At 71.3% G+C, this 57,215-nt stretch carries 53 protein-coding genes and 1 pseudogene (2 of these 54 running past the window's edge); 38 read left to right on the plus strand and 16 right to left on the minus strand.

What is annotated here, in order from left to right; translation table 11 throughout:
- Positions 1-165: the 5' end (the start) of a (Fe-S)-binding protein gene (locus ABZ079_RS07665; protein ID WP_356938478.1), read on the minus strand. The gene continues 2,115 nt to the left of window position 1, outside the view; 165 of the gene's 2,280 nt are visible here — the first part of the coding sequence; it begins with the start codon at positions 163-165; the stop codon falls past the left edge of the window.
- Between the two features lie 231 nt (positions 166-396).
- On the opposite strand from ABZ079_RS07665, the gene ABZ079_RS07670 reads away from it, so the two are divergent.
- From ABZ079_RS07670 to ABZ079_RS07700, 7 genes are all read left to right on the plus strand, one after another.
- Positions 397-1,416, plus strand: a complete 1,020-nt coding sequence (locus tag ABZ079_RS07670; protein WP_356938479.1) for an MraY family glycosyltransferase — start codon at positions 397-399, stop codon at positions 1,414-1,416.
- A 94-nt stretch (positions 1,417-1,510) separates the two neighbouring features.
- The gene (dnaK, locus tag ABZ079_RS07675; protein ID WP_356938480.1) at positions 1,511-3,355 is read left to right on the plus strand and encodes a molecular chaperone DnaK; all 1,845 of its coding nucleotides are present in this window, start codon (positions 1,511-1,513) and stop codon (positions 3,353-3,355) included.
- Entirely contained in the window at positions 3,352-4,005 is a 654-nt protein-coding gene (gene grpE, locus ABZ079_RS07680; RefSeq protein WP_356938481.1) for a nucleotide exchange factor GrpE, read from the plus strand. Before dnaK ends, grpE begins: the two co-directional genes overlap by 4 nt.
- Before the next feature lie 39 nt (positions 4,006-4,044).
- Positions 4,045-5,214, plus strand: a complete 1,170-nt coding sequence (gene dnaJ, locus ABZ079_RS07685) for a molecular chaperone DnaJ (RefSeq protein WP_356938482.1) — start codon at positions 4,045-4,047, stop codon at positions 5,212-5,214.
- Between the two features lie 5 nt (positions 5,215-5,219).
- Positions 5,220-5,672, plus strand: a complete 453-nt coding sequence (locus ABZ079_RS07690) for a helix-turn-helix domain-containing protein (RefSeq protein WP_356938483.1) — start codon at positions 5,220-5,222, stop codon at positions 5,670-5,672.
- A gap of 648 nt (positions 5,673-6,320) precedes the next feature.
- Positions 6,321-7,427 (plus strand): substrate-binding domain-containing protein, encoded by a 1,107-nt coding sequence (locus tag ABZ079_RS07695; protein WP_356938484.1) that lies wholly within the window; start codon positions 6,321-6,323, stop codon positions 7,425-7,427.
- 329 nt (positions 7,428-7,756) lie between these two features.
- On the plus strand, positions 7,757-8,800 hold the full coding sequence (locus ABZ079_RS07700) for a LuxR C-terminal-related transcriptional regulator (protein ID WP_356938485.1): 1,044 nt from the start codon (positions 7,757-7,759) through the stop codon (positions 8,798-8,800).
- Here ABZ079_RS07700 and ABZ079_RS07705 read toward each other — a convergent pair.
- The 3 genes from ABZ079_RS07705 to ABZ079_RS07715 form a co-directional block, all read right to left on the minus strand.
- The gene (locus ABZ079_RS07705; RefSeq protein ID WP_356938486.1) at positions 8,763-9,743 is read right to left on the minus strand and encodes a helix-turn-helix transcriptional regulator; all 981 of its coding nucleotides are present in this window, start codon (positions 9,741-9,743) and stop codon (positions 8,763-8,765) included. The two genes, ABZ079_RS07700 and ABZ079_RS07705, sit on opposite strands and share 38 nt — an antisense overlap.
- Positions 9,740-10,744, minus strand: coding sequence for a LuxR C-terminal-related transcriptional regulator (locus ABZ079_RS07710; RefSeq protein WP_356938487.1), 1,005 nt, complete (start codon positions 10,742-10,744; stop codon positions 9,740-9,742). The genes ABZ079_RS07705 and ABZ079_RS07710 overlap by 4 nt, the downstream gene beginning before the upstream one ends.
- A 674-nt stretch (positions 10,745-11,418) precedes the next feature.
- Positions 11,419-12,402, minus strand: a complete 984-nt coding sequence (locus ABZ079_RS07715; RefSeq protein WP_356938488.1) for a helix-turn-helix transcriptional regulator — start codon at positions 12,400-12,402, stop codon at positions 11,419-11,421.
- 144 nt (positions 12,403-12,546) lie between these two features.
- Here ABZ079_RS07715 and ABZ079_RS07720 point away from each other — a divergent pair, with 144 nt between their 5' ends.
- Together ABZ079_RS07720 and ABZ079_RS07725 are read left to right on the plus strand one after the other, a co-directional pair.
- A complete protein-coding gene (locus ABZ079_RS07720; RefSeq protein ID WP_356938592.1) occupies positions 12,547-12,726 on the plus strand; it encodes a hypothetical protein in 180 nt (59 codons plus the stop codon).
- Position 12,727: 1 nt separating this feature from the next.
- On the plus strand, positions 12,728-13,063 hold the full coding sequence (locus ABZ079_RS07725) for a hypothetical protein (protein WP_356938489.1): 336 nt from the start codon (positions 12,728-12,730) through the stop codon (positions 13,061-13,063).
- Positions 13,064-13,202: 139 nt separating this feature from the next.
- Here the strand turns inward: ABZ079_RS07725 and ABZ079_RS07730 are convergent, their stop codons facing one another.
- Positions 13,203-13,616 carry a TIGR03618 family F420-dependent PPOX class oxidoreductase gene (locus tag ABZ079_RS07730; protein ID WP_356938490.1) on the minus strand — a complete coding sequence of 138 codons (414 nt, stop codon included), beginning with the start codon at positions 13,614-13,616 and terminating at the stop codon, positions 13,203-13,205.
- 111 nt (positions 13,617-13,727) lie between these two features.
- On the opposite strand from ABZ079_RS07730, the gene clpB reads away from it, so the two are divergent.
- On the plus strand, positions 13,728-16,325 hold the full coding sequence (gene clpB, locus ABZ079_RS07735; RefSeq protein ID WP_356938491.1) for an ATP-dependent chaperone ClpB: 2,598 nt from the start codon (positions 13,728-13,730) through the stop codon (positions 16,323-16,325).
- A 3-nt stretch (positions 16,326-16,328) separates the two neighbouring features.
- On the opposite strand, the gene ABZ079_RS07740 is transcribed toward clpB, so the two are convergent.
- On the minus strand, positions 16,329-16,802 hold the full coding sequence (locus ABZ079_RS07740) for a hypothetical protein (RefSeq protein WP_356938492.1): 474 nt from the start codon (positions 16,800-16,802) through the stop codon (positions 16,329-16,331).
- A 169-nt stretch (positions 16,803-16,971) separates the two neighbouring features.
- Here ABZ079_RS07740 and ABZ079_RS07745 point away from each other — a divergent pair, with 169 nt between their 5' ends.
- Entirely contained in the window at positions 16,972-17,502 is a 531-nt protein-coding gene (locus ABZ079_RS07745; RefSeq protein WP_356938493.1) for a YbjN domain-containing protein, read from the plus strand.
- Positions 17,503-17,523: 21 nt separating this feature from the next.
- Here ABZ079_RS07745 and ABZ079_RS07750 read toward each other — a convergent pair.
- Positions 17,524-17,800: pseudogene (locus tag ABZ079_RS07750) on the minus strand (hypothetical protein); the annotation flags it as partial.
- A 99-nt stretch (positions 17,801-17,899) separates the two neighbouring features.
- On the minus strand, positions 17,900-19,084 hold the full coding sequence (locus ABZ079_RS07755; RefSeq protein WP_356938494.1) for a pyridoxal phosphate-dependent aminotransferase: 1,185 nt from the start codon (positions 19,082-19,084) through the stop codon (positions 17,900-17,902).
- A gap of 817 nt (positions 19,085-19,901) precedes the next feature.
- Between ABZ079_RS07755 and ABZ079_RS07760 the strand changes: the two genes are divergently transcribed.
- From ABZ079_RS07760 to ABZ079_RS07870, 23 genes are all read left to right on the plus strand, one after another.
- Positions 19,902-20,441, plus strand: coding sequence for a DUF2617 family protein (locus tag ABZ079_RS07760; protein WP_356938495.1), 540 nt, complete (start codon positions 19,902-19,904; stop codon positions 20,439-20,441).
- 83 nt (positions 20,442-20,524) lie between these two features.
- A complete protein-coding gene (locus ABZ079_RS07765; protein ID WP_356938496.1) occupies positions 20,525-22,162 on the plus strand; it encodes a polyamine aminopropyltransferase in 1,638 nt (545 codons plus the stop codon).
- A gap of 120 nt (positions 22,163-22,282) precedes the next feature.
- Entirely contained in the window at positions 22,283-23,095 is an 813-nt protein-coding gene (locus tag ABZ079_RS07770; RefSeq protein ID WP_356938497.1) for an SRPBCC domain-containing protein, read from the plus strand.
- Positions 23,096-23,310: 215 nt separating this feature from the next.
- The gene (locus ABZ079_RS07775; protein ID WP_356938498.1) at positions 23,311-24,099 is read left to right on the plus strand and encodes an aldose 1-epimerase; all 789 of its coding nucleotides are present in this window, start codon (positions 23,311-23,313) and stop codon (positions 24,097-24,099) included.
- Positions 24,100-24,109: 10 nt separating this feature from the next.
- Positions 24,110-24,682, plus strand: a complete 573-nt coding sequence (pyrE, locus tag ABZ079_RS07780) for an orotate phosphoribosyltransferase (RefSeq protein ID WP_356938499.1) — start codon at positions 24,110-24,112, stop codon at positions 24,680-24,682.
- A gap of 142 nt (positions 24,683-24,824) precedes the next feature.
- The gene (gene fbaA, locus ABZ079_RS07785; RefSeq protein WP_356938500.1) at positions 24,825-25,847 is read left to right on the plus strand and encodes a class II fructose-bisphosphate aldolase; all 1,023 of its coding nucleotides are present in this window, start codon (positions 24,825-24,827) and stop codon (positions 25,845-25,847) included.
- A gap of 63 nt (positions 25,848-25,910) precedes the next feature.
- A complete protein-coding gene (locus ABZ079_RS07790; protein ID WP_356938501.1) occupies positions 25,911-27,365 on the plus strand; it encodes an MFS transporter in 1,455 nt (484 codons plus the stop codon).
- 172 nt (positions 27,366-27,537) lie between these two features.
- The gene (locus tag ABZ079_RS07795; RefSeq protein ID WP_356938502.1) at positions 27,538-27,951 is read left to right on the plus strand and encodes a DUF3151 domain-containing protein; all 414 of its coding nucleotides are present in this window, start codon (positions 27,538-27,540) and stop codon (positions 27,949-27,951) included.
- Between the two features lie 152 nt (positions 27,952-28,103).
- Positions 28,104-28,952, plus strand: a complete 849-nt coding sequence (locus ABZ079_RS07800) for a tryptophan 2,3-dioxygenase family protein (RefSeq protein WP_356938503.1) — start codon at positions 28,104-28,106, stop codon at positions 28,950-28,952.
- Entirely contained in the window at positions 28,945-30,141 is a 1,197-nt protein-coding gene (gene kynU / locus ABZ079_RS07805) for a kynureninase (RefSeq protein ID WP_356938504.1), read from the plus strand. The genes ABZ079_RS07800 and kynU overlap by 8 nt, the downstream gene beginning before the upstream one ends.
- 375 nt (positions 30,142-30,516) lie before the next feature.
- On the plus strand, positions 30,517-31,437 hold the full coding sequence (locus ABZ079_RS07810) for an alpha/beta hydrolase (protein ID WP_356938505.1): 921 nt from the start codon (positions 30,517-30,519) through the stop codon (positions 31,435-31,437).
- Between the two features lie 162 nt (positions 31,438-31,599).
- Positions 31,600-32,637 carry an alpha/beta hydrolase gene (locus ABZ079_RS07815; protein WP_356938506.1) on the plus strand — a complete coding sequence of 346 codons (1,038 nt, stop codon included), beginning with the start codon at positions 31,600-31,602 and terminating at the stop codon, positions 32,635-32,637.
- Between the two features lies 1 nt (position 32,638).
- Entirely contained in the window at positions 32,639-33,859 is a 1,221-nt protein-coding gene (locus tag ABZ079_RS07820; RefSeq protein ID WP_356938507.1) for an acyltransferase, read from the plus strand.
- Positions 33,860-33,869: 10 nt separating this feature from the next.
- Complete coding sequence (locus ABZ079_RS07825; protein ID WP_356938508.1) at positions 33,870-35,213, plus strand: sensor histidine kinase; 1,344 nt, start codon at positions 33,870-33,872, stop codon at positions 35,211-35,213.
- Positions 35,210-35,884: a response regulator transcription factor gene (locus ABZ079_RS07830; RefSeq protein WP_356938509.1), complete on the plus strand. Its 675-nt coding sequence runs from the start codon at positions 35,210-35,212 to the stop codon at positions 35,882-35,884. The genes ABZ079_RS07825 and ABZ079_RS07830 overlap by 4 nt, the downstream gene beginning before the upstream one ends.
- 90 nt (positions 35,885-35,974) lie before the next feature.
- Positions 35,975-37,321 carry a histidine kinase gene (locus ABZ079_RS07835; protein ID WP_356938510.1) on the plus strand — a complete coding sequence of 449 codons (1,347 nt, stop codon included), beginning with the start codon at positions 35,975-35,977 and terminating at the stop codon, positions 37,319-37,321.
- Positions 37,318-37,983 (plus strand): response regulator transcription factor, encoded by a 666-nt coding sequence (locus ABZ079_RS07840; protein WP_356938511.1) that lies wholly within the window; start codon positions 37,318-37,320, stop codon positions 37,981-37,983. The genes ABZ079_RS07835 and ABZ079_RS07840 overlap by 4 nt, the downstream gene beginning before the upstream one ends.
- A 110-nt stretch (positions 37,984-38,093) precedes the next feature.
- Complete coding sequence (locus tag ABZ079_RS07845) at positions 38,094-42,794, plus strand: DUF6531 domain-containing protein (RefSeq protein ID WP_356938512.1); 4,701 nt, start codon at positions 38,094-38,096, stop codon at positions 42,792-42,794.
- A 42-nt stretch (positions 42,795-42,836) separates the two neighbouring features.
- A complete protein-coding gene (locus ABZ079_RS07850) occupies positions 42,837-43,310 on the plus strand; it encodes a hypothetical protein (protein WP_356938513.1) in 474 nt (157 codons plus the stop codon).
- A 15-nt stretch (positions 43,311-43,325) separates the two neighbouring features.
- The gene (locus ABZ079_RS07855) at positions 43,326-43,775 is read left to right on the plus strand and encodes a hypothetical protein (RefSeq protein ID WP_356938514.1); all 450 of its coding nucleotides are present in this window, start codon (positions 43,326-43,328) and stop codon (positions 43,773-43,775) included.
- Positions 43,776-43,778: 3 nt separating this feature from the next.
- Positions 43,779-44,240, plus strand: coding sequence for a hypothetical protein (locus tag ABZ079_RS07860; protein WP_356938515.1), 462 nt, complete (start codon positions 43,779-43,781; stop codon positions 44,238-44,240).
- 28 nt (positions 44,241-44,268) lie between these two features.
- A complete protein-coding gene (locus tag ABZ079_RS07865; protein ID WP_356938516.1) occupies positions 44,269-44,700 on the plus strand; it encodes a hypothetical protein in 432 nt (143 codons plus the stop codon).
- A 53-nt stretch (positions 44,701-44,753) separates the two neighbouring features.
- Complete coding sequence (locus ABZ079_RS07870) at positions 44,754-45,974, plus strand: cytochrome P450 (RefSeq protein ID WP_356938517.1); 1,221 nt, start codon at positions 44,754-44,756, stop codon at positions 45,972-45,974.
- 55 nt (positions 45,975-46,029) lie between these two features.
- Here ABZ079_RS07870 and ABZ079_RS07875 read toward each other — a convergent pair whose 3' ends face one another.
- Positions 46,030-47,541, minus strand: coding sequence for an APC family permease (locus ABZ079_RS07875; RefSeq protein WP_356938518.1), 1,512 nt, complete (start codon positions 47,539-47,541; stop codon positions 46,030-46,032).
- A gap of 127 nt (positions 47,542-47,668) precedes the next feature.
- Positions 47,669-48,523, minus strand: coding sequence for a diacylglycerol kinase (locus ABZ079_RS07880; RefSeq protein WP_356938519.1), 855 nt, complete (start codon positions 48,521-48,523; stop codon positions 47,669-47,671).
- 197 nt (positions 48,524-48,720) lie between these two features.
- Between ABZ079_RS07880 and ABZ079_RS07885 the strand changes: the two genes are divergently transcribed.
- Positions 48,721-50,004 (plus strand): adenylosuccinate synthase, encoded by a 1,284-nt coding sequence (locus tag ABZ079_RS07885; RefSeq protein ID WP_356938520.1) that lies wholly within the window; start codon positions 48,721-48,723, stop codon positions 50,002-50,004.
- A gap of 141 nt (positions 50,005-50,145) precedes the next feature.
- Here the strand turns inward: ABZ079_RS07885 and ABZ079_RS07890 are convergent, their stop codons facing one another.
- Genes ABZ079_RS07890 through ABZ079_RS07900 form a run of 3 tightly spaced genes read right to left on the minus strand, consistent with a single transcriptional unit; the run spans position 50,146 to position 52,521 of the window.
- Positions 50,146-50,649: a hypothetical protein gene (locus ABZ079_RS07890; protein WP_356938521.1), complete on the minus strand. Its 504-nt coding sequence runs from the start codon at positions 50,647-50,649 to the stop codon at positions 50,146-50,148.
- Positions 50,646-52,118, minus strand: coding sequence for a hypothetical protein (locus tag ABZ079_RS07895; RefSeq protein WP_356938522.1), 1,473 nt, complete (start codon positions 52,116-52,118; stop codon positions 50,646-50,648). The genes ABZ079_RS07890 and ABZ079_RS07895 overlap by 4 nt, the downstream gene beginning before the upstream one ends.
- 28 nt (positions 52,119-52,146) lie before the next feature.
- Complete coding sequence (locus ABZ079_RS07900; protein ID WP_356938523.1) at positions 52,147-52,521, minus strand: hypothetical protein; 375 nt, start codon at positions 52,519-52,521, stop codon at positions 52,147-52,149.
- Positions 52,522-52,911: 390 nt separating this feature from the next.
- On the opposite strand from ABZ079_RS07900, the gene ABZ079_RS07905 reads away from it, so the two are divergent.
- Complete coding sequence (locus tag ABZ079_RS07905) at positions 52,912-53,346, plus strand: ester cyclase (protein ID WP_356938524.1); 435 nt, start codon at positions 52,912-52,914, stop codon at positions 53,344-53,346.
- A gap of 103 nt (positions 53,347-53,449) precedes the next feature.
- Here the strand turns inward: ABZ079_RS07905 and ABZ079_RS07910 are convergent, their stop codons facing one another.
- From ABZ079_RS07910 to ABZ079_RS07920, 3 genes are all read right to left on the minus strand, one after another.
- Positions 53,450-54,100, minus strand: a complete 651-nt coding sequence (locus ABZ079_RS07910; protein WP_356938525.1) for a hypothetical protein — start codon at positions 54,098-54,100, stop codon at positions 53,450-53,452.
- Between the two features lie 111 nt (positions 54,101-54,211).
- Positions 54,212-54,907, minus strand: coding sequence for a GntR family transcriptional regulator (locus ABZ079_RS07915; protein WP_356938526.1), 696 nt, complete (start codon positions 54,905-54,907; stop codon positions 54,212-54,214).
- 183 nt (positions 54,908-55,090) lie between these two features.
- Positions 55,091-56,446 (minus strand): aspartate aminotransferase family protein, encoded by a 1,356-nt coding sequence (locus ABZ079_RS07920; RefSeq protein ID WP_356938527.1) that lies wholly within the window; start codon positions 56,444-56,446, stop codon positions 55,091-55,093.
- A 145-nt stretch (positions 56,447-56,591) separates the two neighbouring features.
- On the opposite strand from ABZ079_RS07920, the gene ABZ079_RS07925 reads away from it, so the two are divergent.
- Complete coding sequence (locus ABZ079_RS07925; protein ID WP_356938528.1) at positions 56,592-57,200, plus strand: type 1 glutamine amidotransferase family protein; 609 nt, start codon at positions 56,592-56,594, stop codon at positions 57,198-57,200.
- On the plus strand, positions 57,197-57,215 hold the 5' end (the start) of the coding sequence (locus ABZ079_RS07930; RefSeq protein WP_356938529.1) for a helix-turn-helix domain-containing protein. 440 nt of this gene lie beyond the right edge of the window; only the first 19 of its 459 coding nucleotides appear in the window; the start codon lies at positions 57,197-57,199; its stop codon lies off the right edge, out of view. The genes ABZ079_RS07925 and ABZ079_RS07930 overlap by 4 nt, the downstream gene beginning before the upstream one ends.

Below are 57,215 nucleotides of genomic sequence, written 5' to 3' on the forward strand. Positions count from 1 at the left end.
CTTGGCCACCGTGATGGTGCGCTGCGTGGGATCATTGGTCCGGGTACCGGCCGGCACCGGCTGGCCCAGCCGCATGAAGTTGTAGATCTGCAGGAGGGCGCGGCCGAACAGTGCCACGCCGACCACGATCAGGACCAGCGACACGATGATCGCGGCGAGTTGCATTGGGGCTCCTGAGGCGGCCTCGAATTAACCGAGCGACATTACTAAGCGGTAACTTATGCAGTCCGTCTGAGACTACCCCCATCTTCCTTCGGGATGTAGCGGAGCGCGGGGTGATCTGGGTCGCTGAGGTCCGCCTTTCCCCTGGGCCCGCGAGCCCGTCCGGCGTATCCGGCGGGCAATCGGATCGTGTTATTCATACCGAATTGCTACTTTCACCCCTACCTTAGAGCCGTGCTCTACGGGATCGCCGCCGCCACCGCCGCTCTCCTCCTCGCCGCCGTGCTCACGGCGCTGCTCAGGGTGCCCGCGCTCCGGCTGGGCATCCTCGACCGGCGCCGACAGCGGCCCCTGCCGGCGCTCGGGGGGCTCGCCGTCGTGGCCGTCACCTGTCTGGTCGCCTGGGTGGGGGAATGGACCCGGGTCGCCCCGCTCGGCGACGGGGTCGGCAAGCTGCTGGTCGCCGCCGCCGTGGTCGCCGCGCTTGGCCTGGTCGCCGACGTGTGGCGGCTGCGCGCGCGCGTGCTCGTCGCGGGTACGGCCGTGGCGGCCGCCTGCGTGGTGCCGTACGACGAGACGGGAGTGCCGGGGGGAGCGCTGGCCGTGGGATGGATCGTTCTCGCCTCCCTCGCGTTCAAGGGGCTCGATCACGCCGACGGGCTGGCCGGGACGGTCGGGGTGGTCACCGCGTTCGGGGCGGGGGCCTGCGCCGCCGCCGAGCTGATGGACGGGCTCGCCGTGCTGCTGAGCGTCCTCGCCGCCGCCCTCACCGGCTTCCTGATGCACAACTGGCATCCCGCGCGGGTCGGTCTGGGAGCGTGCGGGTCGCTGTTCACCGGATTCCTGCTGTCGTCGTCCGTCGTCTTCACGCGCGCGGGGTACGCGATCGAGCCGAGTGCGGCGGTGGTGTTCTGCCTCGGCGCGGTCGCCGCCGCCGACGCCGTGCTCGTGGTCATCGCCCGGCTGCTGGCCCGGCGACCGCTGCTCAGGCGGCGCCCGGACCATCTCGCGCACCGGCTGCGGCGGCTCGGGCTCACCCCTCAGGGGTCCGTCGTGCTGCTGGGTGCCGGCTCCTTCGCCTCCGTGCTCGTGGGTGTGCTCGTGCACACCGGATGGACCGGCGGCGGAGCCGTGTCGTGGGTGGCGGGAGCGGTGCTGCTGGTCGTGCTCGTACTCCTTCGTATCCCTGTCCAGCCACCCCGGCGCGGGGCATCCACGCAGGTCAGGGGGCAGTTGCGTGTAAGGAACGGATAAGACTTGAGTCTGGCTGGCTCAGGTCTGTTGACCCGTTGCATCTCCTCAGGCACACTTGAGCCTGTTCCACTCAAGTCAGCTGGAGGAATCAACCATGGCACGTGCGGTCGGCATCGACCTGGGCACGACTAACTCCGTCGTCAGCGTTCTGGAGGGCGGCGAGCCCACCGTCATCACCAACGCCGAGGGTGCCAGGACCACGCCGTCCGTCGTCGCCTTCGCCAAGAACGGTGAGGTGCTCGTCGGCGAGGTCGCCAAGCGCCAGGCGGTCACGAACGTGGACCGGACCATCCGCTCGGTGAAGCGTCACATGGGCACCGACTGGAAGATCCAGCTGGACGGGAAGGACTTCAACCCGCAGCAGATCTCCGCGTTCATCCTGCAGAAGCTGAAGCGGGACGCCGAGTCCTACCTGGGTGAGAAGGTGACCGACGCGGTCATCACCGTCCCCGCCTACTTCAACGACTCCGAGCGTCAGGCGACCAAGGAGGCCGGCGAGATCGCCGGTCTGAACGTCCTTCGTATCGTCAACGAGCCCACCGCGGCCGCGCTCGCCTACGGCCTCGACAAGGACGACCAGACGATCCTCGTCTTCGACCTCGGTGGCGGCACCTTCGACGTGTCCCTCCTGGAGATCGGCGACGGCGTCGTCGAGGTGAAGGCCACCAACGGTGACAACCACCTCGGTGGTGACGACTGGGACCAGCGCGTCGTCGACTACCTGGTGCAGCAGTTCAAGTCCGGCCACGGCGTGGACCTCGCCAAGGACAAGATGGCCCTCCAGCGCCTCCGCGAGGCCGCCGAGAAGGCCAAGATCGAGCTGTCCTCGTCCACCGAGACCTCGATCAACCTGCCGTACATCACCGCGTCCGCCGAGGGCCCGCTGCACCTGGACGAGAAGCTCACCCGGGCTCAGTTCCAGCAGCTGACGGCGGACCTGCTGGAGCGCTGCAAGACGCCGTTCCACAACGTCATCAAGGACGCCGGCATCTCCATCAACGAGATCGACCACGTCGTCCTCGTCGGTGGCTCCACCCGTATGCCCGCGGTCGCCGAGCTGGTCAAGGAGCTGACCGGCGGCAAGGAGGCCAACAAGGGTGTGAACCCGGACGAGGTCGTCGCCATCGGCGCCTCGCTCCAGGCCGGTGTCCTCAAGGGCGAGGTCAAGGACGTCCTGCTCCTCGACGTCACCCCGCTGTCCCTCGGTATCGAGACCAAGGGCGGCATCATGACCAAGCTGATCGAGCGCAACACCACGATCCCGACCAAGCGTTCGGAGATCTTCACGACGGCCGAGGACAACCAGCCGTCCGTGCAGATCCAGGTCTACCAGGGCGAGCGCGAGATCGCGGCGTACAACAAGAAGCTCGGCATGTTCGAGCTGACCGGTCTGCCGCCGGCGCCGCGCGGCGTCCCGCAGATCGAGGTCTCCTTCGACATCGACGCCAACGGCATCATGCACGTCACGGCGAAGGACCTCGGCACCGGCAAGGAGCAGAAGATGACCGTCACCGGCGGCTCCTCGCTCCCGAAGGACGAGGTCGACCGCATGCGCGAGGAGGCCGAGCGCTACGCGGAGGAGGACCACAAGCGCCGCGAGGCCGCCGAGACCCGCAACCAGGGCGAGCAGCTGGTCTACCAGACCGAGAAGTTCCTCAAGGACAACGAGGACAAGGTCCCCGGCGAGGTCAAGACCGAGGTCGAGGCCGCGATCGGCGAGCTGAAGGAAGCCCTCAAGGGCGAGGACACCGCCGAGATCCGCACCGCCACCGAGAAGGTCGCGGCCGTCTCCCAGAAGCTGGGCCAGGCCATGTACGCCGACGCCCAGGCGGCGCAGGCCGCGGGTGGCGCGTCCACCGATGCCGGTGAGGCCAAGGCCGATGACGATGTCGTCGACGCAGAGATCGTGGACGACGAGCGCAAGGACGGTGCCGCGTGACGGAGGAGACCCCGGGCTTCGAGGAGAAGCCCGACGTCCCCTCCGGCGCGACCCCCGAAGACGCCGAGCCGAAGGCCGCTCCCGAGGAGGGGGCGGCCCCGGCCGGGGACGAAAAGGCAGACGCGGGTCTGGTGGCCCAGCTGGACCAGGTGCGCACGGCGCTCGGTGAGCGTACGGCGGACCTCCAGCGCCTCCAGGCCGAGTACCAGAACTACCGCCGCCGCGTCGAGCGGGACCGGATCGCGGTCAAGGAGATCGCCATCGCGAACCTCCTGACCGAGCTTCTGCCCGTGCTCGACGACATCGGCCGCGCGCGGGAACACGGTGAACTGGTCGGCGGCTTCAAGTCCGTCGGCGAGTCGCTGGAGACGGTCGCGGCCAAGATGGGCCTGCAGCAGTTCGGCAAGGAGGGCGAGCCCTTCGACCCGACGATCCACGAGGCCCTGATGCACTCCTACGCGCCGGACGTCACCGAGACGACCTGCGTGGCGATCCTGCAGCCGGGGTACCGCATCGGCGAGCGCACCATCCGCCCCGCGCGGGTGGCCGTCGCCGAGCCGCAGCCCGGCGCGCAGACCGTCAAGGCCGAGGAAGCCGAGGAGAGCGCGGCGGCCGACGACAAGGAGAACGGTGGCCCGGAGGAGGGCTGACGTAATCACCAACGACGCAGGAGAGGAGGGACGTCGGGGATGAGCACCAAGGACTTCATCGAGAAGGACTACTACAAGGTCCTCGGCGTCCCCAAGGACGCCACCGAGGCCGAGATCAAGAAGGCGTACCGGAAGCTCGCCCGCGAGTTCCATCCGGACGCCAACAAGGGCAACGTCAAGGCCGAGGAGCGCTTCAAGGAGATCTCCGAGGCGAACGACGTGCTCGGCGACCCCAAGAAGCGCAAGGAGTACGACGAGGCCCGCGCCCTGTTCGGCAACGGCGGCTTCCGTCCCGGGCCGGGCGGGGCCGGCGGCTCCTTCAACTTCGACCTGGGCGACCTCTTCGGAGGAGGCGGCGCCCAGAGCGGAAGCTTCGGCGGCGGACTCGGTGACGTCTTCGGGGGCCTGTTCAACCGCGGTGGCGCGGGGACGACCCGGACCCAGCCGCGGCGCGGCCAGGACATCGACACCGAGGTCACCCTCAGCTTCACCGAGGCGATCGAGGGTGCGACGGTCCCGCTGCGGATGACGTCCCAGCAGCCCTGCAAGGCCTGCTCCGGCACCGGCGACAAGAACGGCACCCCGCGTGTGTGCCCGACCTGCGTCGGCACCGGGCAGGTCGCGCGGGGCTCGGGCGGTGGCTTCTCGCTCACCGACCCCTGCCCCGACTGCAAGGGCCGCGGCCTGATCGCCGAGCACCCCTGCCTGGAATGCAAGGGCAGCGGGCGCGCCAAGTCGTCCCGCACGATGCAGGTCCGCATCCCGGCGGGCGTCACCGACGGGCAGCGCATCCGGCTGCGCGGCAAGGGCGCGCCCGGTGAGCGGGGCGGTCCGGCGGGTGACCTGTATGTGGTCGTGCACGTCGGCGAGCACCCGGTGTTCGGGCGCAAGGGCGACAACCTCACCGTCACCGTGCCGGTGACGTTCACCGAGGCGGCCCTCGGCGGCGAGGTGCGGGTGCCGACCCTCGGCGGTCCGCCCGTCACGCTGAAGCTGCCGCCGGGCACGCCCAACGGCCGTACGATGCGCGCCCGTGGCAAGGGCGCGGTCCGCAAGGACGGCACCCGCGGCGATCTGCTCGTCACCGTCGAGGTGAGTGTCCCCAAGGACCTGTCGGGGAAGGCTCGTGACGCGCTGGAGGCGTATCGCGAGGCGACCGCGGGCGAGGACCCGCGGGCGGAGCTGTTCGAGGCCGCGAAGGGAGCTTGAGGGTGATGGACGGCCGTCGACGTAACCCGTATGAACTGACCGAGGAGACCCCGGTCTACGTCATCTCGGTGGCGGCCCAGCTCTCCGGACTCCACCCGCAGACGCTGCGCCAGTACGACCGTCTGGGCCTGGTCTCCCCCGACCGCACCGCCGGCCGGGGCCGCCGCTACTCGGCCCGCGACATCGAACTGCTCCGCCAGGTGCAGCAGTTGTCGCAGGACGAGGGCATCAACCTGGCCGGCATCAAGCGGATCATCGAACTGGAGAACCAGGTCGCCGCACTCCAGTCCCGCGTGGCGGAGCTGGAGGCGGCCCTGGACGGCGCGGCGGCCGCGATGCGGCAGCGTGAGGCCGCCGTCCACGCCTCCTACCGCCGCGACCTGGTGCCGTACCAGGAGGTCCAGCAGACCAGCGCGCTGGTGGTGTGGCGGCCCAAGCGGCAGCAGCAGCCGGACTGACCCCGCGTCGAGTGGAACACGCGAGAAGGGCCCGCAGGCACCAGGGCGCTTCCCCGTACCGCCACCCCGCCGGGTCGGCCGGGTCGGCCGGGTCAGCCGGGGAACAGGCCGGCGGCGAGTACGGCGGTGAGGAGCCCGGCCGGCTGCCGCACCGGTGCCGAAGGCCTCCGGGGGCGCGTCCTCCCACCCCTCGGCGAGCACCCGTCCGCGGCCCTCGGAGGCCGGCGTGGGACGAGCGCCGGATCAGCCGTCCCCCGGCGGGATCCGGCCGCTCCACACCGTCGAGGGACACCCGCCCGCCCGCGCGTCCAGCCGGACGGTGACGGTGCCGAAGCGGAATGGCTGGAATCATTCGCTGTCCCGGTCGGGTCGGGGCGGTGGGGTACACCTCCCGGTGATCACGGCGCGCCGGGACCGGAGTTGCTTGTGGCGATCTTTGCCCGCCCGTGAACTCCCCTTGGGTGAAGGGTCCGTAAAGGGTGTTTGGAGGTGATTCCGTGTTGCCTTCACAGGGGCAGCTGAGCGTGGTGTTGCGGACTCGTTAAGTGATTCCGCTTGACGCCGAGTGGCGGCTCCGCGTTGTCTTTTCAGACACCTGGGTCGTATTGCAGCACCCACGTCCGGAACGCACCTGAAGTGAGCCCTCGAATGCGTCGTATCGCCATATCCGTGGCCGTGTCCACGATGACCCTCTCGCTCGCCGGCTGCGGCGTGCTGAACGCGGCGGGGGACGGCGCGAGCGCGAGCCCGACCAAGGGCGACGACGTCACCGTGGGCCTGCTGCTTCCCGAGAAGGCCAACACCCGCTACGACAAGTTCGACTACCCCATCATCCGGGACAAGGTGGCCGAACTCACCCGGAAGCAGGGCAAGGTCACGTACGCCAACGCCGACGCGAGCGCCACCCGGCAGGCCGACCAGCTGCAGCAGATGATCGACGACAAGGTCGACGTCATCCTGCTCGACGCGGTCGACTCGCACGCCGTCGCCGACGGGGTGAAGAAGGCCAAGGACGCGGGCATTCCGGTCATCGCCTACGACCGGCTCGCCGAGGGCCCGATCGACGCCTACATCTCCTTCGACAACGAGCTGGTCGGCGAGGTGCAGGCCCGTTCGCTCCTGGAGGCGCTGGGCTCGGACGTCGACACCTCCGACAAGATCGTCATGATGAACGGCTCGCCCACCGACCCGAACGCCAAGCAGTTCAAGCAGGGCGCGCTGTCCGAGCTGAACGGCAAGGTGACGATCGCGAAGACCTTCGACACCAAGGACTGGAAGCCGGAGGTCGCCGAGGCCTACATGGCCCAGGCGATCGGCCAGATCGGCAAGAGCAACATCGCCGCCGTCTACGCCGCCAACGACGGCGTGGCGGGCGGTGTCATCAAGGCCCTCAAGACGGCCGGCGTCACCCACCTGCCCCCGATCACCGGCCAGGACGCCGAACTCGACGCGGTCCAGCGGGTGGTGGCCGGCGAGCAGTACATGAGCGTCTACAAGTCGTACCCGGACGAGGCCGAGGCGGCCGCGCAGATGGCCGTCACCAAGATCCAGGGCAAGGGCATCCAGTTCGACGCCCTCACCCAGGACAGGGTCGACAGCCCCACCGCCAAGGACATCCCGGCCAAGCTGGTCCAGGTGAGCGCGCTGACCAAGGACACCATCAAGAGCACGGTCATCGAGGACGGCATCTACAGTGTCGACGACATCTGCACCGCCAGGTACAAGGCGTCCTGCGCGGCGATCGGCCTGAGGTAACGCCGACGGGCCGTGGCCGGGTCCGCGGTGGCCCTCCCGGCATCGCGCCACCCCCGTGGGCGCGATGCCGCGGCCCGGCGGGCGGGGCGCCCGGGCCGGGACCGCCCCGGGTACCTGGGGCACCCGGGGGAAGTGGGAACAACGATGCACCGGTGAAGTCCGCGCCACCACCGTCATCTTGTTGCAATGCGACGGGCGGAGCCTGGAGGAAACCCGGGCATAGCAGTGGTTTACGGCAGCCCCCGTCGGGAGAGCCGTGTTGCGGACCCGGTCGGCGCCGCGCATAGTTGCGCTGCGGAAGTGGCAGCACACCGGGGGTGAAATGCGCGATGGCCGGGCACGGGGCGGAGGAGCATCCTCACGGTGCCGACCGGCTGTGCGAGGCCGGGGACCGTGTGTATTCCCGGGCCGTACGCCGCGGACGGGTGCCGCGCACGGATGCCGAACCGGTGCCCTGCCTGCTGGAACTGGCCCTGCTGCACCCGGACCCCGACGACATGGCCTGGCTGGTGCCGACCTCCCCGCAGGAGGTCATGACCAGGCTGCTGCGCGGGGTCTACGACGAGGTCAACGAGAGCCAGCAGCGGGTGGGCTCGGCCGTGGCGGCCTTCGAGTGGTACGCGGGCCTCGGCCGGCAGCTGAACGCACTGGCGGCACCGGCCGAGGGCAGCGCCATCCGGGTGCTGGACGGGCTCTCCCGTATCCAGGCCGCGATGGACGAGGCGACCGAGGCGTGCACCACGGAGGTGCTCACCGTGCAGCCGGGCGGCATCCGGCGGGAGGCCGAGCTGACCGAGGGACTGCACCGGGCGCTGACCCTGCGCGGCCGGGGCGTGCGCATGCGCGACCTGTACACGCATGTGGCGCGGCACGGGCAGGGGCTGCTCAACTACCTGGAGCTGATGGGTGACACGGTCGAGGCCCGCACCCTGGACGAGGTCATCGACCGGCTGATCCTCTTCGACCGCACGGTGGCCTTCATCCCCGCGAACTCCGATCGCACGATGGCCCTGGAACTACGCCATCCGGCCCTCGTGGAATACCTGGTGACGGTCTTCGAGCGGCTGTGGCGGCTGGCGATCCCGCTCACCGCCCCCCTGCCCGACACCGGCATCGAGGGCATCTCGCACCGCGAGCAGTCCATCGCCGCACTGCTCGCCGAGGGCCATCAGGACGCGGTCATCGCCGAGCGGCTCGGCATCAGCGTCCGCACCTGCCGCGCCCACATCGCCCGTCTGTCGGAGACGCTGGGCGCGGCCAGCCGTACCCAACTCGGCGTCCGTATCGCCCAGGTGGGCCTGGACGGCCATCGCCCCGGCCGGCCGGCCACCGCCCTCACCGCTCCTGATCAAGAATCCCCGACCGTCCTATGAGGTAGCCGAGCTGGGCGCGGCTCTCGCTGCCGAGGGCGCCGGCGAGCTTGGCGATGTGGAGCCGGGCCGTGCGGACGTTCATGCCGAGCCGTTCGGCGATGACCGCGTCGGTGTGGCCCTCGACGAGCAGCGCGGCGATGGCGCGCTGGCGGGGTGTGACACCGCCGAGCGATGGCGGCTGGACGGTCTGCGGGTACATGGGGGTGGCCAGCCGCCACAACCGGTCGAAAGCGGTGAGGAAGAAGCCGATGAGGGCCGGGTGGCGTACCTCCAGGGCGAGCCGGTGGTCGTCGCCGGCTGGAAGGAACGCCACCGTGTGGTCGACGATGATCTGCCGGTCCGGCAACTCGTCGAGCGTGCGTGCCTCGGCGCGGCCGCGCAGCCGCTCGTAGCGGGCGCCGATGAGCGGCAGATGGCGCTGGGTGTGCTGGTAGAGGGTGCGGATACGGCAGCCCCGGTCGAGCAGTGCCTGGTCGCGGTCCATGGCCCGGCTCTGCGCGATCTGCCCGCGTTCGTCGTGGTAGTGGGTGTTGGGCTGGACGCAGCACACCTCCTCGGCCGCCTCCGCCATGGCCTCGCTGATCGCGCGGTTGATGGGCTCGGTGCCGCTGAGGAGGCGCAGGGTGGGGGTGTCGGCGGGCGCGCCGTGCCGCGGGTCGGCGTGCATGAGCGGCTCGAACAGCTCCGTCAGCCGCTCCTCCCGGCGCCGTTCCTCGGCGATGCGGGCACGGGAGGCGCGCAGGAAGCGGTTCAGTACGGCGGCGGGGGCGACCGGCTCCAGGCGGGTGAGGTCGTCGACGGCCGGGTGCAGCAGCCCGAGGCCGGTCAGGCAGGGTGCTTCGGCGGCTTCGGCGGCGGGCAGGTGCCCGTCCCGCAGGGCGCGTTCGTAGAGCTTCTCCCCGGCGGGGCACAGCTCCTCGACGCCATGCTCGCGGTGGGTCACCGGGCCGCCTCCTCCTGCCGGTCGAGAATCCCCGACCGCCCGATGAGGTAACCCAATTGGGCCCGGCTCTCGCTGCCGAGGGTGGTGGCGAGCTTGGCGATGTGGACACGGGCCGTGCGGACGTTCATCCCCAGCCGCTCCGCGATGACCGCGTCGGTGTGGCCCTCGACGAGCAGCGCGGCGATGCTCCGCTGGCGCGGGGTGACGCCGCCCACGGACGGCCGCTGGACGGCCCGCGGATACATGGGCGTCGCCAGTTGCCACAGCCGGTCGAAGATCGTCACGAAGTACGTGAGCAGCGCCGGGTGCCGTACCTCCAGGGCGAGGGTGCCGTCGGCGTTCGCCGGGAGGAAGGCGACGGTGCGGTCGACGACGATCAGCCGGTCGGTGACCTCGTCCAGGCTGCGCGCCTCGGTGTCACCGCTCAACTGCTCGTAGTACGCGGCCACGGACGGCCGATGGCGCAGGGTGTGCTGGTACAGCGTGCGGATACGGCCACCACGGTCGAGCACGGCCTGGTCGCGCCGCACGGCGACGCTCTGCGAAGCGTGGCCGCGCGGGGTGTTCAGCTCGTGGTGCGGCTGCACGCACAGCAACTCGCGGTGGGCCGTGCTCATCGCCTCCGTGATGGCCTCGTTGATCCGTGCCGTGCCGCTGAGCACCCGCAGCGTCGGGGTGTCCGCGGTGTTCTCGGTCCGCCGGCCGTCGATCCGCATGAGCGGCTCGAACGCGTCGGCCAGCAGGGCCTCGCGCCGGCGCTCGCCGGCGATCCGGTCGGCCGCCGAGCGCAGCAGCCGGTGCAAGGCCACGGCCGGTGGCACGGGCTCCAGGCGCTCAGGATCGCCGGCGGCGGGCCGCAGCAGCCCGAAGCCGACCAGACAGGGCACACCGACGGCGTCCACCGCGGTGACGTGCCCTTCGCGCAGCGCGCGTGTGTACAGCTCCGCGCCCGCCGCGCACAGTTCCTCGACGCCGTGCCGGGGGTGGGGTGCCGTGCTCACTTACGCTTCCTCCTGCCGGGCGGGGGTGGGGTGGGGTGGCCGGGCGGGCCACCGGCGGAGGGTGGTGTGTCTCGGCGGCGGCGCCGCGGCCGGCGGGGGCCGGCTCGAAGGCGGCCGTGCGCTCGGGTGTCCCGTCGAGCGTGCGCACCTCGGCGTCGCCGTCCAGGCGTCCACGGGGTGCGAGGACGGCGGGGGCACGGCGGCTGGTGTGCTGGTGGGGGGTGCGCATCCGGCAGCCGCACGCCGGCATCGCCTGTTCCCGGGGGCAGCCCGGTGCCGGTGTCCCGACGGGCCGTTTGCCGCCGGGCTGGTGGGCGGGTACCTCGGTGGTGGGGCGGTTCGGCGCGCAGGTGGCGGCCGCGTTGATCCGGTGCAGGCCTTTCACCGTACGCGATCCGGGCGTTTCGGCGGTCGGCTGCCCCGCGCCCGGCGTCATGAGCGGTTCGAAGGCCGTGGCCGGCCGCATCCCGGAGGGATGGTCGAGGCTCGGCCGCAGCAGGCCGTGGTCCGGCACACAGGGGAGGCCGCCGGCGTCCTCGACGGGGACCGGGCCCTGGTGCAGGACGCGCGCGTACAGGCCCGGTGCCGCCTCGCACACCGGCTCCTCCGGGTGGAGGTGCCACTCGGTGCCCGTTTCCGTGTCCTTGCGTATCGCTCCCGGCCCGGCCATCGCGTCAGTGGCCCCGGTCCAGCATGCCGGACTGGGCGATGAGATAGCCGAGCTGGGCGCGGCTGCCGCTGCCGAGGGCGTGGGCGAGCTTGGCGATGTGGGCCCGGCAGGTGCGCACGTTCATGCCCAGCCGGCGGGCGATCGCCTCGTCGACGTGGCCCTCCACCAGGAGCTTGGCGATGGAGTGCTGGATCTCGGTGATGCCGTCGGGGGCGGTCTCGTACGGGGTCCCGGCGCTCAGCGGTACGGCGCGGTCCCACATGAACTCGAACACCTTGATCAGGTAGCAGACGAGACCCGGGTGGCGAAGCTCCAGGGCGACCTGCCGGTCGTCCCGTATGGGGATGAAGGCGACCGTCTCGTCGCAGATGATGAGGCGCTCGACCAGTTCGTCGATGGTGCGGTATTCCGCCTTGCCGTTGGCGAACTGGTCCACGTAGGCAAGCCGTTCGGGGCTGTATCTGGCCGTGTGCTGGTACAGGGTCCGGATCCGCACGCCCCGCTCTATCAGGGTCTTGTCGCGCTCCAGGCCCTCGATGACCCGGCGCTCGGGATGGCGCGCGCTCGGCTGCACCGTGAGCATCTCGTTCCGGCACTGGTCGGTGGCCAGGTCGAGTGCCGCGTTGATGCGGTCGAGTCCTTCCAGCACGGTGATGGAGTGCGTCGGGGCCGCGCCCTGGGCGGTGAGCGTCATGAACGGTTCGAAGACGTCGGCCAGTTCGATCGAGGTGCGCCGGCGCTCGGATATCTCACGCTCGATCGGATTGAGCCGCTGTGCCAGGGCCACCGAGGGGGGAACCGGGCGCAGCCAGTTCGCGTCGTCGAGGTCGGGGTGGAGGAGGGCGAACTCCATGAGGCACGGGGCCGCTTCCGCGTCGGCGCGGGCGATCCGCCCCGTGCGCAGCGCGTTGGCGTAGAGACGCCTTCCTTCCTCACAGAGGTCCGTGATGGCGTGGGGATGTGTCGGTTCTGCCGGATTTGTTGTCAAATCTCCACCCCCCAGGGTCCTGAACATGCAGGAACATGATGCACTGATTGTGTGGTCATGACGTGCCTGAATGAGCCATCGTCTTATCCGACGGGGGAATGAGGGGACCTTCAAGTGAGGACGAAGCCGACTATGCGTAAGAGAATGCTTCGCTCGGTGCTTGTCGCCGCCTTCTCCGCCGTTGTGGCCTTCGGAACGCTGAACGGCCTCTCCACTGCGAAGGGCGACGTACAAGCGGACAGCCGGTGGTCAGTGGTGGCGGCGGCCGACGAGCCCGTTGACGCCGATGCTGTGGCCACCCCCAGCGACAGTATCTGGTCGTGATATGACGACGCCTCCTGACGACCGCAGCTTCCGCCGCGAAATGGCCACCGCCTACCGCTCGGGCTGGCACTTCATCGACCTGGTCACGGCCATCCCCCACAGCGGTGACTCGTTGATGGTGACCGTGTTCGGCGAGCCGGTCGTCGTCACCCGTGACGAGGACGAGGACGTGCGGGCCTATCGGTGCCTGCGCAAGCCCCGCGGGGCGCCGCAGCCCGTACGGTGTGCCATCCGGTACGGAATGATCTTTGTGAACCTGGACCAGCGGGACCACCGGCTGACCGAACCGGCGGACTCCGACCTGAGGACCATCTCGGCCACCCCCCGCAGTGCCTGACGCGATTCCCCCGTCGTAAAAGATCGCTCAGGCGCTTCCCCCCGCAGCGGCGTCACCGTGACCTGAACACGGTGACGCCGCTGCAGTTTTCTGGGGACATTTCCCTCTATGGGCGCGCTTCCACGGTGGCCGAAACTTGTCACCCGTGTCCCAGTGCCCGCTCGACCTCGATCTCGATCACCACGCGTGACGGATTCGGTCCTGGTGTCCGCTCGTAGCGCTCGGCATAGCGCCGCACCGCCTCCGCGACCCGCTCCGGTTCCGTCCGCACCCGCGCGCGCCCCTCCAGCGTGGCCCAGCGCCGGCCGTCCACCTGGCACACCGCGACCCGGGCACCCCCGGGGCCGGCCGCGAGCACGTGGGAGACCTTCGCGGACGTCCCGTTCGTGATCACCCGTGCCAGCCGCGCCCCGGGGTCATAGGTCACGCCGACCGGCACCACGTGGGGGCTGCCGTCGGGCCGGAGCGTGGTCAGCGTGCACAGATGCCGCTCCCGCCAGAACGCGAGGTAGTGCTCGTCCGGGGCAGCCGGGTCTACGGAGTGCGTCACCATGCCCGCAACCTAGCCCGAAGAAGGCCCTACGCACCTTGAGCGGAATAGACTCAACTTTGTGTACGCTGGTTAAGTCAGCAGTGAGAAGAGGTCGAGGAGGAGAACGGACACGTGGACGCCGAGCTGACCAACAGGAGCCGTGACGCGATCAACGCGGCCAGCAACCGGGCCGTGACCGAGGGGCACCCGGACCTCACCCCTGCTCACCTGCTGCTGGCTCTGCTCCAGGGGCAGGAGAACGAGAACATCACCGACCTGCTCGCGGCCGTCGAGGCCGACCAGGCCGCCGTACGCGCCGGTGCGGAGAAGATCCTCGCCGGACTGCCCAGCGTGACCGGCTCGACCGTCGCGCCTCCGCAGCCCAACCGCGAGCTGCTCGCCGTCATCGCCGACGCCACCGAACGCGCCAAGGCGCTCGGCGACGAGTACCTGTCCACCGAGCACCTGCTCGTCGGCATCGCCGCGAAGGGTGGCGCGGCCGGTGAGCTGCTGCAACGGCAGGGTGCCGACGCGAAGAAGCTACAGGAGGCCTTCCGGAAGGCCAGGGGAGGACGCCGCGTGACCACCGCCGACCCCGAGGGCCAGTACAAGGCCCTGGAGAAATTCGGCACCGACTTCACCGCCGCCGCCCGCGAGGGCCGGCTGGACCCGGTCATCGGGCGGGACCAGGAGATCCGGCGGGTCGTGCAGGTGCTGAGCCGCCGTACCAAGAACAACCCCGTGCTCATCGGTGAGCCCGGCGTCGGCAAGACCGCCGTGGTCGAAGGGCTCGCCCAGCGGATCGTGAAGGGGGACGTGCCCGAGTCGCTGAAGGACAAGCGGCTGGTGGCGCTGGATCTGGGCGCGATGGTGGCCGGTGCCAAGTACCGGGGCGAGTTCGAGGAGCGGCTGAAGGCCGTGCTCGCCGAGATCAAGGACTCCGACGGGCAGATCATCACCTTCATCGACGAGCTGCACACCGTCGTGGGCGCCGGCGCCGGTGGCGATTCGGCCATGGACGCGGGCAACATGCTCAAGCCGATGCTGGCCCGCGGTGAGCTGCGCATGGTCGGCGCGACCACGCTGGACGAGTACCGGGAGCGGATCGAGAAGGACCCCGCCCTGGAGCGCCGCTTCCAGCAGGTGCTGGTCGCCGAGCCGACCGTCGAGGACACCATCGCGATCCTGCGCGGCCTGAAGGGCCGGTACGAGGCGCACCACAAGGTGCAGATCGCCGACAGCGCGCTGGTGGCCGCCGCCACCCTGTCGGACCGGTACATCACCTCCCGCTTCCTGCCGGACAAGGCCATCGACCTCGTGGACGAAGCGGCCTCGCGCCTGCGGATGGAGATCGACTCCTCCCCGGTGGAGATCGACGAACTGCAGCGCGCGGTCGACCGGTTGAAGATGGAGGAGCTGGCGATCGCCAAGGAGACCGACCCGGCCTCCCGCGAGCGCCTGGAGAAGCTGCGCCGCGACCTCGCCGACAAGGAGGAGGAGCTGCGCGGCCTGACCGCCCGCTGGGAGAAGGAGAAGCAGTCCCTCAACCGGGTCGGTGAGCTGAAGGAGAAGCTGGACGACCTGCGCGGCCAGGCCGAGCGCGCCCAGCGCGACGGCGACTTCGACACCGCGGCCAAGCTGCTGTACGGCGAGATCCCGGAGCTGGAGAAGGAGTTGGAGGCCGCCTCCGCCGCCGAGGAGGAGGTCACCACGGACACCATGGTCAAGGAGGAGGTCGGCTCCGACGACATCGCCGACGTGGTCGCCGCCTGGACCGGTATCCCCGCCGGACGCCTGATGGAGGGCGAGACGCAGAAGCTGCTGCGCATGGAGGATGAGCTGGGCAAGCGCCTCATCGGCCAGACCGAGGCCGTACGGGCGGTCAGCGACGCCGTGCGACGCTCCCGGGCGGGTATCGCCGACCCCGACCGTCCGACCGGATCCTTCCTCTTCCTCGGCCCGACCGGCGTCGGCAAGACCGAACTCGCCAAGGCGCTCGCCGACTTCCTCTTCGACGACGAGCGGGCCATGGTCCGCATCGACATGTCGGAGTACGGCGAGAAGCACACCGTGGCCCGCCTGGTCGGCGCGCCCCCCGGGTACATCGGCTACGAGGAGGGCGGTCAGCTGACCGAGGCGGTGCGCCGCCGCCCCTACAGCGTCGTGCTGCTGGACGAGGTCGAGAAGGCCCACCCCGAGGTCTTCGACATCCTGCTCCAGGTTCTGGACGACGGCCGCCTGACGGACGGTCAGGGACGTACCGTCGACTTCCGCAACACCATCCTGGTGCTCACCTCCAACCTGGGCAGCCAGTTCCTGGTCGACCCGATCACCAGCGAGGCGGAGAAGAAGGAGCAGGTGCTCGAGGCCGTGCGGGCCTCCTTCAAGCCGGAGTTCCTCAACCGGCTCGACGACCTGGTGGTCTTCTCGGCGCTGACCAAGCCCGAGCTGGAGCGCATCGCCCAGCTGCAGATCGACCGGCTGGCCAAGCGGCTCGCCGAGCGCCGGCTCAGCCTGGAGATCACCCCCGAGGCGCTGGCCTGGCTCGCGGAGGAGGGCCTGGACCCGGCCTACGGCGCCCGCCCGCTGCGCCGCCTGGTGCAGACCGCCATCGGCGACCGCCTCGCCAAGGAGATCCTCTCCGGCGAGATCAAGGACGGCGACACGGTCCGCGTGGACCGCTACGCCGAGGGTCTGATCGTGGGCCCGGCGGCCGGGAAGACGCTGTGACGCTCACGTGGTGAACGCCGAGAACCGTACGAGGGCCCGGTCCGGGCCCTCGTACGTCACGTCGATGTCCACGGCGTACGCGCCGAAGCCGGGGTCGGACCTGCCCGGGACCCGGCCGGCGTAGTCCCCGGCACCCTGCTCGAAGCCCAGGTTCAGACAGAGGTCGACGGAGTCCGGTCCGCAGAACCGGGTCTTCGGCTCCGGCGCGTCCGGATAGGTGGTCTTCAGCCAGTCGCGCACGCCGTCCCTCGGCATACGGAACCGGGCCACGTAGTCGGTATCCAGCCAGGCTTGCCCCGTGCACGCGGTGTCGTACGCCCCGTCCGGCAGCTTCGCCCCGCCGAACCCCAGCGCCTCGGCGCACGGCACCTTCTCCGGTCGTCCGCCCAGCGGATAGTCCGAGGCCGCGAACCTCACCACCACCGCGACCAGCCACACCACGCCCAGTGCCGGAAGCACCGCGAGTACCGCGAGCACGCCCCACCCGGTCCGCCCCCGCGCCGCCACACCGTCTCCCCTCGCCCGCCGGACTTCCACCCGACCGGACGGATCATGTCAGCCGACGGCTGACAGGACCCGTCGGGGCTTGCCACCCCCCTCCCAGCATGGGGGAGGATGGCGGAATCCGTATGAAGGGAAAAACACGGTGAGCATCGACCCGTCCTCGATTCCGAACTTCGGGGGCCAGCCCGAACCGCAGCCCCAAGGACCGGCGGGCCCCGTCGTCCCGGATCAGGATCTCGTGAAGCAGCTTCTGGACCAGATGGAGCTGAAGTACGTCGTCGACGAGGAGGGTGACCTCGCGGCGCCGTGGGAGCAGTTCCGCACGTACTTCATGTTCCGCGGGGAGGCCGAGCAGGCGGTCTTCTCGGTGCGGACCTTCTACGACCGTCCCCACCCGATCGACGAGAAGCCGCAGCTGCTGGAGTCCGTCGACGACTGGAACCGCCGCACCCTGTGGCCCAAGGTGTACACCCACACCCATGACGACGGCACCGTCCGCCTCATCGGCGAAGCGCAGATGCTGATCGGCACGGGCGTCGACATCAACCACTTCGTCTCCTCCACGGTCAGCTGGGTGCGGGCCGCGATCGAGTTCGACAAGTGGCTCATCGAGCAGCTCGGCCTGGAGCAGGAGGTCGAGGAGGCGGAGAAGCCCGAGGACGACGCGGAGTGACTCCGCGGGCCCGGCGGCCCGTCACAGAGGCGCGCGCCCGCACCCGACCAGGTACGCGCCGTAGGCACAGCTGAGCCCGGCCAGGGACGCGACCACCACGGTCGCGTGCCAGGGCCGGGCTCTCGCCGTGCGCACCACCGCCCGGGCGAGCGGCGGCAGCAGCGGGAACGCCGGCGGCAGGAACCGCGGCCTGGACTCGAAGAAGCCGGACCCGCCGAGCGCGATCAGCAGCAGCACCTCTGTGCACGAGGAGCGGCAGCGGGGCGCGCTCCAGGAGCAGCAGCGCGTACAGCAGCACGAGCAGCGGACGCCCGAGCGTGTCACCGGTTCCCCTGTGTCGAGTACGGGACCCGGGGCCACCCGGGTCCGTGCGAGGCCGGCCGCACGGGTGGTCGGCTCACATGTCCCGCAGCCGCTGCGCCGCCTCCCGCAGCACCTCTTCCCGCTTGCAGAAGGCGAACCGGACGAAGGGAGCCCCCGCCTCCCGGTCGTCGTAGAAGACGGCGTTGGGAATGGCGACGACGCCCGCCCGTTCCGGCAGGGCGCGGCAGAAGGCGAAGCCGTCCTTCTCGCCGAGGGGGCGGATGTCGGTGGTGATGAAGTAGGTGCCGGCCGGCTCGAAGACCTCGAAGCCCGCCGCCGTCAGCCCCTCCGCGAGGATGTCCCGGCGGGCCTGCATGGACCGGCGGACGTCCTCGAAGTAGGAGTCGGGCAGGGCGAGGGCGTCGGCGACCGCGTACTGGAAGGGGCCCGAGGAGACGTACGTCAGGAACTGCTTCACCGAGCGGACCGCGCTGACCAGCCCCGGCGCGGCCGTCACCCAGCCGACCTTCCAGCCGGTGAAGGAGAAGGTCTTGCCGGCCGAACCGATGCTCACCGTGCGCTCGCGCATACCGGGGAACGCGGCCAGCGGCAGGTGCTCGGCGCCGTCGAAGACCAGGTGCTCGTAGACCTCGTCCGTCACCACCAGCAGATCCCGCTCCACCGCCAGCTCGGCGATCGCGGCCAGCTCGGCGCGGGTGAGGACCGTACCGGTCGGGTTGTGCGGGGTGTTGATCAGCAGCAGACGGGTGCGGTCGGTGACGGCGGCGCGCAGCTCGTCCAGGTCCAGCCGGAAGCTCCCGTCATGCGGCCGGAGGGTCACCGGCACCCGCCTGCCGCCCGCCAGCGCGATGCTCGCCGCGTAGGAGTCGTAGTACGGCTCCAGCGCCACCACCTCGTCCCCGGGCTCGACCAGCGCCAGCAGCGAGGCCGCGATCGCCTCCGTCGCGCCCGCCGTGACCAGCACCTCGGTGTCCGGGTCGTACGACAGTCCGTAGCGGCGCAGCCGGTGCTCGGTGATCGCGGTGCGCAGCTCGGGGACGCCGGGGCCCGGCGGATACTGGTTGCCGCGTCCGTCGCGCAGCGCCCGCACTGCGGCCTCCCGGACCTCCTCCGGGCCGTCGGTGTCGGGGAAACCCTGGCCCAGGTTGATCGCCCCGGTGGCCACGGCGAGGGCGGACATCTCGGCGAAGATCGTCGTCCCGAACTCGGCGAGACGGCGGTTGAGGTGCGGGCGCTCGGTGGAGGTCATGCCGGTCATCCTGCGCCCAAGCTCTGGACTTCCTCAACTCTGCTTTGCGGACGGACGCGGCCGGGCATCCCCCGGTCACCGCGCCAGACGCGGCAACAGGCGAGGCGCCCACGGGGGGCCGCTTCGGGGGAACGGAAGGAGGGTGACGCCATGTTTCTCGGCATCATCCTGACGGTCTTCATCGTCATGGTCCTCGGGGCCCTGATTTCCGCCATGCGCACGGGCGGCCGGCCGCGCCGACCCGCGCGCTCGTACGGCGGCGGCAGCAGCACCGGCGGCGGCAGCAGCTGGTGGGCCGGCGGAGTGGCCGGCGGCTCCGACTCGGGCAGTCACCACGGCGGGGGCCACCACGGTGGGGGGCACCACGGTGGGGGGCACTCCTGCGGGGGCGGCTCCTCCTGCGGCGGAGGTTCGTCGTGCGGCGGGGGTTCATCGTGCGGCGGCGGGGGCGGATGCGGGGGAGGCAGCTGACACGGGGCAGCTGAGCTTCCGGTACCTCCCGCGAACGTCCTGGCTCGCACGGGACTTCCGGGCAGAGGGGACCGCATCCGGCCGCACACGGGCGCCCGTCGGACGAAGGCATTCCGGCGAGCGCCCTCCCGTCTCGTTCCCGCGCCCGGCGTGCGCCATGGTTGAACAGTTGAGCTGTGGAGCCCCCTGAGGGATGGAAACCCCACGAAGTTGGGTAAAAACGCTGTGGGGGCGCCTCTGTTCATGATTCCCTCTAAACCGCCAACGCAGCCCCTCGGATGTCCCACAGACTCCCCTCCCCGGCCGGGCTGACATGGCCGATCTCCCCCTCATTGCGTGTTAGCGGAGCCGATCCATGCTCACGACCCTCAACACCTCCTACACCGATACGCGCGCTGCCGATCTCGCCTGGGCCCTGGGACGCGAGCCGCTGCCCGCCCTGGCCACTCTGGATCTGGAACTGATGGGCGCGAAACTGCAGTTGCGGCTGCTCGGCGCGTCCCACCAGGTACTCCTGGAGGAGGAGCGCGGCAGTTGTTCGGAGACGGTCGCGTGCATTCCCGGCTCCAGCACACCGCTCCCGCTGGGCGTCGCCAAGCGGGTCGGCGACTGGGAGTACGAGTTCGCCGCCCGCGTCGAGGTGCTCACGCCCGGCTCGTTCGCGGGCCGTGCCCAGGAGTTGCTGGCCCTCGTCTCCGACCATCCGCACGGTCTCGCCGGCGTCTTCCCCGGCAGCCCGCACGCCTTCACCGCGATGCTGGCCCAGCGGCACGAGGGCCAGGTGCACTGGCGGACCTGGCACGCCTACCCGCAGGACGGGCAGTTGGTGGCCACCCGGACCCGGGTCGGGCCGCGGGTGATCGCGGGGCGGCCGGACCAGGGCGAGTTCGGGTGACATAAACACCGGTTGCGTCAACGGCCCCACTTCCACACGTGTGGGTGACGAAGCGTGCCGCGCATGTGACGTAACGTCGCAGAGTGATCGAATCGCACGCCCCCGCGCCCCCGGGCGCTCCGCCCTCCTGGACCGGCCCCGCGCGGCTGCCCGTCCGGCCCGGCACCGGGCGGTTCCTGGTCCTCGTGTGCGTCTTCGTCTGCGCGGCCTGCGGACTGGTGTACGAACTCGAACTCGTCGCATTCGCCTCGTACTTGATGGGCGACTCGGTCACCCAGGCCTCCGTCGTGCTGTCCGTGATGGTGTTCGCGATGGGTATCGGCTCCCTCGGCGCCAAACGGCTGCGCTGGCACGCGGCCGCCGGTTTCGGCGCGGTCGAGTCGGCCCTCGCGCTGGTCGGCGGATGCAGCGCCATGGCGTTGTACGCCGTGTTCGCCTGGACCGGCGGCTGGGGCGGGGCGTGGGCCGAGGGCCCGCGCTGTCTCCTGGTCGCCTTCTCCCTCGCCATCGGCCTGCTCATCGGCGCCGAGGTCCCCTTGCTGATGGAACTGATCCAGCGCATCCGCCGCCAGGACGCGGGCGGCGCGGTGGCCGACCTGTTCGCCGCGGACTACGTCGGCGCCCTCGTCGGCGGTCTGGCCTTCCCTTTCCTTCTGCTGCCTTTCCTCGGCCAGTTGACCGGCGCCCTGCTCACCGGCACGGTCAACGTCCTCGCGGGCGGCGCCCTCGTCCTCGGCCTCTTCCGCCGCGACCTCACCCGCCGCGCCCGCTGGACCCTGCTCCTCGTCGGCCTCACCGTCCTCGGCGTCCTCGCCTCCGCCGCGGCCCTCGCCGACGACTTCGAACGGGCCGCCCGGCACGCCGTCTACGGCAAGGACGTCCGGGTGGCCGTGCAGACCGGCGTCCAGGAGGTCGTCCTGACCGGTGGCACCGACGGCAGGCCCCTCGACCTCTTCCTCGACGGCCGCCTCCGCGTCGGTGGCCGCGACGAACGCCGCTACCACGAGGCCCTGGTCCACCCGGCCCTGTCCGGCGCCCCCGACGCGCGCGTGCTGATCCTCGGCGGCGGCGACGGCCTGGCCGCCCGCGAAGTGCTGCGCCACCGCCGGGTCCGCCGCGTCGACGTCGTCGAACTCGACCCCGGCCTGCTCCGCCTGGCCCGCCACGACCCCGGCCTGGCCGCCACCAACCGCCACGCCTACGCCGACCCTCGCGTCCACGTCACCACGGCCGACGCCCTCGGCTGGCTGCGCGGTGCCCCCGCGGGGGCGTACGACGTCGTGATCGCCGACCTCCCCGACCCCGGTATCACCGCCAGCGCCAAGCTGTACTCCCAGGAGTTCTACGGCCTGACCCGGCGCGTCTTGGCCCCGCACGGCCGCCTGGTGGTGCACGCCGGGCCCGTCACCACCCGCCCCCGTGTCTTCTGGACGGTCGCCGTGACCCTCCGCTCGGCCGGCTTCGCCACCGCCCCCTACCGGGTCGTCGGCCACGACTCCGGCTTCGCGGCGGGCCCCGACCGCTCCACGGGCGTGACCCGGGCACCGCACGACTGGGGTTTCCTGCTGGCGTCTCCGGGCCGCACCGCACCGCCGCTGCGCCTGGGCCCCGATCGCTTGCGCACCCTGACGCAGACCGGGCTGACGGCGGACGGCGAGGCGGCGGAACGGACGCGGATCGGAGGGCTGCCGGCATCGACACTGGTGCATCCGCGGTACTGAGATCTTGTCCCGTCCACTTCCCGGCCGACCGGGTCGACTGGGTGGGCACACGGGATCCGCGGGCGGAGCCCCCGGCATGTGAGGGTGAGTACCGGCCCCCACTGGGTAGGCTCAGCGGACATGGAGCACCAGGTCTTCGTTCCGGTTCCCGCCGAGCGACTCGCAGCGGCACTGGCCGACCCCGCTCGCGTCGCCCGGGCGGTGCCCGGCCTGCAGCAGGACGCCGGTGCCGAACCCGTCGCCGGGCGGCTGAAGGTGCGCGTCGGCGGACACTCCGTCACCTACCGGGGGGCGGTACGGGTGGTGGCCCGCGAGGACGGCACGTACGCCGTCGAGGGCGACGCCACGGAGGCCCGCGGCGCCGGCTCGGTCAAGCTCGCCCTGACCCTGCGCCTCGCCGACACCGACGGCGGCTCCACCGTCACCGTCGAGGGCACGGCGGACGCGGACGGCCGGATCACCGAACTGCCGGCGGAGGCCGTGACCTCGGCGGTGACGAGGCTGCTGAACCGCTTCGTGGAGGGTCTGGCGGACGTGGGAGAGGCGCCGGCTCCGGAGGACGAGGCTCGGGAACCGGAGCCGCAGTCCCCGGCCGACCCTCACGCAGCCGTCCTCGGCACCGAGGTGCCCCCGCCCACCCTGGACCCCGGGGCCGACGACGAGGCCGACGACGGCAGCGACGCGGCCGACCGCCTCGCCGAGGACTTCGCCGACACCGGTGAACCCCCCGCCGAGGCCGCGCACGCCCGCCGGACCATGATCGGCCGCAGCGCCGAGGAGGTCGACCACGCCCCGCCGCGCGGCCGCTACGCCCCCGTACCGGCCTCCCAGTCCATCGGCGGGAACCCGGTCCTGCGCTGGGCGGCCCCCGCCGCGGCCCTGGCGCTCGCCTCGGCCATCGTCGTCACCCGCGCCCTGCGCCGACGCCGCTAGGGCATCCCGAAGAAGCGACCACGCGACAGGCGGTGAGCCGCGGGTCCGCCTCCGCGAGCGGCCCGCTCGCCACGGCACGCCGGTCGGCGGTCATCGCTTCCGTGGACGCGGGATCGGCGTACACCGGCGCCGGGTACCCATGTCCCCGCAACCGCACCCCGCCCGCCCCCCGCGTGCGGGCGACGCGCTCTTGATCGCCCCAGTAGGGTCGTGACGTGAGCAACGAAGACATCACGCTGACCGCGGGCGACGCGGAGGTGAGCGTGCGGCCGGGCGACGGCGGCCGTATCGGTGGGCTGCGGATCGGCGGCGTGGAGCTGCTGCGACAGGGCGAGCGCTTCGGTTGCTTCCCGATGGTGCCCTGGTGCGGCCGGATCCGGGAGGGCCGTTTCCTGGACGGCGCCACCGTCCGCCGGATGCCGCTCAACTCCCCGCCGCACGCCATCCACGGCACCGTCCGCGACGGCGTCTGGCGCACCGCGCGCGTCTCGGGGGACGAGGCGGTGATCACGTACGAGCTGGTCGACCCCTGGCCGCATCCCGGCCGCGTCACCCAGATCGTCACGCTCGCCGAGGACAGCCTGACGCTGACGATGGCCGTGGAGACGTACGACGACTCCTTCCCGGCGCAGATCGGCTGGCACCCGTGGTTCCACCGGAACCTCGGCGGCGAGGACGTACAGCTGGACTTCAAGCCCGCCTGGCAGGAGGAGCGCGGTGCCGACCACCTGCCCACCGGCAACCGCATCGAGCCGAGGCCCGGCCCCTGGGACGACTGCTTCGGCATGCCGGGCGGCGTCGACGTCACCCTCACCTGGCCCGGACAGCTTCAGCTGAAGGTGACCAGCCGCGAGGAGTGGGTGGTCGTCTACGACGAGCAGGCCGAGGCCGTGTGCGTGGAGCCGCAGACCGGGCCGCCCAACGGCCTGAACACCCTCCCGCGCCTGGTCACCCCGCTGGAGCCGCTGGAGGCGACGACCACCTGGAGCTGGCGGCGGCTCTAAGCTGGTCGGCATGACGGACGTCGACGAAGTAATGCCGCCGGGCACACGCGGCGCGCTGCTGCAGCAGATCAAGGACAAGGCCGTGGTGCACGGCAAGGTGACCCTCTCCTCCGGTCTGGAGGCCGACTACTACGTCGACCTGCGCCGCATCACCCTCGACGGCGAGGCCGCCCCGCTGGTCGGCCAGGTGCTCCTGGATCTGACCGCGGACCTGGAGTTCGACGCGGTGGGCGGGCTGACCATGGGCGCCGACCCGGTCGCGGCCGCCATGCTGCACGCCGCCGCCGCGCGCGGGAAGAAGCTGGACGCGTTCGTCGTACGCAAGGCGGCGAAGGCGCACGGGCTGCAGCGTCGCGTGGAGGGGCCGGAGATCGCGGGCCGGCGCGTGCTCGTCGTCGAGGACACCTCCACCACCGGCGGCTCCCCGCTGACCGCGGTGGAGGCCGTGCGCGAGGCGGGCGCCGAGGTCGTCGCCGTCGCGACCATCGTGGACCGGGCGACCGGCGCCGCCGAGAAGATCGAGGCCGGCGCGGGCGTTCCGTACCGATTCGCCTTCTCGAAGGATGAACTGGGTCTGGACTGACGTCCCGGATTGACCTGGACTTGACCGGCGCATGGACCATCGGTTCATGTCTGGAAAGATGGGGACGACGATGACGTCGCCCCCAAGGTCTAGGTCAGGGCCGTAACGCAGAACGCCAACCCGCAACTCAAGGAGCGGACAGATGCCCATCGCAACCCCCGAGGTCTACAACGAGATGCTCGACCGGGCGAAGGCAGGCAAGTTCGCCTACCCGGCCATCAACGTCACCTCGAGCCAGACCCTGAACGCGGCCCTGCGCGGCTTCGCGGAGGCGGAGAGCGACGGCATCGTCCAGATCTCGACCGGCGGCGCCGAGTTCCTCGGCGGCCAGTACAGCAAGGACATGGTGACCGGCGCGGTCGCGCTCGCCGAGTACGCGCACATCATCGCCGAGAAGTACCCGGTCAACATCGCGCTGCACACCGACCACTGCCCGAAGGACAAGCTCGACGGGTACGTACGTCCGCTGCTCGCGCTCTCCAAGAAGCGCGTCGAGGCCGGTCTCAACCCGCTGTTCCAGTCCCACATGTGGGACGGCTCGGCCGAGACCCTCGCCGACAACCTGGCCATCGCGCAGGAACTGCTGGAGCAGGCCCGCGCCGCCAAGATCATCCTCGAGGTCGAGATCACCCCGACCGGTGGCGAGGAGGACGGCGTCTCCCACGAGATCAACGACTCCCTCTACACCACCGTCGAGGACGCGATCCGCACCGCCGAGGCTCTCGGCCTGGGCGAGAAGGGCCGCTACCTGCTGGCCGCCTCCTTCGGCAACGTCCACGGCGTCTACAAGCCGGGCAACGTCGTCCTCCGCCCCGAGCTGCTGAAGGAGCTGAACGAGGGCGTCGCCGCCCGGTTCGGCAAGGAGAACCCGTTCGACTTCGTCTTCCACGGCGGCTCCGGCTCCACCGAGCAGGAGATCCTGACCGCGCTGGAGAACGGCGTCGTGAAGATGAACATCGACACGGACACCCAGTACGCCTTCACCCGTCCGGTCGCCGACCACATGTTCAAGAACTACGACGGTGTCCTGAAGGTCGACGGCGAGGTCGGCGACAAGAAGACCTACGACCCGCGCACCTGGGGCAAGCTGGCCGAGGCGAGCATGGCCGCGCGCGTCGTCGAGGCCACGCGGCACCTGCGCTCGGCGGGCAACAAGATCAAGTAAGCGGTACCCTCCGGTGGGCCCGGCGGCTGTCTACGGCGCCGGGCCCGCTGTATACCTGGGGACATGCCCGACGTCCGGCTGGCCTCGCCCCAGGGCAAGTGGATCCTGCTGACCACCGTCCTCGGCTCCAGCATGGTCATGCTGGACTCCACCGTCGTCAACGTGGCGCTCCCGCGCATCGGCCGCGACCTGAACGCGAACCTCGCCGTGCTGCAGTGGACGGTCAACGCGTACATGGTCACGCTGGCCGGTCTGATCCTGCTGGGCGGTTCGCTCGGGGACCGCTACGGCCGCCGCGGGATCTTCGTCCTCGGGGTGGTGTGGTTCGCGGCCGCCTCACTGCTCTGCGGCCTGGCCCCGACCTCCGGCGTCCTCATCGCCGCCCGCGCCCTCCAGGGCATCGGCGGGGCGCTCCTCACCCCCGGATCCCTCGCTCTCATCCAGGCCTCCTTCCACCCCGACGACCGGAGCCGGGCCGTCGGCCTGTGGTCGGGCTTCGGCGGGATCGGCGCGGCGGTCGGCCCCTTCATGGGCGGCTGGCTGGTCACCGGCCCCGGCTGGCGCTGGGTGTTCCTGCTGAACATCCCGCTGGCCCTGCTGTGCGTCCCGGTCGCGGTCCGGCACGTGCCGGAATCCGCCGACGAGAGGAGCCACGGCCGCTTCGACGTCCTCGGCGCGGCCCTGGGCGCCCTGGCCCTCGCCCTGTTGACCTACGCGCTCATCGAGGCCCGGTCCGGCTCCCCGGCGGTGGCCCTGACCGGGGGAGCGGGCCTGGCCGCCGCCCTGGCCTTCCTGCACGTCGAGAGGCACCGCCCCGACCCGATGCTTCCGCCGGACATCTTCGCCTCGCGCCAGTTCACGGCGGTCAACCTGGTCACGCTGTGCGTGTACGCGGCCTTCGGCGGCTTCTTCTTCCTCACCGCCCTCCAGCTCCAGGTGGTCGCGGGCTACTCGCCGCTGGCCGCCGGCACGGCCCTGCTCCCCACCACCGCACTGATGCTGCTGTTCTCGTCCCGCTCGGGTGCGCTGGCCGACCGCACGGGCCCCCGGCTCCCGCTCACCGCCGGCCCCCTGCTCTGCGCGGCGGCGATGCTGCTGATGCTCCGGGTCGGCCCGGACGCGGACTACCTGAGGGACGTCCTGCCCGCGCTGCTGGTGATGGGCGCCGGCATGGTCACCCTCGTCGCCCCGCTGACGGCCACGGTCCTCGCCTCCGTCGGATCCGCCCGGGCGGGCCTGGCCAGCGGCATCAACAAGGCGGCGGCCCGGGTGGCGGGCCTGGTGGCGGTGGCGGCGCTCCCGCTGCTGGCGGGGATGGGCCCGGAGGCGTACCGGTCGCCCACGGCGTTCGACGCGGCGTTCGGGCGGGCGATGCCGATCTGCGCGGGAACGCTGCTGCTGGGCTCGGCACTGGCGTTCACCCTGGTCCGTCGGCCGCCCCCGGACTGCCGCCGCCCGGAGTGCAGGACCCATGGCAACGTGACGGCTCCGCCGCTGGAGGCGGGGCGCCGCAGCTAGCCGCGGGTGCGTGGTGGGCTGGTCGCGCGTTCCCCGGGCCCCTGGGGAGCTGCGCTCGGCGCACCCGCGTCCGGCATCCCGCCGGCGCCGGTGAGCGATCCCGCCCCCGCCCGGCACCGGCACGTGCACCCACGCCGAGCCCCGCCAGGTACCCGTGCGAGAGACTGAACCCATGACGATTCACGAGAACCTCCTCGGCGGGCCGCCCCCGACCCACCTCCCCGACGAGCCGGAGCCCCGCGAGCTGCTCGCCCAGGGCACCGCGCCGGCGGACGTCGCCGCCCGGTACCCCACCTCCTCCCTCGCCTGGGCCCAGCTGGCCGATGACGCGTTCGAGCGGGGCGCGGTCGTGGAGTCGTACGCCTACGCCCGTACGGGCTACCACCGTGGACTGGACGCGCTGCGCCGCAACGGGTGGAAGGGCCACGGCCCGGTGCCGTGGGAGCACGAGCCGAACCGCGGCTTCCTGCGCGCCCTGCACGCCCTCGCCCGCGCCGCCGGGGCCATCGGCGAGCAGGAGGAGTACGAGCGCTGCACGCAGTTCCTGAAGGACTCCTCCCCGGCGGCGGCCCAGACCCTGGGCTGACCCCTGCGGGAGGTACCGGTGTGGCCCGTCTGGCAGCAGGCGGGCCTTGCCGAATCCGGGAGGATTGCGGAGGATTCCCGGTGGGGACCGGGGCCCCCGTGCCGGCATCGGCAGGGGCGGACCGCTACCCGGAGCAACAACAGGAGACAGCGATGTCCCACCAGGCTCATCCCCCTTCCGAGGCCGCTGAGCCCGAGACCCCGCATCTCGACTTCGCGGGTACGACGCCGTACGAGGACTACGTCAAGGCGGACGTGCTCACCCACCTCCAGCACACCCTCTCCGACGACCCCGGAGAGATGGTCTTCCTGGTCACCACCCAGGTCATGGAGCTGTGGTTCACGGTCATCGTGCACGAGTGGGAGACGGCCGCGCGGGCCCTGCGCTCGGACGACGTCCCGACGGCGATCGCCGCGCTGAAGCGCTCCGTGCGGGAGCTGGAGGCGCTGAACGCCTCCTGGAGGCCGCTCGGCCAGCTGACCCCGGCGCAGTTCAACTCCTACCGGAGTGCGCTGGGCGAGGGCTCCGGCTTCCAGTCGGCGATGTACCGGCGCCTGGAGTTCCTGCTCGGCGAGAAGTCCGCGTCCATGCTCGTACCGCACCGCGGGGCCCCGCGTGCCCACGCGGAACTGGAGAAGGCGCTGCACGAGCCGAGCCTGTACGACGAGGTGCTGCGGCTGCTGGCGCGCCGCGGCCACGCGATCCCCGAGTCCGTCCTGCGCCGTGACGTGGCCCAGCGCTACGAACCCTCGGACGCCGTCGAGCAGGCCTGGGCGGAGATCTACTCCGGCGACCAGAACGCCGAACTCGCACGCCTCGGCGAGGCGTTGAGCGACGTGGCGGAACTGGTGTGGCGCTGGCGCAACGACCACCTGGTCGCCACCCGCCGCGCGATGGGCGCCAAGGCCGGCACGGGCGGTTCCGCCGGCGTGGCCTGGCTGGAGAAGCGCGCCCGCAAGAACGTGTTCCCGGAGCTGTGGACGGCGAGGTCCCATGTCTGAACTGGCGCTGTTCGCGAAGAAGTCGGACGCGGCGGACGAACTGGCGCCGCTCCGCTCCCGTTTCGTCCTGGATGACACCGTCTACCTGGACGGAAACTCCCTCGGCGCGTTGCCTGCCGGCGTCCCCGACCGCGTGGCGGACGTGGTCCGCCGCCAGTGGGGCGAACTCCGGATCCGCTCCTGGGAGGAGAGCGGCTGGTGGACGGCGCCCGAGCGGATCGGCGACCGGATCGCCCCGCTGGTCGGCGCGGCGCCGGGCCAGATCGTGGTGGGCGACTCCACCAGTGTCAACGTCTTCAAGGCACTCGTGGCGGCGATCCGCATGGCCGACGAGAGCCGTGACGAACTCCTGGTCGACGCCACGACGTTCCCCACGGACGGCTACATCGCCGAGTCGGCGGCCCGCCTGACGGGCCGCACCCTGCGCGCGCTGACTCCCTCGGAGGTCCCGTCGGCGCTGTCCGACCGCACGGCGGCGGTCCTGCTCAACCACGTCGACTACCGCACCGGCCGGCTGCACGACCTGCCGTCGCTGACGGCCGCGATCCACGCCTCCGGCGCGCTCGCGGTCTGGGACCTGTGCCACAGCGCGGGCGCACTGCCGGTGGGCCTCGACGAGCACCAGGTCGACCTGGCGGTCGGCTGCACCTACAAGTACCTGAACGGCGGCCCGGGTTCCCCGGCATACCTCTACGTCCGCCGGGACCTGCAGCCCCGCTTCGACTCCCCCCTCCCCGGCTGGAACTCCCACGCCGACCCCTTCGGCATGAACCCGTCCTACGCCCCGGCACCCGGCGCCCTGCGCGGCCGCGTCGGCACGCCGGACATCCTCTCGATGCTGGCCCTGGAGGCCGCCCTGGAGGTCTGGGACGACGTCTCCATCACCGCCGTCCGCACCAAGTCCCTCGCCCTGACGGACTTCTTCCTCACCTGCGTGTCGGCGTACACGGAGCCCGGCCGGGTGGAGTCCCTCACTCCCAGCGCCCACGAGGAGCGGGGCAGCCAGGTCGCGCTGCGCTGTGCCGACGCCGGCGAGGTGATGAACCACCTGATCGCCCGCGGGGTGGTGGGCGACTTCCGCCACCCGGACGTCCTCCGCTTCGGCTTCACCCCGCTGTACGTGGGTTTCGGCGAGGTGGAGCGGGCTGCTCGGGTGCTGGGGGAGGTGCTGGGGGAGGTGTCGGCGTAGGAGACGGCTGAGGAGCTGGCGGCAGCCCCCTGTCAGGGGGCTGCCGCGAGGAGCTGGCTGGGGGTGCGTGGTGGCCGGCCGCGCGGTTTCCCGCACCCCCGGGGAGCTGCGGTCGCCGCCCCGTCCGGCGTCCGGCCACCGCCCGCGAGCAGCCGTGCCGGCCGGCCCCGGCACGGCGCACCTCCCGGCACCGCACCCCCGAAGCACCCCCGGCCACGTACCCCCCCGCACAGCACGGCTCATCCCTCACCCTCCGTCACATCCCCGTATCCCCGCACGTCACCGGCCTGGTACCGTCCCCGCCAACGGCCGACGAACAGCCCCCACCTGGTCAGCCCCATCGCCGAACCCGTTCCATCGCTGAGAGGTTGGAGCATGCCGGACGACGCCGCAGCAGCCCGCGCCGCCGCAGAAGAGGAGTCGGCCTTCTCGCACCCCCCGGTCGACCCCGACGTCACCGCCGCCTACGGCGACCACCCCGACCAGGTGATCGACTTCTACGCCCCCCGCACCGAGAGCCCCCTCGCCCCCCTGGTAGTCGTCCTGCACGGCGGAGCCTGGCGCGCCGGCCACGACCGCCGCCACATCACCCCCTTCGCGGACCATCTGGCCCGCAGGGGCTTCGCCGTGGCCAACGTCGAGTACAGACGGGGCGGTGATCCCCACACCCCCGCCCCGCACACCCCCGCGCAGAACACCGGATCCGAAACCGGTTCCGGAGTCCCGGCCCCCCGGGCCGGCCGCTGGCCCGACACCTTCGACGACGTGGCCGCCGCCCTGGACGCCCTCCCCGCCCTGGTCCGCGAGGCGCTCCCACAGGCCGACCCCCGCCGCACCGTCCTCACCGGCCACTCCGCGGGCGGCCACCTCGCCCTGTGGGCGGCAGCCCGCCACGTCCTGCCCGCCGACGCCCCCTGGCGCGTCGACCGACCGGCCCCCTTGCGCGGCGTGGTCGCCCTCGCTCCGATCGCCGACTTCGCGGTGGCGGAGAAGCTGAGCGTCTGCGGGCACGCTGCGCTGCAACTCCTCGGCGGCCAGGACACGTTCGCCGAGCGCCGGGCGTACGCCGATCCCGTGCTGCTCCTCCCGACGGGCATCGCGACGACGCTGGTCCAGGGCCGCGCCGACCTGGACGTACCGCAGGCGGTGGCCGAGTCGTACGCGGACGCAGCGGCCAGGGCGGGGGAGACGGTGGGTCTGACCCTGCTGGAGGACGTGGGCCACTTCCCGCTGATCGACCCGGCGGCGGGCGCCTGCGCGGTGGTGGCGGAGGAGATCGCCCAACTGGCCTGGTGAGAACCCCGGTTCGTCCCCTGGGTCCGGGACCCGGTGATACCCGTAATACCTGAGAGCCACAGCGTGGGACAGCTCCCTGGCGGGACGCCGGCGACACGCCCCCTTTTCTAACTTCCTTGTCATACAAGCCCGATGGCCGGGCTCTCTGAAAGGAAGCCACCCATGGGGCAAGCGCCGACGCACACCACGGACCCGCAGCCGCCGACGGTGAATCCGCCCCACGACGGCCACCCGCACCCGGCGACCCGTCGCACCCGGCGCCGAGCCCTTCTCTCCGCTCTGCTCACCGCCGCCATAGTGGTCCCCCTCGCAGGCGCGGCCCGCCCCGAGATCCCCGCCCCGCCCCCCGCCGCCCTCGCCCCCCTCAGCCCGGCGACCCTGCACACCGCGTACGAGTCGAACCGGGCCAACGCCATCGAGGCGGCCCATATGGCCGCCACCCACGGCGACCAGCACCGCGCCGCCGCGGACCGCGCCCTGGCCGCCCCCTCCCGCCACCTCCTCTCCTTCGACGGCCGAGGCGGCGGCCTGGCCACGGAGGTCCTGGGCGACCTGCCCCACGCCGACCACGTGGCCGTTCTCGTCCCCGGCTCCGACACCTCCATAGACACCTACGCCCGCTTCCACCGTGCGGCGGCCGCCCTGTACGAAGACCTCACCCACCGCGCCCCCAGCGGCACCCGCGTCGCCGTGGTCGCCTGGCTCGGCTACCGGCCCCCGGGCACCGTCAGCACCACGGTGACGACCCCGAGCCGCGCCGAGCACGCCGCCCCCCACCTGCGCGCCCTCATACGGCAGTTGCACACCCTGACCCCCGCCGGAGCGCGCATCTCCCTCCTCTGCCACTCCTACGGCTCGGTCGTCTGCGGCCGCACCGCCGCGGGCCTGGACGTCGACGACATCGCCCTCGTCGGCAGCCCCGGCACCGGCGCGGACTCCGTTGCCGGCCTGCACACGCCCGCCCGCGTCTGGGCGGCCCGCGGCAGCGGCGACTGGGTGGCCCACGTGCCGCACGTCCGCGCCGACCTCCTGGTCACCACCGTCGGCTTCGGCACCGACCCGGTCTCCGGCGCCTTCGGCGCCCGGGTCTTCGACGCGGCCGACGCCGACCACAGCGGCTACTTCGACCCGGGCTCGGCCTCCCTCGCCAACCTGGCCCGGATCACCCTCGGCGAGACCTCGGAGGTGACCCGTGCCTGACATGGCCCCCAGGCCCTGCCCCGGCGTCCCGCGCCGCGCGCTGCACGCGATACGCAAGGGTGCCCAGCGCGTGGACACCGCCACACCCGCGTCCCGGGACCGCGCGGTCGACGCCCTGCGCGCCTTCGCGGTCCTCGGTGTCGTCCTCGGCCACTGGCTGGTCACCGCCCTGGTCGCGGAGGACGGCGCGCTGCACACCGCAAGCCCGTTGCAGCACATGCCGTGGCTGGCCCCGATCTCCTGGATCTTCCAGACCCTGTCCGTGTTCTTCCTCGTCGGAGGCCATGTGGCGACCCGCAGCCACGCCTCGGCCCGCGCCCGGGGCGTGTCGTACGGCGGATGGCTGCGCGGCCGTCTGACCCGCCTGCTCCGGCCGGCGGCCGCCCTCCTCACCCTGTGGACGGTGACGGCGACGGCCCTGCTGCTGACCGGCACCCCCTTCGGCACGCTCCACACGCTCGTCAAACTGGCCCTGTCCCCCCTGTGGTTCCTCCTGGTCTTCGCCGCCCTGACGGCGGCCACCCCCCTCGTCGCCCGCCTCAGCGCACTCTGGCCCCTGGCCGTCGTCCTGCACGTGGACGTCCTCCGCTTCGGTCTGCACCTCGGCCCCTCCTGGCTGGGCTGGGTGAACCTGGCGGCCGGCTGGCTGGTCCCGTACACCCTGGGCGCCGCCTGGAACCGTGGCGAGCTGGAATCCCGCCGCGCGGCCTGGGTACTGCTGCTCGGCGGCACGACGGCCACGGCCGCCCTCGTGACGGTGGCGGGCTACCCCGCGTCCATGGTCGGCGTCCCGGGCGCCGGGATCTCCAACCTCAACCCGCCGACCCTGGTGGCCGTGACCTTCGGTCTGGCCCAGTGCGGCCTCGCCCTCCTGCTGCGCGACCGGCTGCGCCGGGCGATGTGCCGCCCGCTCGCCTGGGCGGCCGTGGCCCTGGTCAACCTCTCCGCGATGACGATCTTCCTGTGGCACCAGACGGCCCTGATGGTCACGACGGCCACCGCCCTCCTGGCCGGCCGCCTCCCCGGTCTGCACACGCTCCCCGACGGCCTCGGCTGGGTGGCGGCCCGGCTGGTCTGGCTGCCGGTGTTCGCGACGGCGCTCGCGCTGTGCTGGGCCGCCTTCCGCCGGCACGAGCGGACGGGAGCCGTGAGCCGGTCCCGCGTGGTCCGTGCCCACCGCCCGGCGGGCCGCCGGTCCGCGCAGCGGATGCCCCGTGTCTAGGCTGGGCCCCGTGATCGAGACGGGGGTGGGCCGCGTGCTGCGCCGGCTTCGGGTGCTGCGCGACGACCTGTGGACCTGGCGCGCCGACCCGCTGCCGCCCTTCGTGTGGCTGCGCCGGTTCCCGCACGGCCTGCTGTGCCTCGTCGCGTTCGGGGTGGCCTTCGGCGCGGTGGCGCAGCTCGCCTCCGACGGCGGCGTGGGCTCGCAGCTCGCCCTCCTGATCGGGCTCGCGCAGGGCGGCGCCGTCGTGCTCGCGCTGTGGCGGCCGGTGGCGGCCTGGGGGCTGTCCACGACGGCCATGCTGGTGGGGGCCGTGGAGGTGCGGCGCCACCTGCTGGCCGGGGGAGCCCACGGCTTCACCTGGCCCTGGTCGTCGGCCGGGATCGTCGGGCACATGGCCGTGCTGCTGCTGCTCGCCCTGCGGGTGCGCACGCGGGTGTCCGTCGAGGCGCTGACCGTGACCGTGCTGCTCACCTATGCCGTGGAGGGCCTGTGGGGGGCGGCCGACTACACGCCCACCGGGGTCCTCGCGGTCATCTTCTCCTCGATCGTCGTGGTGCTCGGCGGCGCCCTGCGCGGCCGGCGCGAGGCTCGCGCCCAGCTCGAACAGCAGACCACCCTCACCGCCGAGGAACGGGCCCGCCGCACCCTGCTGGAGGAGCGCAGCCGTATCGCGCGGGAGCTGCACGACGTGGTCGCGCACCACATGTCGGTCATCTCCATCCAGGCGCAGGTCGCCCCGCACCTCGTCGAGCACCCGCCGGAGGAACTGGTCGAGAACCTCACCGGCATCCGGCAGAACGCGCTGGAGGCGCTCACCGAGCTGCGCCGCGTGCTCGGGGTGCTGCGCTCGGAGAACCCCGAGGACCCCTACGGCCTGGGCCATCCCGGCACCGGAACGGCCCCGGACGCCCCCCAGCCCACTCTCGACCGGCTCGACGCACTGATCGAGAACACCCGTGCAGCGGGCCTGGACGTGACCACCGAGGTCAAGGGCAGGGCGCGGCCCTACGATCCGGGGGTGGAGCTGTCGGCGTACCGGATCGTGCAGGAGGCGCTGAGCAACGCCCTGCGGCACGCGCCCGGCTCACGGGTGCGCGTCGAGGTCGCCCACCTTCGGGACGGTCTGCGCCTGGCGGTGACCAACACCCGCCCGCGCCACCCCGTCCCGCCCTCCCAGGGCGCCGGACACGGGCTGCTCGGCATGCGGGAGCGCGCCACCATGCTCGGCGGCACCGTCACCGCGACCGTGACCCCGGCCGGTGGCTTCACCGTCTCGGCCTTCCTGCCCCGGGACGGCACCCCGCTGACGCTCCCGCCCGACCCGCCCCCGACAGGAGAACAGACCCCATGACGAGCGGCACCATCCGCGTACTCATCGCCGACGACCAGCAGATGGTCCGGCAGGGCTTCACCGTGCTGCTCAACACCAAGCCGGACATCGAGGTGATCGGGCAGGCGGTGGACGGCCGGGACGCGATCACACGGACCGCCGAACTGCTCCCGGACGTGGTCCTCATGGACATCCGGATGCCCGAGCTGGGCGGCATCGAGGCGACCCGCCGCATCACCGCCGACCACCCGGACATCAGGGTCCTGGTCCTGACCACCTTCGACCTGGACGAGTACGTGTACGAGGCGCTGCGGGCGGGGGCGGCCGGCTTCCTGCTCAAGGACGCCTCGGCGGACCAGCTCGCGGAGGCGGTCCGGGTGGTGGCGGCCGGGGACGCGCTGCTGGCCCCCGGCATCACCCGCCGCCTCATCGCCGAGTTCTCCCGCCTGGACGGCTCCCCCCGGACCCCGCTCAAACAGCGCGTCGGCGACCTCACGGAACGGGAGACGGAGGTGCTGGCGCTGATCGCGCAGGGCCTGTCGAACGCGGAGATAGCCGAGCGGCTGGTCGTGGCCGAGCAGACCGTGAAGACGCACGTGGGCCGGATCCTGGTGAAGCTGGGCCTGAGGGACCGCACCCAGGCGGCGGTCTTCGCCTACGAGTCGGGACTGGTGCGGCCGTCCGGATACTGACCCGGCAGACCCGTAGTACCTGAGAGGGACCCCGAAGGACCCCCCTCCGAGGGGACGACCGCTACGCGCCCGCGCCCTACCGTTCTGCACGTGACCGAGACGACGCACACGCAGACGACTCCGCCGGGGGCGGCGGGCAGGCCGCGCAGCCCCGAGTTCCGGCTGGCCGCGGACGCCCTGCGCGGGCTGTGGCAGGACCTGTTCCACGACGCCTTCGCCTACCGCCCGCTGCCCCGCGCGGCCGCCGACGGCCCGATCGGACGCCACCTGTCGGGCCGTACGCAGGAGTACGCGGCCTGGGCGCCGCACGCGACGGTCACGGCCGTCGGCGGGGTGGCGGCGCTCATCGCCCTCGCGGACAACTACCTGGGCCCGTCGGCCGTGGTGTGCGCGCTGCTGGCCCTGGTCCCGGTCCTGCTGACCCTGGTGCGTCCGGCCGGGGCGTTCTGGCTGTCGCTGGCGGCGACCACGGCCACCGCGATCGCCGCGAGCAGCAGCTGGAGCCAGTGGCCGTGGCTGCCGAGCAGCTTCCTCTCCCACCTGATGGTGCTGACGGTCGTGGCGGTCCGCACCCGTCCGCGCACGGCGGCCTGGATGTGGGCGCTCACCGCGCTGTACGGCTTCTGGGCCGAGGCCGCCTTCGGCTGGGAGCACTACGACACGGACGTCGGCCCGATGCTGATCCTGTCCGCGCTCATCCTGCTGGTGGTCACCGTCCGGCAGACCCGACGGCAGGCCCAGCAGGAGGTGACCGCCCAGCAGACGGAGACCGCGGTGGAGCGCTCGCGGCGCACCCTGCTGGAGGAGCGCACGACCATCGCCCGTGAGCTGCACGACGTGGTCGCCCACCACATGTCGGTGGTCGCCATCCAGGCGGAGGCCGCGCCCTACCGGGTGGAGAACCCGCCGCCGGAGCTGGAGAACGCCTTCGCCACCATCCGCGAGAACGCGGTGGCGGCCCTGACCGAGCTGCGCCGGGTCCTCGGGGTGGTCCGCGCGGAGGACTACGAGGCCCCGGACGCCCCGCAGCCCACCCTCGCCGACCTCGACGGACTGCTGGCCAATGTGCGGGAGGCCGGACTCGCGGTGGAGAAGGCGGTGACCGGCGCGGTGCGCGAACTCCCGCAGGGCGTGGAGCTGTCGGCGTACCGGATCGTGCAGGAGGCACTGAGCAACACGCTGCGGCACGCGCCGGGCGCGGGAGCGCGGGTGGAGATCGGGTACGTCCTCGGCGGCCTGGGCCTGCGCATCGTCAACGGCCCGCCGCCCGCGCCGGCCCTGGTGAAGCCCTCGCCGGGCGCCGGGCACGGCATCACCGGCATGCGCGAGCGCGTCTCGATGCTGGGCGGTGAGATGACGACCGGCCCGACGGCCGGCGGAGGATATGAGGTGACGGTGTTCCTGCCGGTGGTCACGGCGACGGAGGACACGGCATGACGATCCGCGTACTGATCGCGGACGATCAGATGATGGTGCGCGAGGGCTTCTCGGTCCTGCTGAACGCGATGCCGGACATCGAGGTCGTCGGCGAGGCCGTCAACGGCCGGCAGGCGGTCGAGCGGGTGCGGGAACTCGCCCCGGACGTCGTTCTGATGGACATCCGCATGCCGGAGCTGAACGGCCTCGAGGCGACCCGTGAGATCGTCGCCGCCGACGCGGCGGCGAAGGTGCTCGTGCTGACCACCTTCGACCTGGACGAGTACGTGTACCAGGCGCTGCGTGCGGGCGCCTCCGGCTTTCTCCTGAAGGACGCCTCGGCCCGCCAACTGGCCGACGGTGTCCGGGTGGTGGCCTCCGGGGAGGCTTTGCTCGCCCCCTCGGTCACCAAACGGCTGATCGCGGAGTTCTCACGCCTGTCCGAGGCGCCCCGCCTGATGCCGGCGGCGCGGGCGGCGTACGGCGAGCTGACGGAACGTGAGACGGAGGTGCTGGTCCTGATCGCACAGGGCCTGTCGAACGCGGAGATCGCCGGGCGGCTGGTGGTGGCGGAGTCGACGATCAAGACCCATGTGAGCCGTGTCCTGGTGAAACTCGGTCTCCGGGACCGTACCCAGGCGGCGGTGTTCGCCTACGAGGCCCGGCTGGTGACGCCAGGCTGACGGTACCTCAGGCGTGCACGGGTGTACCCGTTGCCGATTAGTGTTCGACCACGCATGCGGGGAGATCGCATGTGCGAACGGCTTCGAGGTGACGGGGAGGCGCACGGGGGATGGGCTACGTTCTGCCCGGATGGGCCGATGAGATCCTGGACTTCATCGGGATCAACTGGCCGAATGTCGACGAGGACGACTACCGCGAAATGGCCGACGCCATGCGCGACTTCGCCGACAGGTTCGAGGGCCACGGCGGCAACGCGCATCAGGCGGTGACCCGCATCCTGTCCTCCTCGGAGGGGTGGGCCGTCGAGGCGATGGAGAAGCACTGGTCGCACGTCAAGGCGGGGCACCTGGAGAAGGTCCCGGAGATAGCACGGCTGTTCGCGGACGCGTGTGACGTGGTCGCGGAGATCATCTTCGGGATGAAGACGAAGGCCGAGATCGAACTGGGCGCCATGGCCGCCTCGTTGGGCATCTCGGTGGGTCTGGCCTTCGTCACCGGTGGCCTGTCGGCGGTGATCGGGGCCGCCGAGACCGCGGCGATGCGGCAGGCGGTCAAGCGGATCATCGACGAGGCCGCCGACCGGATCGTGGACGAACTGCTGGCCCGGGTGACCGAGCCGGTCAACGCCAAGCTGGAGGCCATGGTCGAGGACATGGTCTTCGACCTGGTGGACGGTGCGTTCTCGCTGCCTCCCGCGCCGGGGGACGGTCAGCCGGGCGGCTCCGGCGGCGGGGGCAGGCACGGTGGTATGCAGCTGGCCTCCGCCGGTGGCGGCGGGGGCGGTGCCGGAGGGGGCAAGCGGACCGTCATCGACCACGTCGAGTTCGAGGACGGGGCCGGCAAGGTCTCCTTCCACGGTGGCGAACTGCACCGGTCCACTTCGGGCTCGCTGACGAAGGCCAAGGGTGCCTTCGGCCGCACCCGCGGCAGGGACCCCTTCACCAAGGCCTTCGAATCCGTCCTCGAAGGCGCCCTGAAGGGCTCCGAGAAGGCCCTCGTCAAGATCAGCAAGCATGTCACCGAGACCCTCCCGGACCGGGTCAAGGCCACCTCCCGCCTCCACAAGGGCATCGACCTCGATGTCCGCGACCGGGTCAACGCCATCACCGGCGGCAAGAAGGGCGGTGACGGCGACGGCGGCCACGGACGGTCCGACGGACCCGGACGAAAGCGCCCCGCGTCGCTGCGCACGGCGCTGGACAGCGCCCGTGAGAAGGCGATCGCCCTGACGCAGCGCCGCTGCAAGACCGATCCGGTCGACATCGCGAGCGGCGAGATGGTGCTGTCCCAGACGGACCTGGCGCTGCCCGGCGTGCTCCCGCTGGTGGTGCGGCGCACCCACATATCCGGCTACCGCTACGGCCACTGCTTCGGGCCGGGCTGGGCCTCCACCCTCGACGAGCGGCTCGAACCGACCGGCACCGGCGCGGTCTGGGCCCGCCCCGACGGCTCCCTGCTCGTCTACCCGCACCTGCCGCGCGAGGCGGGCGAGGAGGTGCTGCCGCTGGAGGGTGAGCGGATCGCCCTCACGTTCGTCGAGCGGTCGGCCCTCGGCGAGGTCACGTACGCCACGCGCGACGTCCGCTCCGGCCTGACCCGCCGCTTCACCGGCAGCCCGTACTCCTCGGGAGGCCTGTACTGGCTGAGCGACATCGAGGACCGCAACGGCAACGGCCTGCAGTTCGTCCGCGACGACGAGGGCCTGCCCACGACGCTGCTGCACGAGGGCGGCTACCGCGTCCGCGTCACCCGGGACACCGATCACGGCCGGGTCGCGGCCCTCGACCTGGAGACCCCCGAAGGCCCGATCCGGGTCGCCTCCTTCGCTTACGACGAGGCCCACGACCTGGTGGGGGTGTCGGGCGCACGCGGTGTACACCTGCGGTTCACTTACGACGACGAGCACCGCGTCACCTCGTGGACCGACCGCAACGGCCACACATACCGCTATGTGTACGACGCGGCCGGCCGGGTGGTGGAGACGATCGGCCCCGACGGCGCGCTGTCCTCGCGGTTCGCCTACGACACCGCCGCCCGCGAGACCCGCTTCACCGACTCCACCGGCGCGGTCACCGTCACCCGCTTCAACCAGCTCGGCCAGACGCTCAGCGAGACCGACCCGCTCGGCAACACCGTGCGCTTCGAGTGGGACCGCTACGACAACCTGCTGTCCCGCACGGACGAGTTGGGACACACCTCCCGGTTCGCGTACGACGACGCGGGCAACCTCGTGACCGTCCACTACCCGGACGGCCGCCAGGCCTCGACCACGTACAACGCGCTGCACCTGCCGGAGACGATCACCGGCCCGGACGGCACCGTGTGGCGGAACATCTTCGACGAGCGGGGCAACCGCACCGCGGTCATCGCGCCGGACGGCACCTCGACGACGATCACCTACGACGCGGCGGGTGCCCCGGCCGCGGTCACGTTCCCGACCGGTGAGACGGAGACGCGCGTCAACGACCCGGCGGGCCTGGTCCTCTCGGTCACCGACGGGCACGGCGCCACCTACACGGTGCGCCGCGACGCCTTCGGGCGGCCCCGCGAGTCCGTCGACCCCGCCGGATCCGTGACCCGCCTGGAGTGGACGGCGGACGGCTGGCTCACCCGGCGCACCGCACCCGACGGCGTGAGCGAGCGGTGGACGTACGACGAGGAGGGCAACTGCCTCACCCACACCGACCCGCTGGGCGGCGTGACCCGCTTCGAGTACACGTGGTTCGACCTGCTCGCCGCCCGCACGGGCAAGGACGGGGCCCGGTACGAGTTCGGTTACGACACCGAGCTGCGGATCAGCACGGTGCTCGATCCGCAGGGCAGGACGTGGTGCTACCGGTACGGCCCGTCGGGCCTCACCGAGTCCGAGACCGACTTCGACGGACGCACCACGCGCTACGAGTACGACGCCGTGGGCCGCCTCGTCGCCCGGACGACCCCGCTCGGGCAGCGCATCGGCTTCACTTTCGACGCGGTGGGCAACGTGCTGGAGAAGGACGCCGACGGCGTGCTCACCCGCTACACCTACGACAGCGGTGACCGGCTCACCGCCGCCGTCTCACCGGACTCCTCGCTCACCCTGGAACGCGACGCCCTGGGACGTCTGCTCGCGGAGACGGTCGACGGCCGCAGCATGCGGTTCGGCTACGACCCGCACGGCGAACTGGTCTCGCGCACGACACCGACGGGCGCCACCACCTCGTACGCCTACGACGCCGCGGGCAACCGGGTACGGGTCGACTGCGCCGGCCACGCGCTCCGCTTCGCGCGCGACGAGCTTGGCCGCGAGACACGGCGCACCCTGGGACCCGCGCACGCGCCCGCGACGCTCGCCTCGCAGTGGGACACGATCGGCCGTCTTTCGGCCCGGTCGCTGGCCACGCCCCGCGGCACGCTCCGGGACCGCTCGTACAGCTACCGCGCCGACGGCTTCCTGACGCGGATCACGGACCGGCAGGCCGGCGTGGACTGGCGGTTCGAGCTCGACGAGGTGGGCCGCCCGCTCGGTGTCACCGCCGGCGACTGGTCGGAGCGCTACGCCTACGACACCACCGGGAACCAGACCGACGCCCACTGGCCGGACCAGGCCCGGCACACCGAGAGCCGCGGCGAGCGGACCTACGAGGGGACCCGGCTGCTCGGCGCGGACGGTGTCCGCTACGAGTACGACGCCGCCGGACGGGTCGTGCTGCGGCAGAAGCGACGGCTGTCCCGCAAGCCCGACACCTGGCGCTACGCCTGGGACGCCGAGGACCGCCTGGTCTCCTGCACCACCCCGGACGGCACCGTGTGGCGCTACACCTACGACGCGCTGGGCCGCCGCACCGCCAAGCACCGCATGGCGGCCGACGGGCGGGGCGTGGCGGCCACGGTCCGTTTCGCCTGGGACGGCACCCAGCTGGCCGAGGAGACGGACACGGCGACCGGTGTGACGCTGACCTGGGAGTACGAGGGCGCGCAGCCGATGTCCCAGCTGGAGCGCAGACTGCCGGACGACCCCGGGCAGCAGGAGGTGGACAGCCGGTTCTTCGCCATCGTCACGGACGTCATCGGTACCCCGACCGAATTGGTCGACGAACAGGGCGACATCGCCTGGTACAAGCGCTCCACGGTCTGGGGCATCACCGCCCGCAACCGCGACGCCCGGGCCCACACGCCGCTGCGCTTCCCCGGCCAGTACGCCGACCCGGAGACGGGCCTGCACTACAACCTGAACCGGCACTACGACCCCGAGACGGCCCGCTACGTGTCGTCGGACCCGCTGGGCCTCGTCCCCGCGCCCAACCCCGCCGCGTACGTCGTCAACCCCTGCACCTGGATGGACCCCGAGGGCCTGATCGCCAAGGGGTGCACGCAGGAGGCGGGGTGGTACGGGGGACTGCTGCCGGCGAACCGTCAGGCGAACGGCAAGCAGTACCCCCAGGCGATGGAGGTCAATCACATCCCGCCCAAGGCGGCGTGGAAGGACGTCATCGAGCCGGGCTTCTACATCGCGAACAAGCCGCACCGGAAACAGAAGGTCAACAACGGGCCGGCGATCCGCATGAAGAAGTCTCACCACGGTCAGCTCAACAGCACGGGGTCCAGCACAACGGCGACCAACTGGCACGCCACGCAACGAGCACTGATCAACCAGGGGCGCATCACCGAGGCGATGCGCATGGACATCGACGACATCAAGACGAAGTTCCCTGGTCAGTACGATCAGCACATCAAGGAGATGGTGGACAGCCTGAAGCACAATAAGCCGCTTCAGGACATGCTGACCAAGCGCGGATGGACGATCGACGAAGCGGCTTTGTTGGCATGATGCCAGTGGCGCGACAAGAGGTCACCACAGGAAGGCAGAAGGATGGATGTTGAACTGTTGCCGCGTGTCGGTATCGCTTCGTTCCGGCTCGGTATGCCGTTCGACGACGCGATGGTCGAGGCCAGGAGGTGGGGGCGCGTCGAACACTCCCCTGAAGGTGGGCGCCCGCCGGGCAAGTACGTCGTCGTCAACGAGGCATATCAGTTCGAGTTCGTACTCCTCTTCGAGTCCGAGGAGAAGGAGCTGCTGACCGGTATCGAGGTGTGGCGCTTCCGCGACGAGGCCGCCGACATCCGCTTCCTCCTCGAGGGCATCGACGTCTTCCGCACGCCGGCGGACGATCTGCCGGCGGTCCTGGAGCAGCGGGGGCACGAGGTCGTCGAGAGTGACTACGGGTTTGAGGAGGTCACGGACCTCGGCTTGCGCTTCGCGAACAACAGCAGCTTCGAGTATCCAGTGGACGAGGAAGGCGATCCCCTCTATTACGACTACGTTCTGGTCGCGGACCGGATCTGAACGGGGGCTTCGCACATGGATGCCGAGATCCGGCTCGGTATGCCGTTCGACGAGGCGATGGAGATCGCCCCGACACTGGGCCGCGTCAGCCATCGCCCGGGGGCCGAGCGTCCCCCGGGCAAGTACGTGGTGAACCTGGACGACTCCGGGTTCCAGTACGTGCTGTCGTTCCCCGAAGCGGGCACGCTCACCAGCGTGGAGCTGTGGCGCTTCCGCGACGAGGCCGCCGACATCGACGTCACCTTCGACCAGCTGGACGTATTCCGGACGCCCAGCGAGGAGTTGATCGAGCAGCTCGAGGAGCGTGGTCACTCCGTCTCGTACGACGACGACCTGGGCATTCACGCCCTGCCCGAGTTGAAGATGTCCTTCGCCAACAACAGCTCGTTCGAGTACCCCGTCGACGAGGAGGGGGATCCCCTCTACTTCGACTACGTCCTGGTCAGCACTGAGATGGTCGCCTGAACCGTGGATGTGGAGATCCGTCCGCGGACGAGTGCCGGGCCGTTCCGGCTCGGCATGTCCGTCGAGGGGGCGCGAGAAACGGCCCATGAGCTGGGTGCCTTCCGGACCGCCGCGAGCGACGCGATCCCGGGACAGATCGTTCTCACCCACGACGACGCCCAGATGGACGTCGTGCTCGCGTTCGCCAAGGGTGCGCTGAGCGGGGTGGAGCTGTTCCGCTTCCGGAACGAGGACGCCGATGTCCGGGTGCTGCTGGACGGGCTCGACGTCTTCCGCACCCCGAGCGAGGACCTCTTCGAACAGCTGGCGGAGCGGGGTCACACCATCGAGGAGAACGACCTCGGCTTCGACGCCCTGCCGGAGCTCAAGGTGATCCTCGCGAACCAGAGCAGCTACGAGTACCCGGTGGACGAGGAGGGCGACCCCCTGTACTACGACTACGTTCTGGTCGCCAACCGCATCTGAGCGGTGAGGCCGGCACGGAGGGGCAGCCATGGATCTCGTACTCGACCCACCGCGCGGAGTCGCGCCGATCCTCCTGGGCATGACGCTCGACGAGACGATCGCGGCGGTGTCCGGCTGGGGCGAGCCCCGGGTGCTCAGGCGGCCGGGACGGAACTCGGCGAAAGTCTCCTCGGTCCTGGACGGAGTAGGCGTGCAGGCCCTCCTGGAGGGCGGCCCCACTGTCACGGCCGTCGAGCTGTGGTGGCCCGGCGAGGGCCGGGCGTCCGGCACACGCGTACTGCTCGACGGGCACGACGTGACCTCGCAGCCCGAATACCCGGTGATCCCCGGCGTCTCGCTGGGTTTCACCCGGCAGACCTCGCAGGAGGTTCCCCGCGACGCCGAGGGCCTGCCGTCGTCGGTCACTTCCGTCCTCGTCGGAGGCAAGGACTACTACGACCACCGTTACGACAGCCGGTAGCCGGAGGGCGGGCACCCTGGTCAGACCCCCGGTCGACGCGTTAGCGTCCCCGCATGTCAGGGACTGCCGACCTCGCTTTCGACCCCTGGGACCCGGCGTTCCTCGCCGACCCGTACCCGGCGTACGCCGAACTGCGGTCGCGCGGCCGGGTGATCCGGTACGAGCCGACCGACCAGTGGCTGGTCCCGCACCACGCGGACGTCTCGGCGCTGCTGCGGGACCGCCGCCTGGGCCGCACGTACCGGCACCGCTTCTCGCACGAGGAGTTCGGCCGCACCACGCCCCCGCCGGAGCACGAGCCGTTCCACACGCTCAACGACCACGGGATGCTCGACCTCGAGCCGCCGGACCACACCCGGATCCGGCGCCTGGTCTCGAAGGCGTTCACCCCGCGCACGGTGGAGCGGCTGAAGCCGTACGTCCAGAACCTGGCGAACGAGCTGGTGGCCGCCCTCGTCCACAAGGGGGGCGGGGACCTGCTGACGGACGTGGCGGAGCCGCTGCCGGTGGCGGTGATCGCCGAGATGCTGGGCATCCCGGAGGCGGACCGGGCCCCGCTCAGGCCCTGGTCGGCGGACATCTGCGGGATGTACGAGCTGAACCCGCCGCAGGAGACGGCGGTGCGGGCGGTGCGGGCGTCTGTGGAGTTCTCCGAGTACCTCCGGGGGCTGATCGCGGCCCGCCGCAAGGACCCCGGCGACGACCTGATCTCCGGTCTGATCGCCGCCCACGACGAGGGCGACCGGCTGACGGAACAGGAGATGATCTCCACTGCCGTCCTGCTGCTCAACGCCGGTCACGAGGCCACGGTCAACGCCACGGTGAACGGCTGGTGGGCGCTGTTCCGCAACCCCGGCCAGCTGGCCGCCCTAGGCGCCGACCACTCCCTGATCCCGTCGGCGATCGAGGAGCTGATGCGCTACGACACACCGCTCCAGCTCTTCGAACGCTGGGTCCTGGACGACATCGAGATCGACGGCACGACGATCCCCAGGGGCGCGGAGATCGCCCTGCTCTTCGGTTCCGCCAACCACGACCCGTCCGTCTTCACCGACCCCGCCCGTCTGGACCTCACCCGCGAGGACAACCCCCACATCTCCTTCAGCGCGGGCATCCACTACTGCATCGGCGCCCCCCTGGCCCGTATCGAACTGGCGGCCTCGATGTCGGCGTTGCTGGAGAAGGCCCCGACGCTCGCCCTGGCGGCGGAGCCGGTGCGGAAGCCGAACTTCGTGATCCGGGGGCTGGAAGGATTGAGCGTCGAGGTGGGGTGATCATCCGGGTGGCCGGGCACCGGTTCGCCGAGACGCCGGACTTCTTCGCGGAGGGTCAGCGCTCCTTCGTCTCCTCCAGTACCGTCCGGCCGAGCAGGGCGTACCGCTCGGGGGAGCGGCGCTTGAGGTACTGGGCGTAGCCGATGCCGGCCGCCGCGACCAGGGCCACCAGCCACGGTGTCGCCTTCAGCACCAGCGAACCGGACTCGGGCCCGGCGGCCACGCCCATGTTGGACACCAGCAGCACGACCACCGCGAGCATCGCGACGCCGCCCAGCAGTGGCGCGGTGAAGGTGCGGAACCAGTGGCGGTTCTCGGGATGGTGGGAGCGGAAGTACGCCAGGACCGCGAAGGAGCACACGGCCTGGACGACGAGGATCGCCATGGTGCCGAGGATGGCGAGCAGGACGTACGTACCGGTGTACGGGTCCTTGCCCGCGGCCCAGAACGCCCCGATCAGCACCGCGCTGACGACGGTCTGCACCAGGCCGGCGAGGTGCGGGGAGCCGTGCCGGGCATGCGTCCGCCCGACGGTGTTCTTCAGTGACGGCAGGGCGCCCTCCCGCCCCAGCGCGTACAGATAGCGGGCGGCACAGTTGTGGAAGGCCATCCCGCAGGCCAGTGAGCCGGTGATCATCAGCCACTGCATGACGTCGACCGCCCAGTGTCCGACGTAGCGCTCGGTGGGGCTGAAGAACATCGCGAGCGGATCGGCGGACGAAGCGGCCTTCACGGCCTCCGCCTCGCCGTTGCCGGTGATGGCCATCCAGGAGACGAGGACGTAGAAGACCCCGACGCCGAGCACGCTGATCATCGTCGCCTTCGGGATGATCTTCTTCGGGTCGCGGGACTCCTCGCCGTACATCGCCGTCGACTCGAAGCCGACCCACGACCAGAAGGCGAAGAACAGCCCGAGCCCGGCGGACGTGCCCTTGAACGCGTTGACGGGGTTGACGGGCGCGAAGGTGAACCCGTGCGGCCCGCCGCCGTGGAAGGCCACGGACACCGCCATGGCCGCCAGTACGGTGACCTCCGTCGCCAGCAGCGCCACCAGCAGCTTCTCGGCGACGCTGACCCCGAACCAGGTGCCGGTGGCGTTGATCGCGAGCATCAGGACCGCGAACGCCCACCAGGGCACATGGAGCCCCGTCTGGTCCTTCAGCGTGGTCGTCGCGAAGGTGGAGAAGATGCCGATCAGCGCCGGTTCGAAGACGACGTAGGCGAAGGTGGCGAGCAGTCCGGACGCCAGCCCGACGGTGCGGCCGAGGCCGTAGGAGATGAAGCCGTAGAAGGCGCCGGTGGACGTGATGTGCTTCGCCATCGACGTGAAACCGACGGAAAAGATTGCCAGGACGACCATTGCGACGAGATAGCTCGCGGGCGCCCCGATGCCGTTCCCGGACGACACCATGAAGGGCACGTTCCCGGTCATCGCCGTGATCGGCGCGGCGGTGGCGACGGCCATGAACACCACGCCGAGCAACCCGACGGCGTTGGGTTTCAGTCGATGAACCGTTCCTCCGTCATCCGTCTCCGCCGCCGGGACAACGCCCTCGTCCACTGCCATCGGGTGGCCCCCTCCATGTCCGGTCCATGGGTCCTGATGGAGCAGGATGGTGGACGAAGGAGGGGTGCGGGAAGGGGTCGGGGCAGTTAAATATTTGTCACCAGACCTTTAGGGCGGGGATGGCGGGTCAGTCGTGGCCGGGCAGTGTGAGCCCCCAGGCCCCCTCCACCACCCGCCAGGTCCGCCTGCGCACCGGCCCCGAGACCGCCGCGTCCGCCCGGTAGCGGAAGTCCGCCCCCACGACCGTCACGGTGCGGCCGGCTGCCAGCAGCGGGGCCGCCGCCGCGCCCACCGACAGGGGCAGCACCTCCACCGAGGCCGTCCCACCCGTACCCGGCGTCACCGACACCGCCTCCACCGGCTGGTCCAGGTCCACGACCGTCACGCCGTCGACCTCCACCCGGAGCCGGGCGGGGCCGGGGGCCGGTACGGCGGAGAGGCGGGTGGGGCGCGGGGCCAGGGTGCGGACCAGCGAGCGGTATCTCGTGCGCAGCCGGGGCCGCCCGGCAGGCACACCCACCGGCTCTGCGGCAGCCGCCCGCACCGGCGCCGGCGGAATGCCCAGTGCGCCCAGCACCACCCCGTCACTGTCGTCGACGAGGAGGTCGAGGCGGCGCTCGGCGCCGTCCAGTACCGCCCGTGCCGCCGCCACCGCCCCCATCGGCACCCCCAGGGACTCCGCCAGAGCCAGCGTGCCACCCACGGGCACCATCGACAGCGCGCAGCCGGCCAGCTCACGCTGCCGGTGCAGCAGGGTCACCGCGCGCACCAGGGCTCGGTCGTCGCCGACCACGACCGGGCGCCGGGAGCCCCGTCGGCCCAGTGCGCGGGCGAATTCCTCCGGCCCCTCCGGCAGACACACCTTGGCCGCCGCACCCGCGCTGAGCACGTCTTTCGCGATCCGTACGGCCTCTCCGTCCGCCTGCCGAGCCGTCGGATCGATGATCACCAGCAGCTGATCGGACGTCGCGGAAGTCGCCACCTCGGTCCTGCCTCGCTTCCTCGGGTAGCATCTTTGTGCAAGAGCCCCTTGCGCTATTGCGCCAGGGGCTTCGTCTATTCCGGGGCATCCGGTCCGACGGTTGTGCGACCAATGGTGGTCGCGGTGGCACGCGGCGGTGAACCTTACGCCCACGCCCCCGACCTTGGACATGCCCCGCCCGGAAGGGGTGTACGCGCGTGCCCGCACTTGTGCTGCTCGGTGCTCAGTGGGGTGACGAAGGCAAGGGGAAGGCGACCGACCTGCTCGGTGGCTCGGTGGATTATGTAGTGCGTTACCAGGGCGGCAACAACGCCGGCCACACGGTCGTCGTCGGCGACCAGAAGTATGCACTCCACCTCCTCCCTTCCGGAATCCTCTCGCCCGGCTGTACGCCGGTCATCGGTAACGGTGTCGTTGTCGACCCGTCGGTCCTGCTCTCCGAGCTGAGCGGTCTGAACGAGCGTGGCGTCGACACGTCCAAGCTCCTGCTCAGCGGTAACGCGCACATCATCACGCCGTACAACGTGACCGTCGACAAGGTGACGGAACGCTTCCTCGGCAAGCGCAAGATCGGCACCACCGGCCGCGGCATCGGCCCGACCTACGCCGACAAGATCAACCGCGTGGGCATCCGGGTCCAGGACCTGTACGACGAGTCCATCCTCACCCAGAAGGTGGAGGCGGCCCTCGACGTCAAGAACCAGATCCTGACCAAGCTCTACAACCGGCGCGCGATCGCCGTGAGCCAGGTCGTCGAGGAGCTGCTGGGCTACGCCGAGCAGATCAAGCCGTATGTCGCCGACACCGTCCTGGTCATCAACCAGGCGCTGGATGACGACAAGGTCGTCCTGTTCGAGGGCGGCCAGGGCACCCTCCTGGACATCGACCACGGCACATACCCCTTCGTCACCTCCTCCAACCCGACCGCGGGCGGTGCCTGCACGGGTGCCGGTGTGGGCCCGACGAAGATCGGCCGCGTGATCGGCATCCTCAAGGCCTACACGACCCGCGTGGGCGCCGGTCCGTTCCCGACCGAACTCTTCGACGAGGACGGCGAGGCGCTGCGCCGCATCGGCGGTGAGCGGGGCGTGACCACGGGCCGCGACCGCCGCTGCGGCTGGTTCGACGCGGTCATCGCCCGCTACGCGACCCGCGTGAACGGCCTGACCGACTTCTTCCTCACCAAGCTGGACGTCCTGACCGGCTGGGAGCAGATCCCGGTCTGCGTGGCGTACGAGATCGACGGCAGGCGCGTCGAGGAGCTGCCGTACTCCCAGACCGACTTCCACCACGCGAAGCCGGTCTACGAGACCCTGCCGGGCTGGTCCGAGGACATCACGAAGGCCAAGTCCTTCTCCGACCTCCCCAAGAACGCCCAGAACTACGTCAAGGCGCTGGAGGAGATGTCCGGCGCCCCGATCTCCGCGATCGGCGTGGGCCCGGGCCGCGACGAGACGATCGAGATCAACTCGTTCCTGTAGGCCGCGGGCGGGGCACTGTTCCCGCCGGGTGCGCAGACCGCCCCGCCGATCCGCCCTCGGGCGTGACCGGCGGGGCGGTCCCGCGTGGCGCGCGACGCGCAATCGAAGTACACGGTGCCGGGTCCGCAGGCCGCGGCCTGCTCAGAAGGCCTGCAGGTACACCCGCGAGCGCCCCTTGCCCTCGTCGTGCACATACATCTCGATCCACTGCACCTGGCCACGGTCGTGTTCCACGCAGGGCGGGCAGACGCCGGACCAGCGCACTCCCTCGAGCTTCTCCGGATCGGTAAGGCCCAGATGCTCGAACAGAGCACCCTCCAGGCCGCTCTTTGCGGTCGTGCTCAACGGTGCGTCGAAATGCAGGTCCTCTGCCATCCGTTCGGCAGTTGCCTTCCCGGTGACGAAGGAGAGCAGGTACATGTCCTCCTGGGGATTCACCTGGACGGCACCCTTCACCCCCGTCGCCCCGGAAGGCAGGTCGATCTTCATGAAGGCCGCGGCCTCCGGGGCGCCTGCCTTCTCGTCCCAGGTCGGTCCCCGACCGGCGGTGCGGTGCACGGTGCCCCCGCTGTCCGACGACGAGCACGCCGTGAGCAGCAGCGCCGAGCAGAGCACCCCCGACAGCGCGGCGATTCGCTTGGTCATCGGTTCTCCTCGTCGCCGCGCGAGACATCGGTCCGAGAGCCCCCGCGGCCGGGATCGGATGGGTTGATCGTGGCGGTCGAGCCGCTGTTGAGTTCGTACGTGTATGCGGAACTACTGCCGCGCATGTCGAACTCCCTGGCAAACCCCACTTTGTGGAGTCGGCCCATGTCCTCGTCCTCGACGACAAGACCACCCGGGAACTTCGTCGACTTGCCGGCGTCCCAGTTGTAGCGGTCCCAGACATTGACTTGGTAGTCGAGAGTCACCTTCGGCTTCCCACTCGCAGTGGGGGTGACGGTGACGACTCCCGAGACGTTCTGCTGGTGGGCTCCGACGGCGTGAAACCACTCGCTCTGGCTGTCGCTGTCGGGGAAGGCCCTACCCTGTGCCCGGCTCTCGACAGGGATCGCAATGGGCTTGTCGCCACCCGCCTTCTCGAAGGCGTCGAGCGCCTCCTTGCGCCACTCGGTCTGGTTCTCCGTGACGTGGTCCCTGACAACCCGCGTCCGGTAGCCGGGGGCATCGTGCAGGATGCGATCGACGTCGAGATCCAAAGGCTCTCCCGTCGCTTTCAGATAGTGCTCCATGTTCCGCGACGCCGCGTTTTCCCCGATGACGTCTCCACCGAGAGCCAGGCTCTGGGCGAGGGCGAGGAGTTCCAGGTCGTGCGGGGTCGGCTCCTCTGTTTTGAACGGCCCCGAGCCGGGGTCGGGGGAGTGCCACTTGTACTGCGGGTCCATGATCCCCGCCTTGAGCAGTTCCTCTCCCCTCTCCTGCAGCAGGATGCCGCGGGTGACGGGATCCAGCCCCCGCCACCACGCAGCCACCTTCGACCGGTCTTCGGGCATGTGCGCGGCCTTGGCGGCCTCGGCGAGGGTGGGATACCGGCTCGGACCCGCGTCCCGGTTGAAGCCGTTGATCGTGCCGTCCGACGCGTCGGAGTCCTTGACGGCGGCCGCGAGGGCGAGCCGCAGGCCCTCGTCGGCCTCGTTCACGGCCTTGACCGCATCTCCGATGCGGTCCGCCCACTGCTGGGCGGTGGTGCGGACGCTTTCCTGGTAGTCCGGGTCGTGGGCGTACGCGGTCCGGGCACCCTGCCCGAGGCGGTCCAGATCGAAGGTGACGACACCCCGCTCGGAGACACGCATGCCGGCCTTTACGGCGTCGTCCCTGACCGCCTCGGCCTTCTTCTTCAACGCCTGGAACTCCGTGTGGGCCGCACGGAGCAGGGAGGCCACTGCCTTGGCCTCTTTCCGGGCACCCTCGTACTCCTTGAGTGTGACCTCGAAGCGGGCCGAAGCCGCCTGGGCACTCAGCCCGGCCCAGCCTTCGCCCATCGAGATCCTGTGCACGTCCTGTTTGTACCGGGTTGCCAGCTTTCCGAAGTCCTCCGCCATGGCATCCCACTTGTCGGCCGCTTGGGACAGCTTCGACAGGTCCGTGTGCATGACTTCGTAGTACGTCGGCATGAATCCCCATCCCGCGGTGTCGGCCCGCTCAGTACGCGTCGAGCGGAGACACGGCCCGGACGCGTGTCCCCACGCCGAGGTCGGTGCTCTGGAACAGGGACGTCGTGGAGCGCAACGCCGCCTTCTCCGCGGCCAGCCGGCCCAGGAGGCCCGCCACCTGGTCCTGCCACGTCTCGTGTGCCTTCTTCAGTGCGCCCGAGGCAGCCCAGCCGGCGGCTTCCGTGCCGTCGAACTCCTTCACGGCCGCGGTCGTGCCGTCCTCGGCGGACGAGCCGGCCTTGCGCGTGTCGGGCTCGAGGTGTTGCTCGATGGCGTTTGCAGCCGCTTTCTTCTCCGCCGGGCTCGATGCGAGGTCCGCGGTGCCGCCGCCTCCGGCCGCGGGTACGGCTTGGTCGAGGTGCACGGACGTCGTTCCCCTGCCGTCCCCTGCCACGTGGTTCCCCCCGTTGCCGTTCACCGGCCCCGCCTTCCGCTCTGTGAACGTTGCTGATCAACTCTACGAACAACGCCCCTGTGTCGCGCGCGTGTTCGTGGATGTGGCGCGTTCCGGCCGTCCGGTGACCCCCGTCAGGATGCCGCCCGACCCGAGCCGGGACAGCAGACGCCAGGGGCCCATCAGGGCTTCGTCGGAAAGGCAGGCAGGACTTGCACGGCCCGCGGTCATTCCAGGAGTGGACCTGGACGGGGTCTGTTCCCCCCGGGTGAACGGTGGTTCGGGGTCCCGCACCTCGCCTCGGTGCAGATCACCTACAGTTTCACGAACGAGATCCGTCAGCCTTTGACAGGGGGAGTCATGAGCGGTGCCGTCGACGACAACAAGAAGGTGATCCAGGGCTTCCTGGAGGCGGTCAGCGAGAACCGCCTGGAGGATCTGCCCCGGTTCATGGCGGCCGACGTCGTGGACCACAACAAGATCATCCACGGCGAGGCCGACGAGCCGGGGGCCGCCTTCGACGGCCTGCGCCAGCAGGCCGAGGCTCTCGCACCGCTCACCGTCCAGGTGGACGAGCTGATCGGCGAGGGCGACCGGGTGGTGGCCCGCGTGACCCAGCGGGGCGTGCACAGCGGGGCGCATCCGCGCATGCCCGAGCCGACCGGCCGCTCCTTCGCGGTCGAGGCGATCTGGATCTTCACGCTGGTGGAGGGGAAGATCGCCGAGATCCGTGCGGTGAGCGACCGGCTGGGCCTGTTCGTGCAGCTGGGCTGGCCACTGCCGCGGGCCGACTGACCGTACGGCGGTCAGCCGAGGGCGCCGCGCCCGCCCGCCTCCCGCACACTCTCCTGGTGCACCGCCCTGTTGGGTGTTCAGGGGCCATGTACCGGCCCGGCGGTCAGCTGAACACGATCATCGACCCCTGCGCCAGGGACCGGGTCGCCGCCGCGTGCAGGCCCAGCCACACATGCCGTTCGCGGGCGAAGGGGCTGGGGTCGTACGGCGCCGGGCCGGCCGGTTCCTCCAGCTCGGTCGGCGCGGAGGGCGGTTCGGGGGCCGCCGGGGGGTTCGCGGGGTCGATGCCGATGGTCGGGGCGACGTACTGAAGCTCGCGCAGGAGGGTCTGCGAGGAGCCCAACGGGCCGCCGCCCGCGAGCAGTTCGTCGTTCGAGAGCGGGTGCGGGAAGTCCACGGGGACGTACGCGCCCGCGTGGTCGTAGTGCCAGACCAGATGGGACTGCTGGGCCGTGGACTCGAACATCTCCAGCAACTGCTCGTAGTCCCCGCCCAGTTCGTCCACCGGGCTCACCGGCAGGCCGCAGAGCTGGAGCAGGTAGATCCGGCGCAGGAAGTGCAGGGCGTCGTAGTCGAAGCCGGCCACCGGGGCGACGTCACCGGACAGGCCCGGCATGTACTGGTACACCGGCACCGGTGGGAGCCCGGCCTCGGCCAGCGCCTTGTTGTATTGCGCGAGTTCCTCGGCGAACGGGTTGTCCGGGGTGTGGCACAACACGTCGACGAGCGGTACCAGCCACAGGTCACAGGCCAAAAGAGGACTCCTCGCATCGGCAGGCGCACGGTCACGCACGGCAGCAGGTGGTCAGGGAAGGGTAGTCGCTCCGGCCCCCGGGGGCTTCCCCGTGGGGCCCGTACCGGTCACCTACCCTTTGGTCACGTTTTCCAGCAGCGCCAGGGAATGGGCGTTGGCGGCGGCGACGATCCGGCGGGCGTCCTCGGCATCGCGACGGGCCAGTGCGTCGACCAGTTCCGTGTGCCCTGCCCAGAGCCGGCCGCGCAGATCGGGGAGGCGGAGCAGGTGCTGCACGGCGCAGACCCAGGACTGCACGCGCAGGCGGTCCAGGAAGTCGGCGAGGTAGGGGTTGCCGAACAGGGCGCTCAACTCGCGCCAGAAGCGGAGGTCGTAGCCGATGAGGATGGTGAGGTCACCGGCCGCCGCCGCCCGCTGGGCTTCCTCGCCCCGGCGGCGCACCGTGGTCAGGGCCGCGGCCGTGCGCGGGTCCTCCGGCGGGGTGCTGAAGGCGGCATGGCCCGAGACGAGGGCCTGGAACATGCCGTCGGTGACCAGGCTGCGGGCCTCGATCATGTTCCGGTAGTCGGTGACGGAGTACTCGGGCACACGGAAGCCCCGGTGCTGGTCGGCCTCCAGGATGCCCTGGGCGGACAGGTCGACCAGCGCCTCACGGACGGGCGTGGCCGAGACGCCGTACTGGTCGGCGATCTCCTTGACGGTGAACGCCCGGCCGGGTCGCAGCCGCCCCGCCAGCACCTCGTCACGGAGCGCGTCCGCGATCTGCTGACGCAGGGTGCTGCGCGTCACGGTGCCGTTGCCGGGCATGGTCCGGGCCTCTCCTCACGCGTCCGGGTGACGTACTCGTACGTATCCGGTGACGTACTCGTACGGACTCGCTTCGCACACGAGTACCTATGTCTTACGAGCACGTCACCTTACGCGTTCGGATCCGCCCGGCGGCAGCCTCGGTCCGGTTGCAGCGGGTGACTGGTGTGCCCCCGTGCCCGGTTACGCGGTGTACCGGTCGGCCACGGTCAGCGCGGCGTCGAGCGCGGCCAGGCCCTCCTTCAGCTCGGCCTCGGTCACGTTGCACGGCGGGACCACATGGGTGCGGTTCATGTTCACGAAGGGCCACAGGCCGTGCTGCCTGGCGGCGGCGGCGAAGGCGGCCATGGGGGCGTTCGCCTCACCGGCCGCGTTGTAGGGCACCAGCGGCTCGCGGGTCTCGCGGTTCTTCACCAGGTCCAGCGCCCAGAACATGCCGACACCGCGCACCTCGCCGACGCTCGGGTGCCGCGAGGCCAGGCCGGCGAGGGCCGGGCCGACGACCGTCTCGCCGAGCCGCTTGGCGTTCTCGACGACGCCCTCCTCCGCCATCACGTTGATCGTGGCGACGGCCGCGGCGCAGGCCAGCGGGTGTCCGGAGTAGGTGAGGCCGCCCGGGTAGGGGCGCTTGCCGAAGGTCTCGGCGATCTTCCCGGAGATCGCGACACCGCCGAGCGGGACATAGCCCGAGTTCACACCCTTGGCGAAGGTCATCAGGTCGGGGGTGACGTCGAACAGGCCGGCCGCGAACCATTCGCCGGTCCGGCCGAAGCCGGCCATGACCTCGTCCAGGACGAAGACGATCCCGTACTTGTCGCACAGCTCGCGCACCCCGGCCAGGTAGCCGGGCGGCGGGACCATGATCCCGGCCGTGCCCGGGATGGTCTCCAGGATGATCGCGGCGACCGTGCCGGGGCCCTCGAAGGCGATCGTCGTCTCCAGGTGCTCCAGGGCCCGCGCGGTCTCCTGCTCCTCGGTCTCGGCGTAGAAGCGGGAGCGGTAGAGGAAGGGCGCCCAGAAGTGGACGACACCGGCGCTGCCGCTGTCGGAGGCCCAGCGGCGCGGGTCACCGGTGAGGTTCACGGCCTGCTGGGTGCCGCCGTGGTACGAGCGGTAGGCGGAGAGCACCTTGGGGCGGCCCGTGTGCAGCCGTGCCATGCGCACCGCGTGCTCGACGGCGTCCGCGCCGCCGTTGGTGAAGAAGATCTTGTCCAGGTCACCGGGGGTCCGTTCGGCGATCAGCCGGGCCGCCTCCGAGCGCGCCTCGACGGCGAACGCGGGCGCGAAGGTCGTCATCTTCGCGGCCTGCTCCTGGATCGCCGCGACGACCCTGGGGTGCTGGTAGCCGATGTTGGTGAAGACGAGCCCGCTGGTGAAGTCCAGGTACCGCTTGCCGTCGTAGTCCCAGAAGTACGACCCCTCGGCGCCGGCGACGGCGAGCGGGTCGATGAGGTCCTGGGCGGACCAGGAGTGGAAGACGTGCGCGCGGTCCGCGGCCTTCACTGCGGCGCCTGCGTCGGCGTGGGGCTGAGGGGTCATGCCCGCGAGCGTAAATGTCCGCGATGTGGAAGCGACATCGGCGTCTTGTTCCTTGGGCGGGGGGTTTCCGCGACAGGTTGTCGAAGGGAGGGCCGCGGAGTACGTTGACAGTATGCTGTCAACTGCTGGGGCCGAGGAGAACGCCATGAGCCGCAAGCCCGTACATCTCGCCGTGTACGACAGCCTCGCCGACTGGGAGACGGGGCACACCACCGCCCATCTCGCCCGCGCCGGGTACCGGGTCCTGACGGTCGGGCCCACCTCCGAGCCGGTCACGAGCATCGGCGGACTGCGCGTCCAGCCCGACCTGACGCTCGGCGAGCTGCGCCCCGAGGACAGCTCCCTGCTGATCCTTCCGGGCGCCGACCTCTGGGACGCCACCGACGAGCTGACCCCCTTCGCCCGCACGGCCCGCGCCTTCCTCGACGCCGGTGTACCCGTCGCCGCCATCTGCGGCGCCACCGCGGGCCTCGCCCGCGAGGGCCTGCTCGACGACCGCGCCCACACCAGCGCGACCCCGTACTACCTGACCGCCGCAGCCGAGTACGCCGGCGCCGGGCACTACGTCGAGGCCGACGCGGTGACCGACGGCAACCTGGTCACCGCCGGGCCCACCGAGCCCGTCGCCTTCGCCCGGGAGGTCTTCCGGCTCCTCGGGGTGTACGAGGGTGAGGTGCTCGACGCCTGGTACCGGCTGTACCACGACTCCGATGTCCAGGCGTACTTCGTCCTCCAGCAGGCGGCCGCCCGGTGAGCCGGGCACACCAGG

This window comes from Streptomyces sp. NPDC006314 (genome assembly GCF_040613075.1).
Classification (GTDB): Bacteria; Actinomycetota; Actinomycetes; order Streptomycetales; family Streptomycetaceae; genus Streptomyces.

What these genes read in the sequence shown, in the direction of transcription:
- dnaK (WP_356938480.1), top strand. Translation starts at nt 1,511, where the DNA reads ATGGCACGTGCGGTCGGCATCGACCTGGGCACGACTAACTCCGTCGTC.
- dnaJ (WP_356938482.1), top strand. Translation starts at nt 4,045, where the DNA reads ATGAGCACCAAGGACTTCATCGAGAAGGACTACTACAAGGTCCTCGGC.
- ABZ079_RS07690 (WP_356938483.1), top strand. Translation starts at nt 5,220, where the DNA reads ATGGACGGCCGTCGACGTAACCCGTATGAACTGACCGAGGAGACCCCG.
- ABZ079_RS07695 (WP_356938484.1), top strand. Translation starts at nt 6,321, where the DNA reads ATGCGTCGTATCGCCATATCCGTGGCCGTGTCCACGATGACCCTCTCG.
- ABZ079_RS07700 (WP_356938485.1), top strand. Translation starts at nt 7,757, where the DNA reads ATGGCCGGGCACGGGGCGGAGGAGCATCCTCACGGTGCCGACCGGCTG.
- ABZ079_RS07720 (WP_356938592.1), top strand. Translation starts at nt 12,547, where the DNA reads ATGCTTCGCTCGGTGCTTGTCGCCGCCTTCTCCGCCGTTGTGGCCTTC.
- ABZ079_RS07725 (WP_356938489.1), top strand. Translation starts at nt 12,728, where the DNA reads ATGACGACGCCTCCTGACGACCGCAGCTTCCGCCGCGAAATGGCCACC.
- ABZ079_RS07730 (WP_356938490.1), bottom strand. Translation starts at nt 13,616, where the DNA reads ATGGTGACGCACTCCGTAGACCCGGCTGCCCCGGACGAGCACTACCTC.
- ABZ079_RS07755 (WP_356938494.1), bottom strand. Translation starts at nt 19,084, where the DNA reads ATGACCGGCATGACCTCCACCGAGCGCCCGCACCTCAACCGCCGTCTC.
- ABZ079_RS07760 (WP_356938495.1), top strand. Translation starts at nt 19,902, where the DNA reads ATGCTCACGACCCTCAACACCTCCTACACCGATACGCGCGCTGCCGAT.
- ABZ079_RS07770 (WP_356938497.1), top strand. Translation starts at nt 22,283, where the DNA reads ATGGAGCACCAGGTCTTCGTTCCGGTTCCCGCCGAGCGACTCGCAGCG.
- pyrE (WP_356938499.1), top strand. Translation starts at nt 24,110, where the DNA reads ATGACGGACGTCGACGAAGTAATGCCGCCGGGCACACGCGGCGCGCTG.
- fbaA (WP_356938500.1), top strand. Translation starts at nt 24,825, where the DNA reads ATGCCCATCGCAACCCCCGAGGTCTACAACGAGATGCTCGACCGGGCG.
- ABZ079_RS07790 (WP_356938501.1), top strand. Translation starts at nt 25,911, where the DNA reads ATGCCCGACGTCCGGCTGGCCTCGCCCCAGGGCAAGTGGATCCTGCTG.
- ABZ079_RS07795 (WP_356938502.1), top strand. Translation starts at nt 27,538, where the DNA reads ATGACGATTCACGAGAACCTCCTCGGCGGGCCGCCCCCGACCCACCTC.
- ABZ079_RS07800 (WP_356938503.1), top strand. Translation starts at nt 28,104, where the DNA reads ATGTCCCACCAGGCTCATCCCCCTTCCGAGGCCGCTGAGCCCGAGACC.
- kynU (WP_356938504.1), top strand. Translation starts at nt 28,945, where the DNA reads ATGTCTGAACTGGCGCTGTTCGCGAAGAAGTCGGACGCGGCGGACGAA.
- ABZ079_RS07810 (WP_356938505.1), top strand. Translation starts at nt 30,517, where the DNA reads ATGCCGGACGACGCCGCAGCAGCCCGCGCCGCCGCAGAAGAGGAGTCG.
- ABZ079_RS07815 (WP_356938506.1), top strand. Translation starts at nt 31,600, where the DNA reads ATGGGGCAAGCGCCGACGCACACCACGGACCCGCAGCCGCCGACGGTG.
- ABZ079_RS07820 (WP_356938507.1), top strand. Translation starts at nt 32,639, where the DNA reads ATGGCCCCCAGGCCCTGCCCCGGCGTCCCGCGCCGCGCGCTGCACGCG.
- ABZ079_RS07830 (WP_356938509.1), top strand. Translation starts at nt 35,210, where the DNA reads ATGACGAGCGGCACCATCCGCGTACTCATCGCCGACGACCAGCAGATG.
- ABZ079_RS07840 (WP_356938511.1), top strand. Translation starts at nt 37,318, where the DNA reads ATGACGATCCGCGTACTGATCGCGGACGATCAGATGATGGTGCGCGAG.
- ABZ079_RS07845 (WP_356938512.1), top strand. Translation starts at nt 38,094, where the DNA reads ATGGGCTACGTTCTGCCCGGATGGGCCGATGAGATCCTGGACTTCATC.
- ABZ079_RS07850 (WP_356938513.1), top strand. Translation starts at nt 42,837, where the DNA reads ATGGATGTTGAACTGTTGCCGCGTGTCGGTATCGCTTCGTTCCGGCTC.
- ABZ079_RS07855 (WP_356938514.1), top strand. Translation starts at nt 43,326, where the DNA reads ATGGATGCCGAGATCCGGCTCGGTATGCCGTTCGACGAGGCGATGGAG.
- ABZ079_RS07865 (WP_356938516.1), top strand. Translation starts at nt 44,269, where the DNA reads ATGGATCTCGTACTCGACCCACCGCGCGGAGTCGCGCCGATCCTCCTG.
- ABZ079_RS07870 (WP_356938517.1), top strand. Translation starts at nt 44,754, where the DNA reads ATGTCAGGGACTGCCGACCTCGCTTTCGACCCCTGGGACCCGGCGTTC.
- ABZ079_RS07875 (WP_356938518.1), bottom strand. Translation starts at nt 47,541, where the DNA reads ATGGCAGTGGACGAGGGCGTTGTCCCGGCGGCGGAGACGGATGACGGA.
- ABZ079_RS07890 (WP_356938521.1), bottom strand. Translation starts at nt 50,649, where the DNA reads ATGACCAAGCGAATCGCCGCGCTGTCGGGGGTGCTCTGCTCGGCGCTG.
- ABZ079_RS07895 (WP_356938522.1), bottom strand. Translation starts at nt 52,118, where the DNA reads ATGCCGACGTACTACGAAGTCATGCACACGGACCTGTCGAAGCTGTCC.
- ABZ079_RS07905 (WP_356938524.1), top strand. Translation starts at nt 52,912, where the DNA reads ATGAGCGGTGCCGTCGACGACAACAAGAAGGTGATCCAGGGCTTCCTG.
- ABZ079_RS07915 (WP_356938526.1), bottom strand. Translation starts at nt 54,907, where the DNA reads ATGCCCGGCAACGGCACCGTGACGCGCAGCACCCTGCGTCAGCAGATC.
- ABZ079_RS07920 (WP_356938527.1), bottom strand. Translation starts at nt 56,446, where the DNA reads ATGACCCCTCAGCCCCACGCCGACGCAGGCGCCGCAGTGAAGGCCGCG.
- ABZ079_RS07925 (WP_356938528.1), top strand. Translation starts at nt 56,592, where the DNA reads ATGAGCCGCAAGCCCGTACATCTCGCCGTGTACGACAGCCTCGCCGAC.